Source organism: Adlercreutzia sp. DFI.6.23 (assembly GCF_024462535.1).
Lineage (GTDB): Bacteria > Actinomycetota > Coriobacteriia > Coriobacteriales > Eggerthellaceae > Adlercreutzia > Adlercreutzia rubneri.
In genome coordinates this window covers 1-57,671 of the sequence record NZ_JANGBP010000003.1, presented here as the reverse complement: position 1 = coordinate 57,671, position 57,671 = coordinate 1, and the positions used below count along the sequence as shown (strand labels likewise).

Genomic DNA, 57,671 nt, shown 5'->3' with positions numbered 1-57,671 from the left:
CGGCGGTCGGGCGAGGGCGGCCAGCAGGTCGGGCAGGCCTTCCACGCCGGTGGCGCAGGGGAAGGCGCCGGCGTCCAGCGCGTCGCGCATGACCTGTTGCTGGGGCAGAATGATGCGACCCTTGGGCGCGGCAGAATCCAGCGGGATGACGAGCACCACCACGTCACCGGGCGTAAGCAGGTCGCCCACGAGCCGCCGCTCCTCCACTGCACCAGTGGCCAGGGTGGCAAGCGCGCGCTTCAGGTCGCTCAGCCCCTCCCCCGTCAGCGCCGACACGCGCACGCGGGCGGCCCGTGCGGAAGCGCCATCGTTTTCGGCGGAGGCCGTGGCGTTGTGGTCAGCGCCTTCCGAGAGGGGCTCGCTATCCGAAGCGTCCGTCCCCGGGCGCGGCGAAGGCAGCGACGACTCCGCAGCGCCGGCTCGCCCGCTTTCCGCAAGCAAATCGGCCTTATTCTCCGCAATCACATAGGGAATGCGGCGCGTTTGGAAGGCGGCGAGGAGTTTCTCGTCGAAAGGGGTGAGGCTGCGTGTGGCATCCACCACGAGCACAGCCACGTCGGCTTCGTTCAGCGCGGCCTCGGCCCGCTGGACGCGCAGGTCGCCTACGTCGCCGGCGTCGTCGATACCTGGAGCGTCAACAATGAGCACGGGACCGGCCGGCGCCAGTTCCATGGCTTTGCGCACCGGGTCGGTGGTGGTGCCGGCCACATCGGACACTACGGAGACGGTCTGGTTCGTCAGCGCGTTCACCAGGCTGGACTTGCCGGCGTTGCGCACGCCGAAAAAGACGATGTGGGCGCGCTCGCCGGAAGGGGTATCGTTCAGAGACATGCGAACTCCTCCTAGAACCGGAAGTCGCGCTCGCTGGTGCGGACGCGGGCGAGGTAGTCGGCGGCCAGGGTGCGGCGGCGGTCGTCGGGAACGCGGGCGAGCTCGGTGTCGATCATCTTCCACCCCTTCTCCGCCACGGCGGGGCTGGCGTAGTCGCACAGGTACTCCCCCAGCGTGAGCAGGGCGTTCGGCTGGCAGAAGTCCTGGATCTGGCCGCTCTTGCAGAACTCCATAAAGCGGTCGCCGGTGCGGCCGGCGCGGTAGCAGGCGGTGCAGAAGCTGGGGAGGTGGCCCTCGTCCATGAGCCAGCCGATGACCTCGTCCAAGGTGCGCGTATCGGACACATCGAACTGCTCGGTGTCGTGGGGGCGCGTCTCTTCCCCGTAGCCGCCCACGCTCGTGCGGCTGCCGCCGGAGATCTGCGAGACGCCCAGCTGAAGCGCCGCCGCGCGCACCGCCTGCGACTCGCGGGTGGAGATGATCATACCCGTATAGGGCACGGCGATGCGGATGAGTGCGATGATCTTCTCGAACATCTCGTCGGGAATGCCGTTGTCGAAAGCGTCGGGGTCGATGTCGCTCGCCGGCTTCACCCGCGGCACCGAGATGGTGTGCGGGCCCACGCCGAACACCGCTTCCAAATGCTCCGCGTGCATGAGCAGGCCGGCGAACTCGTAGGCGTAGCCCTCCAAGCCGAACAGCACGCCGAGCCCCACGTCGTCGATGCCGGCGGCCATGGCGCGGTCGTGGGCCTCGGTGTGCCAGGCGTAGTCGGCCTTGGGGCCCGAGGGGTGCAGCTCCTCGTAGCGGGCGCGGTGGTAGGTCTCCTGGAACAGGATGTAGGTGCCGATCTCCGCGGCCTTCAGCTGGCGGTAGGCGTCCTCGGTCGTGGCGGCGATGTTCACATTCACGCGGCGGATGGCGCCGTTTTTGTGCTTGGTGCCGTAGATGGTCTCAAGGCTCTCCAGAATGTAGCTCAAGGGGTTATGGATCGGATCTTCCCCCGCCTCGATGGCCAGGCGCTTGTGGCCCATGTCCTGCAGGGCGACGACCTCGGCGCGGATCTCCTCCTGCGTGAGCTTGCGACGCGGGATGTCGCGGTTCTTCGCGTGGTAGGGGCAGTACAGGCACCCGTTCACGCAGTAGTTAGAAAGGTACAGCGGAGCAAACAGCACGATACGGTTGCCGTAGTAGGCCTGCTTGATGTCGCGGGCCAGCTGGCGGATCTCGGCGTTCACCTCCGGATCCTCGCAGGCCAGAAGCACCGAGGCCTCGCGATGGGTGAGCGTCGTGCCGTGGTCGTGGGCCGGCGTCAGGTTCGCCCGGGCCTTCTCCAGAATGGAACGAGCCAGGGCCGCATCGTTCTTGTGCGCCTCGGCGTAAGCCAGGGTGTCGAAGATTTCCTCGTGGTTGATGAACTCGTCGGCCCGGGGCGAGCGCACGTTGTAGCTGCTCATGAGGGGTTCACTTTCGTTGAAGGGACAGGGGGGAAGGTCGAAGGAAAGGAAGCGGCGGAAGACGAACCAGGCGCGGTAGCGGCGGCGGCAGAAACCGGGCGCGACGCTGCTGCCAGTACCACAGCGCCCCGAGCGGGCGAGACAACCGATGCCGCAGCAGGACCTACAACCGAAGCCCAGGCTGCAGCGGGATCGCCGCGGTCTTCCACAAGGCGGCGCCCCAAGGGCTCAAGCCGCGCCGCCAGGTCGGCCCATTTGCGGGCCGCATCGGCCGACGAGCGGGGCTTGCCGTCGTAGAGCGCATAATCGCCCTGGCGCTCGGGCGGCGACAAGTTCGGCATCACGACGTTGGCGCCAGCGAGGATGCCCTTCTCGCGGCTGCGGGGATCCAGCGCTTCCAGGGCCGTGGTAGCCGGCAGCAGCACCGTCGGATGCGCCAGACGCACGAGGGACAGCAGGTAGCAGGTAAGCTCCACCGTGCCGGGTGCCTCGGCGGCAAAGGGGGTGTCGCGATGGGGCACAAACGGCCCGATGCCGCACATTTCGGGGCGAAACTCCTGGATGAACGCGAGGTCGGCCGCCAGGTGCTCCGTCGTCTGGAAGGGGGAGCCCACCATGAAGCCGGCGCCCACGGCGAACCCGGCCTCTCGCAAGTCGGACAGGCACGCCATGCGGCGCTGAAGCGTCATGGCCGCCGGGTGCAGCTGCCGGTAATGGGCGGCCGTGGCCGTCTCATGGCGCAGCAGGTAGCGGTCGGCCCCGGCGGCGCGCAGGTGCCGGTAGCTTTCCCGCGAGCGCTCCCCCACCGACAGCGTGACGGCGCAGCCCGGATAGGCCGCCTTCAGGTCCGCCACCACGCCGGCCAGCCATTCGTCGGTGGCCGCCGGATCTTCCCCGCCCTGCAGCACGAAGGTGCGGAAGCCTGCCTGCCAGCCCGCATCGGCACAGGCCAGAATTTGCTCGGGAGCCAGGCGGTAGCGCTCGCAGGCGCGGTTGCTGCGCCGGATGCCGCAGTAGTAGCAGTCGTTCTTGCAGACGTTCGTGAACTCGATGAGCCCGCGCGCGAACACCGCGTCTCCGTAAGCGGCCTCGCACGTCTCCCGAGCACGACCAGCCAGCTCATCAGCCAGCGCCGAGGTCCGGGCATCGATAAGCGCCGCGTACTCGTCCAGGGAAAGAGTATGCTCGCTCACAAGCTTCGCGACCAATGTTGCTATCAAATCTGCCAGCTCTCCTGGTCGGTGTGCAGCCACTCGTGGGCCGTATGCGACAGCGGCTCGCCGATCCAATCGGCGTACAGCTTCGCGATGTCGGGGTTCTCGTGGGAGTAGCGCAGCTTGTCCGCGGCGTCGAGCCGGTTCAGCACGCCGGCCCGCGCCTGGGCCAGTTCGCTGTTGAACTGGATGGGCTGGCCGCCACCACCCACGCATCCGCCCGGGCATGCCATGATTTCTACGAAGTCGAAGGCGGCCTCCCCGGATTCCAACGCGTCCAGCAGCTTCGACGTATTCTCCAGGCCGCTGGCCACAGCGATGCGCACCGTGGCGTCGCCAATGGCAAGCTCGCGGGACATCCAAGGCGTCTCCGGCGTGGCGGCCGTGGTATCGCAGGCGCTGAAATCGGGGTTCTCGCCGGTGATGAGGAAGGCTGCCGAGCGTAGGGCCGCCTCCATGACGCCGCCGGTGCGTCCGAAAATGGTGGCCGCGCCGGTGGAAAGCCCCAGCGGGTTGTCGAAGGGCGCCTCGGAAAGCGCTGTGCAGTCGACGCCCACCAGGCGCAGCAGGCGGCCGAATTCGCGCACCGTGAGCACGGCGTCCACGTCGGGCGCGGCCTCGGCCGCCAGCTCGGGCGCGACCGGCGCGTCGGGCACCAGGCCCGCGTCACTCGCGCCAGCCCCCCGGGTCGCGCCGACCACCGTGGAAAGCTCCGGCACGTCGCACTCGTACTTCTTCGCCACGCAGGGCATAACGGACACGACAAACAGCCGCTTGCCAGCCTCGTCGGCCTCGGCGGCGAGCGTGTTCTTAACCACGGCACCCATCATCTGGTGCGGCGACTTGGCGCTGGAAAGCTGGGCCGTGAACTGCGGGTAGTGCTGCTTCACGAAGCGCACCCAGCCGGGACAGCAGCTCGTGAACATGGGGCGCGGCGCGTCGGAGCCGAGGAATTCCACGAACTCGCTGCCCTCTTCCATAATGGTGAGGTCGGCGGCGAAGTCGGTGTCGAAGACGCGATCGAAGCCCACGGCGTGCAGGGCCGCGGCCAAGCGTCCCGGCGTCGCCTCCTCGCGGGAAAGCCCCAGGCCCTCGCCCCAGGCCGTGCGCACGGCCGGCGCCACCTGCACGACGGTTTCCACCGCCGGATCCAGGATGGCCTCCATGATGAGGCTCACGTCGTCGCGAGCCACAAGCGCCCCGGTGGGGCAATGGGTGATGCACTGGCCGCACAGGGCGCACCCGGCCTCGGCGATGGGCAGGTTGTCGCGTACGATGATCTTCGTGGACGGCCCCACCCCCGTGAAGTCCCACACCGCGCAGTGCTGCACCTTCTCGCAGATGGCCACGCAGCGCATGCACTTGATGCACTTGCTGCTGTCGCGCTGCAGCGGGAAATCGGCGTCCCAAGGCGCCGGCTCGGGCAGCGGGCCCGGGGCGTCTGCCAGGTTGAAGGTGCTCGCAAGGTCGCGCAGGGCGCAGGTGTCCTGGCGCACGCAGGTGGCGCAGAGCGCGCGGTGATCATCCATGATGGCCTGCAGATTCGCCCGTCGGGCCACTGCTACCTGCGGCGTGTCGGTGCGCACCACCATGCCCTCGCGCACGGCGGTGTTGCAGGAGGCCGCAAGCCCCTCGCCTTCCACGTCCACCAAACACACGCGGCACGAGCCGATGCAGTTCAAGTCCTTCAGGTAGCACAGCGTGGGGATTTGCACGCCGGCCGCCGTGGCCGCTTCCAGCACCGTGGTGCCCTCGGGGGCTTCCACGGCGCGACCGTTCAGCGTAATGGCTACCATGCTTCCAGCCCCCTTCCGGTCAGCGCGCCTATGCCGTACACGTCGCAGCGCAGGCACCGGCCGCACTCCTGAGCGGCCTCCTCGGCGCTCACCGGTTCTTCCACGTACTTGAAATCGCACTTGCGCTCCCGTGCCGGGCGCTCGGCCACCTGCACGCGCCCGTAGGCGGTGCGGTCGTTGGGGTGCGCCGACGGCACGGTGGCGCCGCAATCCAGCTGATGGCGGAAGCCCAGCATCTCGTCGATGTTGGCCGCCGCCGTCTTGCCTGCGGCGATAGCCATGATGACGGTCTTGGGACCCCACTGGCAGTCGCCGCCCACGAAGACGGCGTCGAAGCCGGGCGCTTGCAGGCACGCGTCGGCGCACAGGTAGGTGCGGTCATGCTGCATGCCGAACTCCTCGAAGGGGGCACATTCGATAGCCTGGCCCACGGCGATGATGACGAGGTCGGCGGCCAGACGCACCTCAGGCTTGTCGGCCGGCACTGGGGCCGGGCGGCCGCCGCGCACCGCGCCGATGCGCTGGGGCTGGCAGATGAGCGCCGTCGCGTTCCCCTCTGCGTTCGCCTCGATGCGGGCCGGCGCCTGCAGGCAGCGCATTTCCACGCCCTCCATCATGGCCGCCTCCACCTCGGAGGGCAGCGCGGTCATGTCCTCCAGGCGGCGTCGATAGGCCACGGTGACCGAGGCGGCACCGGCGCGCACGGCGGTGCGAGCGCAGTCCATGGCCACATTGCCGCCGCCAATGACCACCACATTCTTGCCCGTGAAGTCGGGATACTGCTCGTCGCCGATGGCCTCCAGCACGTCCACGGCGCTCATAACGCCGGCCGCATCGGCCCCTTCAATGGAAAGGGTCTTGCCGCCCTGGGCGCCCACGGCCACGTACACGGCGTCGAACTCGTCCACCAGCGTGCGCATCTCGTCCGTCTGAACGTCGCAGCCCGTACGCACCTCGATGTCGCCGGCACCCAGCACGGCGCGGATATCCTCGTCGAGCCGCTCGCGGGGCAGCCGATAAGCGGGAATGCCGTAGCGCATCATGCCGCCCAGGCGACTGCGACGTTCGAATACCGTCACCGAATGACCCATGAGCCCCAGGAAGTAGGCGCAGGTGAGCCCCGAGGGGCCGGCACCCACCACCGCGACGCGTTTGCCCGTGGCGGGCAGCGGCGCGGGGGTTTCCACGGTATCGGCGGCCACCGTGTCCACAATGTACTTCTTTATGCCGCGGATATTCACCGGCGCGTCCACCATCGTGCGGCGACAACGCTCCTCGCAGGGGTGCTCGCACACAAGCGCGCAGGCCGTAGGGAAGGGATTGTCCTTGCGGATCATCTTCACCGCCTCGGCAAGGCGGCCTTCCTCGGCCAGCGCGATGTAGGCCGGCACGTTCACATGGGCCGGACACCGCGTGACGCAGGGCACCGTCTGGCGCGTGCCGGGAGCGCAGGCGCCCGCCTCCACATGGCTGGCGAACTCGTCGGCAAAGGCGTCAAGTCCCGCCAACACCATCGCCCCCGCCTGCCAGCCCACGGCGCAATCGGCGGTGTCGCGCAGCAGCGTGGCCGCATCTCGGATCTCATCCACCGTCGCCGCCGTGGCGCGGAAGGCGGCCACATCGCCCAGCAGCGCCGCAAGTTTCGGCATGCCCTGGGCGCACGGCGTGCACTTGCCGCAGGTCTGCGCGGCGCTCGCTTGCAACTGTCCCAGCATGAGCCCCACCGGACACTGGCCCGGCGGCATGGCTTCCACGCGTCGGGCGAAGGCCTCGACGAACTCCCCCGTCCGTGCATCGGCCCGCGCCGCCACCTCAACGGTCAAACGCCCCATAGCTCTCTCTTTCCTGTATTGACGCTAACCGATACACCATAACGCGTCTAGTATTTCCGATTGGTAACAAGCCCATGGGAAAAAGCACTACGGCGCAGAATTAACTCTAAACCACCTGAGAATACCTTCTAGAGCTCTGCCACGGTGCCGAGTCCGCGCCTCGCGGCAGCGTCCAGGGCGATCTTGGCACAGGCAATGTCAAGCAGCGCGGTGCCCGCCGAGTCGAAGACCGTGACGTCCTCGGCGCTCGTGCGGCCCGGCACCTTCCCCACCAGCACGTCTCCCAGCTCGCCGAGCACATGATCCAGGCCGAAGGCGCCCTCAGCCAGTCCGCGCTCGATCTCGCCGTTGCTCGCTCAGTTGGCCGTATCGTCGGAGTAGCCGTAGCCCACGCGAAAGCTCTTCGGCTCCTCGAAGCAGTCGCCCGGCGTGACGAAGGCACCGTTGAACTTCACCATATCGGTGCAGAAATCGTAGGAGGGGATGTCGTAGTCGTAGTAGACGAGCGCCGTCGTGCCGGCCTCGGGCGGAACGACGGACAGGTGCGGCTCCGATTCCACCCATTCCAAAAGCGTAACCAAATTCTCGCGCACGATACGGCGGCTGCGGTCGAGGATGGCGTCGGCATGGGCCAGCGCGTAGGCGCCCACGGCCTCGTCGAACAAGCCGCAGGAGATGAGGTTGTAGTCGCGATGGGACAGAAGGTCTCGGCGCAGCTGTTCGTCCTTGGTGACGCACCAGCCCAGACGGATGCCCGCCAGCGACCACACCTTGCTCATGGAGCTGGTGGTGACGCCCTTGTCGTAAAGGTCGACGACCGACTCGGCGTACTCGTCGGTCTGGTTCAAGTGGCGGTACACCTCGTCGCAGTGCAGCCACGCGTCGTTCTTGCGCGCCACCTCCACGATGGCCCGCAGCGTCTCGCCGTCGAGCAGGGCGCCCGTGGGATTGTCGGGATTGTTGATGCAGATGACCTTCGTCTCCGGCGTGCACAGGGCGTCCAGGGCCTCCACGTCCACGTGGTAGCCGTTCTCCTTCTCCAGATGCAGCACGTCCACCGCAGCGCCGCACATCTCGGGGATGGAGTAGAGCTGCTGGTAGGTGGGCATGACCGATACTACGTGATCGCCCGGGTTCACCAGCGTCGAGAGCACGAGTGCGTTGGCGCCGGCGGCCCCGTGGGTGGGGATGATGTGCTCGGGCGCCACGGTGCGGTAGAGCTTGGCGATGCCGGAAAGCAGGTCGGGGCGACCCTCGATGTCGCCGTAGGTGAGGCGGCGCGCCGCGAAGGCGTCCAGAAACGCCTGCTTGTCGCCGCCGGTCAGCTCGAAGAGCTGGTCGAGGGACAGCGAGTACACGCACGTCTCGGCGACGTTGTAGGTGCACTTCGTCTCCCAGAGGTTCATCCACTGCTCGACTTCGAAATCCTTGATCTCCATGGGGGTTCTCCTTCTCGCTGATCCACGGTCTCCGCTAGGAACGTGAGTCCAGCATAAAAGGCGAACCCGAAGCAGGATGTGGAGGCGGCCACAGGCTCTGGAGCGGCCCGTTGTGGGCGCCCACAACGGGGCTTGCGGCCGCCCACGGCGCAAACGAGCCGCGCCCTGTCGCACGCAGCGCTCTGCGAAAGCGAGGTGCCTAGAGGAAGATCATCGACAGGTAGGCGAACAGCTGCTTGTCCGTGGCGTCTTCCATCGCCAGCACCGCGCGAGCACGGTTGACGCGGTTGCGCACCGAATTGGGGTGCTGGCAGAGGCGCTCAGCCGCCGCGTTCGCGTCACCGCCGCAAGCCACGTAGACCCGCAGGCTCTCGACGAGATTGGAGCCTGCTTCAGCATCGGAGGCAGCGAGTCGATCAAGGCTCGCTGCGCAGGCGCGCTCGAGCAGCCAGCCGTTTTGTCGGGCAACACGGAAGGCATCTGGGCCCAGCATGTCCCACGAAACAGCAGAGTGGCCCATCCTTTTTGCCGCCTCGCCGCATCCGAGAGCCTCGACGATGGCCCCATCGGCCCAATCGGTGCCGAACACCTCGGAGAGCCCAGCCGCGCAATGCCCTCCAAAGCCGGCGATAAGCACCTCGATATCGCCTGCTTCCAGAGACTCGAAATCATCGGCGACAAGAAGGGCCAAAAGACGCTGCGCCGACGGCTCGCAGCAACGACGCGCTCTGACCGCCAGCTGAGAAATCCGAGACTCTTTCGGAGCCCCAACAGGGCGGAGAAAGGCTTTTGGACAACCTTCTCGCTACGGGGCCAGGCAGGTTATCGGGACGACGTAGACGCCGTCCGGTCGGCAATAGGCCGCTTGCTGGCCCGTGAGCACCATAAGGAACGAGGGAGCTCCCTCTTTGGAATCGTCAACACGCGAGGCGAGCTTCAACAAGTGGGCCGCGCCCTCTTCAACCTGCTTCTCGCCGAGCTTCACCTCGACGGCCCCCCAGCGACCATCGTCCAAGACGACGACGGCGTCGGCCTCGAGACCCGTCTTATCGCGATAGTGGTAGACGGTTCCCCGCAGCTTGGCCGCATACACGCGCAGATCACGCACGCACAGCGATTCGAAAAACAGCCCGAAGGTACTAAAGTCCAGCAAGAGCTTCCGCGGAGACGCGCCCAACAGGGCCGCCCCGATGCTCGGATCGCAGAAGTGCCGCGTCGGGCTGGTGCGCACGGCGGTCTTGGAGCGCAACGCCGGATTCCACGCCGGCAAGTCCTCGGTAACGTAGGTGCGCCGGAGCGCGTCGAGGTAATCGGCGACCGTGTTCTCCGAAGGTGGCTCTCCTCCCATATCCGCTGCGATGGTCGCCTGGCTCGCCTCGGTGGATATGTTGCGCGCATAGGAGCGCAGAATGGCCCGCAGCCACGTCGAGTTGCGCTTCTTGTCGTCCATCTCGTCGATGTCCGAGTCGAGCAGCTCGGCAACGTAATCCTTAGCCTGGTCGAGGGCGATCTCCGGATCGCTTTCCAGCACGGCCTCCGGCCAACCGCCACGGCAGAGCGCAAAGGCGATGTCCTCGATGGAGCGATCAGATATGGCGCCCACCTCGGCGGCACCATCGAAGAGCCCCGCTAGTGAGACCGCGCCCGTAGACTCGCGGGATTCGAAGAGCGACATGGGGCGCATATGCATACGGGATATCCGTCCCACGCCGGAATGCTTCGGTCTCTTCTTGGGCGTAGCCGAACCGGTGAGGATGAACCGGCCCTTGCCCTTCCCCTGGTCGACCGCGAAACGGACGGCATCCCACAGCTGCGGCGCCATCTGCCATTCGTCGATGAGGTGCGGCTCGGCGCCTTCCAAGAGCACCGACGGGCGCACTTCGGCCAAAGCGACCAGAGAGGGACCCTCGTCGGGATCTTGGAGGTACACAGCACTTTGCGCCTGCTGCTTGGCCGTCTCGGTCTTGCCGCACCATTTCGCGCCGACGATCTGAACGGCGCCGGAAGCCCGAAGCGCCCGCTGAAGCACAGCGTCGGCCACGCGCGGCCAATAGCCCTCCTGTCGCTCTTCGTCCTTCTCCACCATGGCGCGCCCCTTCCATCAATGATCGATCGGTGCGCCTACTATACCACGTCAGCGAGGTGATTGCGGAAGTTGGATCGTTTTCATTGAGGAAGTTGGATCATTTTTGTTGAGGAAGTTGGACTTTTGGGAGACATTTGGCGCACCGAGGACGTAACCCTTCTCCAGGTGGTAATTACCCACGTCGAGGATCTTGCCGAGCGCCTTGTGCCGTGCGAGGGAACAACAACGTCAACTCTGGCCGCAACGCCGCCAACGCTGCTGCGGTTTACCTAGCCGCATAGCGCGAGAACAAGGATAGTCGCCAAAACCGCCGGCTACTCTCGTCTAGTCGCTCTTCCCCATACAGGCCGCCACGTATCTCCCTCCCCTGCGTGGCAGCCTGAGCGTTGTCATTGTCCTGCGATCTCCTTGTGGAAATAGGCACCGAACGCGTACAGTGGCACGTTCTTAATCACTCCATCACGTGAGAAAGGGGCCAACGAAGTGCGCAAGGCCAGTACTGGGAGATGCTTTTTGACGAAAGCGGCAAGGCTTTTCGCCCTCAGATTGGTTCCAGCCTTCACCTCAATGGGCACGGGCTGCGGCACTCGCTCGTTTCCATCTACGATGAAATCGATTTCGGTGCGCGTCGACTGGTTCATGAAATAGTGCAGCTTGTTGCCCGTATCCACTTTGTTGCCCGCCTGGCCGCTCGCAAGCAGTTCTTGGGCAACGAGCTGCTCTGCAAGCGCCCCCTTGAATGAACTGAACAACGCCTCGCTATCGAGAATAGTTCGGGCACTCAAGTTGCACATTGCGCCAAGTAGACCCACATCGAGCACATAGACCTTGAACACTCCCTCGTCTTCATGAGACGCAAGGGGCGACTCGGGCACGCTCACACAACTCGAGGGACACACAAGCGAGGTGTCGGTCAGCCATTGCAGAGCATCTTCGTACTCCCGGGCTCTCGCCGACTCCCGTATCTTGGAAAACATAAACTTACGGTTTTCTTTGGCCAAGTTTGTCGGCACCGCCCGCCAGACACGACGAATCCGTTCTGCTAGCGCATCGTCGGCATACTTTGAGAAATCGGCGTTGTAGGAGCGCAAGAGCTCGCTGTGCACACGGCGCGCCTCCGCTGGATCCGACGTTTCTGCGAAGGAAAGCACCGCCTCCGGCATTCCCCCTACGAATAGATATTGTTTCAGCAGCTCGATCAACCGGTCGTGGAACGGGGCCATGGCATCCCAGTCAAGAGCAGACACCAATTCAGCCAACAATTCCTCACCAACACCGTCTAAAAACTCCCGGAAACTGAGAGGGTAGAGATCGAGAAAGCTCACTTTCCCCACAGGGAATGAAGCCCGCGCCTGCGGCTTATTTTCCGTTCGCTTCCCCCGCCGCAACGCAAGTCCGAGCGCCGATCCGCCCGCAACAACGGGAATATGGGGAGTTTGCTCGTTGAAGTACTTGAGCGATTGAATGGCGCGAGGGGATTCTTGTATCTCATCAAGAATGAGCAGAGTATGCTTGTCGATGCGGACGCCTGCTTCAGCTTGGAGTATGGGAAGGAGCCTGTTCGGCGACAACGATCCTTCGAAAGCGGCGATGAGCTGGGGATTGTCATCGAAGGTGATGTACGCCGTTTCCCTGAAGTACGCTCGCCCAAACTCCTTCATAAGCCACGTTTTCCCCACCTGCCGGGCTCCGCTCACGATGAGCGGCTTTCGTCGAGGAGATTCTTTCCAGCGCTTCATATCTTCGATGGCCTGGCGCTTCATGGCATCCTTTCAGGGTGATTCACGTTTTTGCATAGGTTATTTTTGCAAATCACCACGTTTTTGCATAGGAGAATTTTGGGATTCACCACGTTTTTATATAGGTAACGGTATCCCGACAGCAGAAAAGTCAACCTCATTCCGAATCGAGAAACTTAGTGAAACTTAGAACTCCTTAGAAGAACTTAGTTAAACTTAGTGAAACTTAGAACTCCTTAGTTAAACTTAGTGAAACTTAGAACTCCTTAGTAAAACTTAGAAGGAGGCATTGTGGGCATCGAGGAGAATCCTTTCACCCCCAAGGAGTCGGCGTGCTCTTCACCGTCGACGAAGTCGATCCGACGCTCGACGAAATGGTTCAGCTTGCCGCCTTCTACCAGCACTTTGTTCGGGAGGGGCGCAAGGTAGCGCTCCTCATGGCGGGACTGCCGCACAACATCTCATCTTTGCTCAACAACAAGACCGTGTCGTTTCTCCGGCGCTCGAACCGCAGGGCGCTTGACCGCATTCCCGACGGCGAGGTTTCCGCAGCGCTCGTGCGCACGGCCCAAGCAGGCAACCGCAACGTTGACGCAGCGGCGCTGACTGCAGCGACGGAGTCCATCGGCGGCTTTCCTTTCATGCTCCAGCTTGTCGGGTACTACGCCTGGGACGAAAATCCCCGGGCTAGCACACTCGATTCGGCCGACTTCGCGCGCGGTATCGCCATCGCACAGCAGGAAATGACCTACCGTATTTTGGACGCCACCTTCGCCGAGCTCTCCCCCGGCGACCTTCGTTTCGCCGCAGCTATGCTGGAAGATGAAGGGGACAGCCGCATCGCCGATCTCGTCGAGCGGCTGGGGCGTTCCTCTTCCGTCGTGGCGCAGTACCGCAAGCGGCTTATCGACGCCGGCATCATTGGCAAACGCGCACGCGGCCTCGTGGGGTTCGACCTCCCTTACTTCCGCGACTACTTGCAGGAGAAGCTCGACAACGGAGAACTGCTGCTCGAGAATTAGGCTTCCGAACCCCGCCCCCTACAGCGCCAGCTTGTAGATGGCCTCGGCGTCTTCCAGGGTCAGCTTCTTGAAGGTGCCGAAGGGGATGCCCTTGTTCTGGGCCAGCGTCGGCAGCATCTTCGGGATGTCGGTCTCTTCCACGTCCAGCTCGGCAAGAGTGGTGGGCATCCCCAGGCTCGCGAAGAAGGAGCGCGTCTCGTCGATGGCCGAAAGCGCGTCGGCTTCCACGTCGCCGGTGGGCGTGAGGCCGAACACCGCCTGGCCGTAGAAGGCGAAGCGCGCCGGGTTCTCGGTGTGCACGTACTCCATCCAGGCAGGGAACATGACGGCGAGACCGGCGCCATGGGTGATGGCCGGATTCAGCGCCGACAGCTCGTGCTCCAAACCGTGGGTGGCCCAGTCCTCGTGGCGGCCCACTCCGGCGAGCCCCTGATGGCAGAGCATGCCGGCCCACATGATGTTGGCGCGGGCATCGTAGTTGTCGGGGTCGGCCAGCACGCGCGGCGCCTCGGCGCGGATGGTGTTCATGAGCGACAGGTTCAGATTGTCGGTCACAGGCACCGCGCCCAGGTCGTCGAAGAAGCGCTCCAGCAGGTGGCAGAACATGTCGGTAAGGCCAGCGGCTGTCTGGAAGGGCGGCAGGGTGAAAGTGAGCTCGGGGTTCATGAAGGCGAACTTCGGACGCTGGGCGTTGTTGGCGTACCCGGTCTTGCGGCCCAGCTCGTCGTTGGAGATGACCGTGTTCTTCGAGGCCTCGCTGCCGGCGGCGGGGATGGTGAGCACCACGGCGATGGGCAGCACGTCGTGGTCGGTAGCCTTGGTTTCGAAGAGTTCCCACACGTCGCCTTCCACGCAGGCGCCGTTGGCGATGGCCTTCGCTGAGTCGATGACCGAGCCGCCACCCACGGCGAGAACCCAATCGACGTTAGCCTCCTTGCAGAGGCGCACGCCCTCGCGCACCAGGGTGATCTCGGGGTTCGGGCGCACGCCGCCCAGCTCCAAATGCTCGATGCCCGCGGCGTCCAGCGAGGCACCCACGCGGTCGATGAGCCCGGAGGCCACGGCGCTCCCGCCGCCGAAGTGCACGAGCACCCGCTTGGCCCCGGCCGCCGCCAGCTTCTCGCCCACCTGCTCTTCAGCTCCGCGTCCGAAGACGAAATGCGTGGGGGAAACGAATTCGAAGTTTTCCATGGGAGTCCTTTCTGCTTTTCGACCGGGCGACACCTTATCGCCATCGCCGCACCATCGCCGTTGGGCGCGTTCTCTAATCATGCTCTGTGTCGATGCTAGGGCATCGCTGACAAACAGGCAACTGTCAGACCACGGAAAATGTCTCGCAATCTTCGCAAACAGGGCAGCTTGTCACAGGATCGCACCCGGGCCATCGCATTGGTCAGGGAGGCTAATCCCCGTGGGCGCGGGTTATGAGGTCGGCCATTTCCGTGGCGGTTTTGGTGGCTATGTTGGCCTGGGCAGCCAGGCGCTTGTCATGGGTCACCAGATAGTTTGCCTTGCTCAGCTCGCAGCAAGCAAGCACCGAGGCGTCTTCGTAATCCGAGGTGATATCGCGATAGTGGCGAGCTAGCCACGCCGTACGATCGTCCATGGGAACCGATATCGCAAGATCGGTCATGTGGTCGACGCACCCCCACGCGAAGTTGTTTATAGCACGGGCCGTGCACTCGTCGACAGTGCCACCGTTCTCACATACTTGCTGCTTCAAAAACTTCCCAATGGTGTAAAAAACTTCATTGACAGCATCCGCTGGTGTTCCCAAATTGGCGTTGTGTTTCTCCGCAACGCGAATAAAGCGAGCAGCTTCTTCATGAAGGGGCCGCTCGTGAAGATAGAAATCGAGCCAAATGTTTTTGTCTACAACAATAGCATTCTCCGCAACCGTCACCAGAGCCCCCTTTCAGCCAGTCTTTCGGTCTTCGCCTCGTAGAAAAGATTGTCCCAATATTCATCCGAGAACTCCTGAGGCGAGGCAGCTGGTGGAATACCTAGGGCCTCGCGTTGCGCCTGAAGCGATGCCAGGAAATCATCGATCGCTCGGGCGCGTTTCTCGCCCTCGCTCATGGCGTCGGCTTCCTCCGTCTCGGGGCCGATGACCGCCTGCAAGGCCGCTTCGGACTCGTCGTCATAGCGCGCCGCCACCTCGTAAAGCCGCCGCATGGCCTCCGACGGCGTGCACCCGAACCGGGCAAAGCGCTCGTCCCCGCGCCGCTTCAATTCGGCATCGATACGGAAGTTCATCTGCATGTTCGGCATAGCAACCCCTTTCAGAATTGCTAGCAGTATATCATAACTCATGACCTTCTATCCATAGTAGGTCGAGAGTCCCCGACAAACCTTCCCTCCGCAGCTCCCGGTTTTTATTTGCTTCGCTGGACCTGAGACGTGAAAACATGGGGCTCGGCGAGGCTGTGCTAACATGGAAGAAGCTGAGGTACTGTGCGCTTTCACCATCGAGAACCGCCGCGTTGAGGTGGGCGACCCTGTAGAGGTCCTTCCCCGCGTGCGCATCGCCGGCGAATACACCCAGGAAGGCTTCGAATACCTCGTAGAACCCAACGGCGGCGAGCAGTAAAGGCGAGACTAGCGAAGAGGCTTCTGGGCGACGCCCGCCGTTTCCACAAGCGCTCTGCCAAGATCGCCAGTTTGGTATCCTCCGACGCTGCTTGCTGTCGCTTAATCCCGCTCGCCGGGCTGGCGAACGCGAATTTCCTGCTCCTTCACGGAGACGCGGGAATGGGGCGGCACCGAGAAGGTCACGAACGTGGAGCCCGCGATAACCGAGCCCTCGCCGATGACCGTCTCGCCGCCCAGCACACTGGCGTTGGAGTAGATGGTGACGTTGTCCTCGATGGTGGGGTGGCGCTTCACGCCGGCCAGGCGCTGGCCGCCGCGGGTGGAAAGAGCGCCCAGCGTAACGCCCTGGTACAGCTTCACGTGGTCACCGATAGTGGTAGTCTCACCGATGACAACGCCAGTACCGTGGTCGATGAAGAAGTACTCGCCGATATGAGCGCCAGCACCGATATCGATACCCGTGGAAGAGTGGGCGATTTCGGTCATCACGCGCGGGATGATGGGCACGCCCAAGTCGTAGAGCACGTGCGCAATGCGATACACGTAGATGGCGTACAGACCCGGGTAGGTGAAGATGACCTCCTCCTTCGAGCCGGCCGCCGGGTCGCCGTCATAGAGCGCCTGCACATCGGTGAGCAACGTGCGCTGAATTTCGGGCAGGGCGTCGAAGAACTTCGTGCAGATATCAGCCGTCTGCTCGCAAATGGAGTCACTCGTGCAACCGCCGCACAAGTGATTGCCGCTACCGACGAGGTCGTCACGATCATCGGAGGTGTAGGTGAGCGCCAAAATGAGCTGCTGGCGCAGCACCGATTCAATGTCGATAAGCGTCTGACCGATGAAGTAGCTGGGGCTCGTGGAAGGCGACAGCATCTCCGGCCCGAAATAGCCGGGGAACAGCACGCGGCGCAACTCGGTGATGAGTCCCTTGATAGCCGTGCGGCTGGGGAAGCGGCGGCCGGGCTTGGTGAAGAAGATCTCGTCCGCCTCGTAGTTCTTCTCGATGGCCGCGACGATGCGCTCTAGGTTGTCTCCGAACATGGGGCCTCCTCGAAATCGATTCTGTGCTCTACACAGTGTAATGAATAATTGAAGGCCTGAGTCAACAAATTGTAAGCAAAACGCCCTGCGGAGGAAGCCGCAGGGCGCCAAAGGGAGGGGACTATTGATGGTGCAAGGCTATGCTTGTGCGTATGCTGCGGCATTGCGACCCACAATAGCAGAAAACGCGTAGCAGGCACCCGCGCCGCCACCAGAAGCAATATAGCTCGGTCCAGCCCAGTTCATGTAAAACATGTCGTTACCACCGCCGTAAACTCCCTTGAGAGGATTTCCCATTCCGTCAAGCACTCGCCCTTGCTCGTCCACTTTCACGCAATTACAGTCGGTGCCAGACATCCCGTTAATACCCGTGGCCATATAGAACGGAGGCTTTAGCTCGCGCATACTGTCAACAGGCCTGCCAAATTTATCTTTACCAGCCGCCACTCCTGCGTTATAGTCAGCCACCTCACCAGCTACGGTGTCTGGGTCCAGGTATAGAGCCTCAGCAAGCTCCTCCACTGTGTCGGCCTTCAGTATCCAACCGTCTTCAATGGCTTTTGCGAGAGACTCCTTCGTTCCCGTTTTCATGAGAGTGAAATTAGGATCATCCACTTCCGCCTGATCGAAGAGCTGATAATTCGGAGATGTCAGTAAATCTCCCCCTATCTGCGTATAGGGCATCGTCTCCGGCCGATTCCTCCTCCCCTGGTCATCGAGCATGATCAGGGAATGAGCCTGGTTTTTCCAGAAAGTCTGGTAGTCATTGCTCTGGAACGTGTCGCCCGAGTTCGGTTCCATCGTCACCGACGGCACAATTTTCTTGAAAGGGCAGAATGCCGCTCCTTGATCGAGAAGCATACGGTATCCATCGCCTGTAGCCGTTTCATGCCCAATAACACCCCAGCCTACAGTCTCGGGGTTATACATCGCACGCATATGTTGACTAGCAGTGTAGCCTCCCGTAGCTACTACAACGGCTTTAGCGCCAATTCTTTTGCGGCCCTCGGCAGTCTTCACTTCCACGCCACAAACACTGTAGTTGTCATCGAAAATCAGGGCCGTCGCTTCCGTGTCTGTCATGATTTTTGCATCCGTTTGGTCAATGCGCTTCGTAACCTCATTTACAAAGGCTCCGCCCGAACAGCGATTTCCGTCAGCGTCCAGAATGTAGTGTCCACGAGCGATAGGGGCATCGGCCATACCGCACAGCTCTGTGCGCACATCAACGCCGGCGGCCACGAGACTGTTTATGAAGGCTTGCTCCTCTTTCAAAATGGCCTCTACCAGAACCGGATCTCCATTTCCCCTGGAGCAGCGGATCCAATCGGCTACCGCCGACTCTATAGTGTCCTCCTGCCCTGTACGCTCGTCCTTGTCCCCCGCAGCCTTCATCGCGTCAGTAGCAGGTGCGAACACGATGCCCGAATTAATGGCCCAGTTGCCGCCAAGCATCGAAAGCTTTTCGATGCCAATAACTGTCACTCCGGCCTCAGCAGCCGATAAAACAGCGCCCAGGCCGCCGCCGAGTCCGACGACTACCACATCGGCAGAATCATCCCAGCCCGTCTCGGACAAGGGATCGCGACCGACTCCGGACTCGTCTTTCGCCGTAGGAGAGCAGGCCGCCAATGTGCCCAGTCCCATAATGGCTGCCGCGGCCATACTTCCTTTGACAAACCCTCGCCGATCGAATGTGCCTTCTTTGTTCAATGTGCTCATGATCCTTTCCCTCCTATGACCTCTCGTGCGGAATTGCCCGAGATAGCCGTATTATCGATTCTCTTTGGCTTATTTTCAGTGTATTGCTTTCACCCCTTCTTGAAACACCTTCACGTGCTGTTCCGTTTTCTGCACCAAGTGATGCGCAGACAACATCGAACATTGCGAAGCTCCTCTACGTAACTTGATATACTTTGGGGGAACGGCGGGAGGGATGCCTATGGACATTCAGCTTATGCGCGAATTCATTGCGCTTGTGAACCTGAAGAGCTATCGAAAGGTGGCGCAGCAGTTCCATATCGCGCCATCAACGCTCAGTCGCCACATTAAAGCCATAGGGAAGGAGCTTGGGCACCCCCTCTTTGAAAACTTGCGTGCCTATCAATTGACCGATGAGGGACAGGTTGTTTTTGAGCGATTCGGAATACTTGTCGGCGAATATGACGGCTTGCTCCAAGCGCTTGCTGCACAAGGGCCCCACTATGTTCGTATCGCCTATTGCTTCGAAGACCGTGCCATATCCCATTACGTGCGGGCGGCAAAAGAAAAGTTCGAGAGAGCCCATCGCCGTACTCGCGTCAAAATAATCTCTCCGCAAGACAAAACTATTTCTGCATGCTTGGAAAGCGGAGAGGCGGACCTCTCTGTTATGTATGCCCCACCCGCTGCTAACGCTCGCCGTTTCAAGACCCAGCTTCTTATTCCAGAGCCCCTTTTAGCTGCCGTGCCCAAGGGCACACTCGAGCATAGAGAAGGACCCCTTCCTCTCGAGGCTCTGGAGGGGCGGACGTTCTACTACTCAGCGCACCCAGGGTACTTGGATTATAGCCACCATATCCTGGATTGCATCGAAAGCAGCGATGTCAGCATGTCCTTTCGAGCCGTGGCGTCGGACAACATCGACGAAATGTATTCTTGCGACGGGCCCGATCGCGTTTGGTTTTTCACGCAATCAAGCTTTTCGCCCCGAAATCGCCCTTTGTTCGAGCGTGCTTACGAAACAAGCGATCTGTTTGAAGTGGATCCTAAAGATCTCAATGGCAATCGGTATATCGTTTCTCTTTCCGACAGAACCAACGAAGTCGCCCTTCGCTTTGCAGCCGATCTCCTTGAAATATCGACAAGGCATCCTGATGAAGATGCCGGCTGATCGACACTTCCTCGTTGCCATCGAGCAGCTACTTGAAAACAGCTACTATCGAAATCGAAGATACTAGATGCCCGAACGACGCCGAACCGCACCTCTGAGCACCTGGGTCTTTCACCCATGGAAGCTGGCCTCGTGGCTTCCCGAACGCAAGCAGCCCCGTTGCCCTCGCTCGCCGGGGCTGCTTGAATTTAACACTCCTCGCAGGCCTCTTCCACGCACTCGTGCTGGCCGGAGGGGCCCTCACCGCAGTAGACGGCGCGCTCCGGATGGTCGGCCAAATAGGCGGCCATGGAGTACTGGGTGATGTCGCTGCGGTTGATGATGCCCACGATGTGGCCCGCTTCCAGCACCGGCACCTTCTTCAGGTGGTTCTCGGACAGAACACGGCACACATCGGTCAGGTTCGCGTGCACGCTCACGCAGATGGGGCTGGCAGCGCCAATTTCGCTGGCGCGCATCTGCATGACCTTCGCCAGCTTCTCGTCGTAGCCCTCGTCGTCGTTCACGGTGCTGTTGATCAGCACGATGGGATCGGTGAACGAGTTGCTGCGCGGGCTCAGCCGCTTCAGGATGTCGCCATCGGAAATGAAGCCCACCGGCTCGCCCGACTCGTCCACGATGGGCGCCGCCGAGATGTTCTTCTCCACGAACAGGCGCATGGCCTCTTCCACCGTAGCCTCCCGGCTCAGCGAGTACACGTCGGTCTTCATGATGGACGTGAGCAGCGACTTGCGGGTGCCCTCCTCGTCCACCGCAGCCTCCTCGCCGGGCTTGTCCTTCACAAGGGCGATAGTCATGACCAGGCCGACGAGGCAGAGCACCGTGCACACGAGGAAGGCGGCGTTGATGCCCAGCATGGTGCCCTCGGTGGCGCCGAGGCCCGGCGAGGCGATGTTCTGCACCTGGGTGCTCACGGCGATGATGATGGCGGTGCCGAGCGAGCCTGCCACCTGGCGCAGCGTGTTGTTCACGGAGGTGCCGTGGTTCATGACCTTGTTGTCCAGGGCGTTCATGCCCCAGGTGGTGATGGGCATGTTCACCAGCGACATCGAGAACATGCGCACCGTGTACACGATGGTGATGTAAATGATGCTGGACGTGAGGTTCAGAATGGCGAAGGCGAAGGTGGTGAGCGTCAGCAAACTCATGCCCACGATGGCCATGCGGCGTGGGCCGTGGCGGTCGAACCACTTGCCGGCGAGCGGATTCATGATGCCCATAAGGATAGCGCCGGGCATGAGCACGAGGCCCGACACCGTGGCCGACAGCCCATGGAGCGACTGCACGTAAATGGGCATGAGGATGCCGGCGGCCAGAAGCGCACCCTGCACGAGCATGCCGATGATGGTGCCCACGAGGAAGCGGCGGTTCTTCAGCACGTCGACGCGCAGCATCGGGCGGGGCAGACGCGTCTGGCGGATGAAGAACCACACAACGCCGACGATGCCGAGCGCGGTGGTGAGCAGCGGCACCAGCGTGAACCCGGCCGAGCCCAGAGCGGAGAAGCCGTAGAGCATCAGCCCGAAGCCCAGGGTGGAAAGGGCCAGCGACAGCGGGTCGAGCACCGAGTCGCCCTTGTTCGCCGGCGCCTTGTTGTCCACCAGGAACAGCGACGGGACGATGATGACGATGGACAAGGCGAAGATGAGGTAGAACAGGATGTGCCAGTCGGCTTGGTCGATGACGAAGCCCGCCACCGTGGGGCCGATGGCCGGCGCAAAGGCGATAACCAAGCCGAAGATGCCCATGGCCGAGCCGCGGCGATCCACGGGAAACACCAGCATGAGCACGGTCATGGTCACCGGCATGAGGATGCCGGCGCCGGCGGCCTGCACGAGACGGCCTCCCAGAAGCACCGGGAAGTTGAGGCCCACGGCCGCCAACAGCGTGCCCACGGCAAACAAGCTCATCGAGAACACGAACAGCTTCCGCGTGGAGAACCGATCCTGCAGAAACGCCGTGATGGGGATCATGATGGCGTTCACCAGCGTGAACCCGGTGGTCAGCCATTGGGCCGTGGACTGATCGACATTCATCTCGGTCATGATGGACGGCAGTGCCGGCGTCACCAGCGTCTGGTTCAGCACCGTCACAAAGGCGCCCAGCACGAGCACTACCAGCATCATCCATTGTTTGCGCGTTAGCTTCATACACAACACCTCACTCGCTTCTCGCCCCGCTCTCGCTTGTTTTTCCTAGTATGAGCGTCGCCGGCATCTTCTGCGGTATCAGTTCGGCAACTGTTTGGGAAAATCATCTATGGATTCGCTCATGTTATCTCCCGCACCTCTATAATGCGGAACAGAGTTTTTGCCCTGAAAGGATGATTGATCGGTATGCAAACCGCTATATGCCTGTTGCTCGTGGTGTTCTTCTTGCTGATGAACGCGTTCTTCGTCATCGCGGAATTCGCGCTGGTGCGCGTGCGCAAGAGCCAGATTGACATGGCCGTCGCCGAGAAGCGCCGCGGCGCCGAGGCCGCCCGCGACGTAACCACGCACATCAACGCCTACCTGTCGGCCTGCCAGCTCGGCATCACGCTGGCATCGCTGGCCATCGGCTGGTTGGGCGAGCCGGCCGTCTCCGCCGTTCTGGAAGCACCGCTTCTGGCCTGGGGCTTCCCCGAGGCGACGGTGTACCCCATCTGCGTGGCCGTGGGCTTTTTCATCGTGACCACCCTGCACGTAGTGGTCGGCGAGCTCATCCCGAAATCCTTCGCCATCTTCGCCACCGAGAAGTACGCCCTGCACACCGCCGGTCCCTTGCGCGTGTTCTACCGCGTCACCTACCCAATCATGGTCATCTTCAACGGCATTACCAACGGCGTCATGCGGCTGTTCGGGCATGACCCGGCCGACGAGCACGAGGTGTACACCGGCGAGGAGATCAAGCTGCTCATTGACGAGTCCACGGAAAGCGGCCTCATCGATCCGGAGCAGAACGAGTTCGTCGACAACATCTTCGATTTGGGCGACAAGGACGCCGAGGGCATCATGACCCCGCGCACCGACGTCATCTGTCTGGATTTGGAAGACACGCTGGAAGAGAACTGGGACATCGTGCGCCAGTATAAGTACACGCGCTACCCGGTGTGCGACGGCTCGAAGGACCGCATCGTCGGCTTCGTGCACACCAAGGACCTCGTGGACGTGCCCAAGGACGCGCCCATGAGCGATTGGAAGATTCGCGAGCTGCCGCCCGTGCCCGAGGGCGCGCCCATCGCGAAGCTGCTGCAGGCCATGCAGGAGGGTCGCACCGAGATGTGCGTTGTGGTGGATGAGCACGGCGGCACAGCGGGCATCGTCACCATGAGCGACATCATGGAGCAGATCGTCGGCCGCATCGACGACGAGTACGTGCATGACACCGACGATGACATTGAGGAACTGCCCGACGGTACTTACCAGATCAATGGCACACTGGCCATCGACGATTTGGTGGAGCTGCTCGGCTTCGAACCAGAAGAGGCCAACGACGTGGAAACCGCCGGCGGCCTGTTGTTGTCGCTGTTCGACCGCATTCCCAAGGAGGGCGACGTGGCGGTGCTGGAAGATCGCGGCACGAAGGTGACGTTCACCGTGCTCGCCATGGACCGCCTCCGCATCGACCGCATCTGCATGGCCATCGACCGTCCCGACGAGGAATAACGGGCGGCCCCGAGAGCTTCGTATCCGGGCGGTCTTCGGGCCGCCCTTCGACCGAGCGACGGCCTCATGTATAATGTCCCCATATGATCGAGGGCCACAACAAGAAGGGACATACCGTTGCAGCGCAATCATGGGCGGTGGCTCGGCAGAAATCTCCTGATAGCTGTGGCGGGTATCTCCGCCCTTCTGGCGGCCCAGTCATTTGAGGCGCCCTGCGAGATTTCCTGGCATCTTCCCCTGGGACAAGGCAGCGTGCCGGCGACCATTGTAGACGTAGCCGTCGCCTCCCTCGTTTCTTGCGCTTTGATCATCGCGGGCAACCGAGGGAGACGCGCGCTTGCGAGTGTTCCCCTCGCCATAGCAAGCGCCTCGTGCTGCCTAATGGGCCTGGCCGTGCAAGGCACGGGAGAGCCCCTCTCCATTTTTGGACTCATCCTCATGTCTGCCGGGGGAACCGTTCTTCTCTTCTGCTGGCTGGCGGCAGTCTGCGCCCAGCGCGATATCGGCATTGTCGAGCTGATGATAGAGATCGAGGTGCTCGCATCGGCGGCGGCGATTCTCCCCTCGCTTCTGTCTGCGTCATGGTGCCAAGCCCTCGCCGGCATGAGCGTGGCAGCCTCTGCGGTGGCACTTTGCCTCATCCAGCGCCCCGCGCCTTCCGCATCGGAGACCGAGCGGTCTTTTACCCTCGAGCCGTCTTCGCTGGCTAAAATCCTCTGCAGCTTCTTTGTTATCGGACTGGTGGTGGGATCCTTACAGTACTCGGTCTTCCTGCAGCAGGCAGAAGGCGAGATGTTCCCCGTCATCATTACCGCCATATCGCTCGCACTCGTGCTCTGGCTCTTTAACCGCGGCCGGGACTTCAACCTGTCGGTGTGGACGAAAGTGGTTGCAACCCTTTCGCTGGTCGCTCTTATCTTAGTGCTGTTCTCATCGACTCTCACCTACCTTGCCTACGTGTTGGCCGGCATCGCATACTCTCTTTTGGAATGCGGCGCCCTCTACATGGGATTACTCCTGGGGAGGCTGTATCCTGGTACTCGTGTGAGAATCTTAGCCACTGCCTGGTGTGTGGGGACTTTAGGATCCCTCCCCCTGCTAGCTTCCGTTTTTTTCGGACTCCACATCGCAAGCAGGGTCGCCATGCTCTTCATGGCCCTTCTGCTCGTCGTGGCATCCATTTGGATTCTGGAGGATCGAGCCGTGTCGCTGCTGTTGTCCGCAAGCGGCGGCGCGAAGCTCACCTCGCTCTCGGGTCGTCCCCTTGAATCATTCGGCGACAGCATGGGCCTGACTGCTCGCGAACGCGATGTGTTCAATCTCTATATCGTCGGACGAAGCGCCCCCTACATTGCAGAGAAGCTCGTAATCAGCGAGAGCACGGTGAAATCTCACCTGCAGCACATCTACACCAAATGCGACGTCCATTCGCGCCAGGAGCTTATCTCTCTCGTTGAAGCTGTTCGAGAAAATTAGAGTTCTCCCTGTTCAAAAGGTATTCATACGTTTCGTAGGAGAAGAGTTTTCCCTTATTTCATACGTTTCTCCTGTTTCGCCGCCTCCGAAAATGCGGTGATATGGGCACTATCTTGCCGTACAACGGAAGAGGAGGAAATTATGGCAATGGAGGAAAAGAGCGCGGGGGCAATGACCCGGCGCGGGTTTCTAACGGCCCTGGGCCTGGCGGGCGCTTCAGCGGCCGGCGCGGGCCTTGTTGGCTGCGCGCCAAAACAGCCAACCGAGGCAGCTGGCGACGACCAGACCGCCCTCGCTGACACTGGCACCCTGGTGGAAACCGACATCCCCGAGGAAAAAATCCTCGAGACCGTCGATTGCGACGTGTGCGTGGTCGGCCTGGGCGTGGCGGGTGTGGGAGCCCTGCGTTCTGCTGCTGAAGGAGGACTCAAGGTAGTCGGCGTCGAGAAGGGCAGCAAGCCCAGTGCTCGCTCGAACATGTTCGCCGCCTTCGGCACCGAGAAGACGCGCTCCATCGGAATCGAGGACATCAGCCCCACCGAGGTGGCCAACGAGCTCATGACGCAAATGTCGCATCGCGCAGACTATCGCATAACCACGAAGTGGCTGAAGAACTGCGGAGAGGCTTTCGAGTGGTACACCTCCGCATACGACGGACTCCTGTGGCTCGGCATGGAAGACGAGCTTCCCGAAGATCCTAGTCAGTTGTTCGTCTGCGCCGATACGCTCACGAGCGGCATCTATCGCTTCGGCATCGACCACGAGCGCCTCTTTGCCGGATGCTGCTGCATCAGCGGAGGAGACGAGACCCATACGCCCATTCTGCAGGCCAATGTCGATACAGCCGTGGCCACCGGCAACGCGCAGGTACAATTCTATTCGCCAGCCGTGAAGCTCGAGGCTGCTGACGGCCAGATAACCGCCGTGATCTGCCGCAATGATGAGGGCGAGGGCTACACGCGCTATCGTGTCTCCAAGGGCGTGGTGCTCGCCACGGGCGGCTATTCCCACAACGAGAAAATGCTGGGGCAGTATGCTCCGTGGATTCTGAAGAACCAGGACAAATTCCTGTTCTCATACGAGGTGACGGATCACGACGGCAACCCCGCCGATACCGGCGACGGCCAGCAGATGGGCATGAACGTCGGCGGCCACCTGGACGTGGGACCCCATGCGGTAATGGCTCATATTCTCCAGTTCGGCCAGGAGTTCTTCCTGCAGGTCAACGAGCACGGCGAGCGCTTCACCAACGAAGACCTCAGCATGACCAATATCGCTAAGGTCATGCAGAACCAACCAGGCAGCAAGGTTTTCCAAATCATAGACAGCCACTGGCCCGAGCAGTACCCGATGCTCGAGATGGTCATGGAAAATATCCGCAGCTATGGCGACGGCGAGGGTTTTTCTGCCCAAGCCGACACGCTTGAAGAGCTCGCCTCCCAGCTGGAGCTCAGCGCGGATGCCACCCAGAACCTGTCCGCCGCGGTCGCTCGCTACAATGAGCTGTGCGAGAAGGGCGTCGACGAGGACTTCGGCAAAGCTGCGGAGAAGATGTTCCCTGTGGTGGACCCGCCGTTCTATGCAATCACCTACGATATGCTCAAGCACACTTCAGTGGAAGACGTAAGCTGCATGCGCCTGCTCGTAACCATGGGCGGCCTTGTGACCGACGACAACGCGCGCGTGCTGGACGATGACTCGAACCCCATCCCCGGTCTGTTTGCCGTCGGCAACGTGCAAGGCGGCCGTTTTGTGGAAGACTACCCCTTCACCTTGTCTGGGGCCAGCCACGCCGCCGCTCTCACCTATGGGTACCTGACAGGCAAGTATCTCGCTGAACAGGCGTAAGTTCCGCACATCCGAATCTGGCGCACCTGCCTCCCTCCCCGATGCGCCGAATGGGGGCACTCCTGCCCCATAAGACGGAGAACCCTACAGCCCCAAGGGCAAAGGGTTCTCCGTCTGTCGTTCAGCGAGATATACGAGAGGTCCAAGACGACCCCTTGCGGTACCTGGGAGCCTTCTAGATTTCCTGGCCGATAAAGCGCTCGGCGTTGTGCCAGGTGATGGCTTCGAACTCTTCCTGGGTGAAAGGCATGGCGGCCAGCATGTTGTACTCGGTCACGGGGCTCCACATGGGGAAGTCGCTGCCGAACATCACGCGCTCGACGCCGTAGGCGCGCACCAGCTCCACGGTGCGGCGCGGGCCCAGAAACTCTAGGGCGCTGGACGTGTCCACGTAGCAGTTCTCGTCTTCCAAATACTCGAGGGCGTAATCGAACACCGACCAGCCGCCGAAGTGGGCCGCGTCCACCACCAGGTTCGGGAACGTGTGCAGGATGCGCTTCAGACGGCGCGGATGCGAGAAGTCGTAACGATAGTCGCCGGTGTGGATGACGATGGGCAGCCGGCCCTCGATGACCTCGTACAGGTGCATGAGCCGAGGGTCGTCCATGTTCACCTTCTGGGTGTCGGGATGGATCTTCACGCCCTTCAGTCCCAGATCAATGGCGCGGTTGATCTCACCTTCCACGTCTTCGAAATCTTGGTGCATAGTAGCGAAGCCAACGAAGTTGTCGTGGGCGCGGCACTGCTCGGCGATGAAGTCGTTGATGATCGGCACCTGCCCGGGCGTCGTGGCCACGGAATGCACCAGGTGATGGGTGATGGGCGAGCCTTCGCACGCCGCGAGCATCGAGGACGCCGAAGCATTCTTTGCGTTCATGTCGACGCCGTAGAAATCGCCCACGGCCGAGGAAGCCTTGCAGGCGATCTTGTCGGGATAAATGTGGGAATGGGCATCAATGACGGGCATAGCGGTTCCTTTTGACAAGCACGCTTTTTGCCTATTGTACGCAGTTCCTCCGTGAGATAAACGGACAATGGAGGCTCACTGGGGAATCCGAAGGTTTAACGGTTAGCCATCCTCGACGATGAGGTGCGTCTTGGATCATCCCTCGCAAGATCCGCCGAACCGTTGCGGCGAAAGCCTCCACACGAAAAAACCTCTTGAGACCGCAGCGCAGCTGCGCTATACTTCTAAGACGCTTCACGTTCGTGAGGCAGACGCTATGCGGAGAGATGTCCGAGCTGGCCGAAGGAGCACGATTGGAAATCGTGTATGCCCCAAAAGGGTATCTGGGGTTCGAATCCCCATCTCTCCGCCAGACTTATCCCGCGAGCCTCTTCCAGGCTCGCTTTGATATGGCGCCCCTTTAGGCGGCGCATCGCCCCTGCGGAGGGGTGGCAGAGTGGTTGAATGCGGCGGTCTCGAAAACCGTTTCACCGGTGCTCCCGGTGACGAGGGTTCGAATCCCTCCTCCTCCGCCATTTTCGGTTCCGATATACTCCCGTATCCAGGCCCCTTTCTCTCTGTTTACGCTGGCGCTGGTGTCGTCGCTAACGCAATCCGTAGCACGGAGCCCCTTTTTGCCGCAGCGCTGCCGCCAATACGACATTATTCCGCCTTGTGCTACGGAGTTTGCTTCTGCTAACTTTGACAACTTTCGAGTTTCCCCAGTTCAGCTGTTTGTGACTATTTGTTAACTCTAGATTACACCGTAGCACGACCGCCCTTTCTGTCGCTCACGTTGAATCCAGCTGCCAAAATGGCGCCCCGTGCTACAGGGGGGCCGAACCCAGCTGCCAAAATGGCGCCCCGTGCTACGGTTTGGAGGAAAACGCAAGGGGGAACCTCAACCATAGGATGCGCCGTACACAATTCATTGAAGCTCTTCGAAGGAAAATGCGGCGCAGCGCTAGCAGTCCACGACCTAGCAGTCCACGAGGCTGTAACGATCGCGAGTGCGCACCACTTCCAAGGGGACGCCGAACAGGCCGCTCATGGTCTCACTGGTGAGCAGCGCCTCCTTAGGGCCGTCAGCCACGATACGACCGTCGCGCACGAGCAGCAGCCGCTGAATTTCCGGGGCAATGTCCTCGGGATAATGGGTAACCAGCAGCACCGGGCGGCCGGCGCGGGCGAGAGCGCTCATCGTTTGCCGAACATAGTACATTCCTTCGGGGTCGAGTCCCGTGCAGGGTTCGTCGAAGATGAGGACGTCCGGGTCGTGCACGAGCGCCCGGGCGATGAGCACGCGCCGCGCCTGGCCCGTGGATAGCGTGAGAATATCCCGCTCGGCCAAGTCGCCGATGCCCAGCTCGCTCATGATTGCCCGGGCGCGAGCGCGCTGGCCGTCGGTTACCGTGCAGCGCTGGGGTATCCCCAGCGAGCCGAACAAGCCGCCGGCCACGATATCCTGGGCCGGCACATGCACGCGAATCTGATCCTGCATCGTGGACGACACCACGCCCAGCGCTCGCTTGATGTCGGCCAAGGTGACGCGCGCATCGCCCCGAAAAAGCACGGGCGCCTCATCGCGGTGCAGCGGGTGTATCTCGCGGGTAATGAGGCCGATGAAGGTCGACTTCCCCGAGCCGTTGGGTCCCAGCAGTGCCGCCGATTCTCCCTCGGCAAGGGAGAACTCATCCACCGCGAGAATCTCGCGGCCCGCGCGGCGCACATGGGCGTCGCGGATACGCAGCAGCGGCGACAGGTCCGTCATGGCTTTCTCCTCCAACAAGAAAGCGCCCGCACGGATGCGCGGGCGCTTCGTTCTTCTCTCATTCGCAAGGACGTCCTCGCAGCGGCGGGAGCGTCGCCTTACTCGGCAGCTCCCTCAGCCGGCTGGGCACCATCGGCGGCACCCTCGGTCGGCTGCTCGGCGGCGGCGTCATCGCCAGCAGGTGCGGCGCCCTCAGCATCGGCAGCAGCCTCATCGGCAGCGGCCGCGGCGGCATCTTCGGCACCTTCAGCGCCCTCGTCGACGCCCTCGGCTACGGGAGCCTCAGCGCCCTCGCCTTCGCCCTCGGCGGTTTCCTCATCCAGCACGATGGGGTTGCCATCGGCATCGACGGCCGTCACACCCGTGCCATCCGTGGAGGTCTCCGTCTTGGAGTAGTTCGCCATATCGACGTAGTAGGGCAGCCCCTCGGGCATGTCGTTGATCTGAATGTCAGCAGCGTTGCGCTGCTCCTCGAGCCACGTGTAATAAGCATTGGACTGGTTGGAAGACTGCAGCATGGTACGGATAGAGTCCTGGAACTCCGTCGGCAGCTGATCGAGGCTCGTCAGCTCTTCCGGCGCTTCGAACACATCGGTGCACTGGATGATGTGAATGCCGTACGTGCTGGTCACGAGCCCGCTCACATCGCCCTTGTTCAAGTCGGCCAGGGCCGTGGTGTACTCGGTCACGAGGTTGGACAGGCGGTCCCAACCCACGTTGCCGCCCTCGGCGGCGGAAGCGGTGTCCTTGGAATAGGACTCGGCGGCCGTGGCGAAGTCGAGCTCGCCGGCGTTGATCTTGTCGAGCACTTCCTGGGCCTGAGCCTCGTCGGAGGCCTCGAACAGGATGTGCGAGGACTTCTTCGCGCCGTCGTAGGAGCTCACGTAGGTTTTCGCGCTCTCGAGCACTTCCTCGTCCGTGGGCTCGGCAGCGCCTTCGCCCACCTTCTCCTGCAGCTGCTGGGACACCAGAGACAGCGCGATGTTGTCGCGATACTCGTCCTCGGTCATGCCCACGGCCTCGAGGGCCTCGGCCCAGGCACTATCAGAATCATAGTGGCCACGCATGGTTTCCACGTACTGATCGATCTCGGTGGGATCGGCGGTAATGCCCTCGGCCTCGCCGCCCTGCTTCACCAGCTCTTGGTCGACGAAGGAGTTGACGATCTCCTCGCGCACCGACTCAGGCGTGTAATCGTTGTCGGCGAGCCACTGGCCCCAGGCGTCCTCCTCGGTGAGGCTCATCTGGGCGCGGATGTCCTGGATGGCCTGCGTGACCTTGTCTTCGGGAATCTCCACCCCGTTGACCGTGGCCGCGACACCGCCCGTATAGGTGGGCGTATCGCTGGTCTGCTCGGAGCACGCGACGATACCCAGGGCGCACACAGCCGCCAAACCAACGGAAGCAAGCGATTTCGCAAAAGACAGCTTCTTCATAAGCACCTTCCTCATAGGCAACGGGGACGGCCGAGGTTCAATTCACGATGGCGTTTTGAGACAGTCCCCGATAAGTTCAAAAGGCATTTTCCCACGCATGACGGCACGGTAACAACCGCCGCACAATTTGCCCACTTTTGATTCACGGTACGTCAATGAGAACGAGGAAGAAATCCCACTTCAAAGCTTATGAATTGGGTCATATTCGGATATTTTGATTCACGCAATTTCCCATACAGAAAGGGGGCGACCAAGGTCGCCCCCTACGGGTAGGTATGTGGCTCGGCCATAAGGTACGGGTTAGTTCTTCTTCGCCTTCTTGCGGTCGGTGGCGGAGAGCAGGCGCTTGCGCAGGCGGACGGACTGCGGGGTGACCTCCACCAGCTCGTCGTCCTCGATGTATTCCAGGGCCTCTTCCAAGGTGAAGGTGATGGGCGGCGTCAGCTGGATGGCCTTGTCGGCCGAGCTGGAACGCTGGTTGCCCAGGTTCTTCGTCTTCTCGACGTTCACCACCATGTCGCCTTCCTTGGCGGACTCGCCGACGATCATGCCCTCGTAGCAATCGTCGCCCGGCGCCACGAACAGACGCCCGCGCTCCTGCAGCGTGTCCAGCGCGTAGGCGACGGCCTTGCCCGTGGACATGGCGATCATGCCGCCGTTCTTGCGGCCGGCCATTTCGCCGGTGTAGGGGCCGTACTCCTTGAAGTGGTGGAACAGCATGGCCTCGCCGTGGGTGGCGTTCAGGATGCGTGTCTTCAGGCCCATGGTGCCGCGCGAGGGGATGGAGAACGAGAGGTGCGTCATAGTTTCATCGGAGGCCATGTGCTCCATGATGCCGCCGGCGGTGCCCATGACCTCGATGGCCTTGCCCGCGTACTCGTTGGGCACGTCCACCGTGGCTTCCTCGATGGGCTCGAGCTTCGTGCCGTCCTCAGCGGTCTTGTACACCACGCGGGGGCGGCCCACCTGGAACTCGAAGCCCTCGCGGCGCATGGTCTCCATGAGCACGGACAGGTGCAGCACGCCGCGGCCGGCCACCTCGATGCCGGATTTGTCCTCCAGCTCGTTGATGCGCATGGAGATGTTGCTCTCCTTCTCGCGCATCAGGCGCTCCTTCAGCTGGCGGCCGCCGACGATCTCGCCCTCGCGACCCACCAAGGGACTCGTGGACGCCTCGAAGACGACGGCCATGGTGGGCTCTTCCACGGCAATGGGGGCCATCTCGGTGACGGGGCTTTCCGGATCGGTGATGATGTCGCCGATGTCGGCGTCCTCGATGCCGATGACGGCCACGATATCGCCGGCATCAGCGGCCGTGACCTCGGCCTTGCCAAGGTTTTCGAAGGTGTACACCTTGCGAATCTGCGCGCGGCGCTCGGCCCCGTCGGGCTTCACAACGAGCACCTGCTCCTTCTCGTGCAGCGTGCCAGAGGACAAGCGGCCCACGCCGATGCGGCCCTCGTAGCTGGAGTGGTCCACCGTGCAAATTTGCAGGGCCACCGGGCCGTCGATATCCACGTCGGGGGCGGGAATCTCATCCAGAATGGTGTCGAGCAGCGGCACCATGTCCATATTGCCGTCGTCGGGCTCGCGGCGGGCGTAGCCGTTCACGGCCGAGGCGTACACCACGGGGAAGTCGAGCTGCTCGTCGCTGGCGCCCAGTTCCACCATGAGGTCGAAGACCTTGTCCACGGCGCCCTCGGGGTCGGCGTTGGGACGGTCGATCTTGTTCACGACCACCACAATGCGCAGGCCGCGCTCGAGCGCATGGGAAAGCACGAAGCGGGTCTGGGGCTTGGGGCCCTCGTAGGCATCGACGATGAGCAGGGCGCCGTCGGCCATGTTGAGCACGCGTTCCACCTCGCCACCGAAGTCGGCATGGCCCGGCGTGTCGATGACGTTGATCTTCACGCCCTTGTAGGTGATGGAGATGTTCTTGGAAAGGATGGTGATGCCGCGCTCGCGCTCCTGATCGTTGGAATCGAGGACGCGTTCTTCCACCTGCTGGTTCTCGCGGAAGACGTGGGAAGCCCACAGAAGACGGTCTACGAGAGTGGTCTTGCCGTGGTCGACGTGGGCGATGATAGCGACGTTGCGGATGTTCTCTTGCTTCATGAATCTTCTTTCGGTTCGTTTTTGGGCGCAGAAATTATAGCGCTTTGCGGGGGCAATAGCGGGAAATGGCCGCAGACGGCACCGGGACGACAAACGGGCGCGGCAGAAGGGGTACGATGCGCACGGCCGGACGAGACGGCGGGAGCAACTACTCCTCGAGGAGAGCCTCGTACTCCTTGCGTTCCTCGGTGAGCTTCGCCAGATGCTCGTTCAGCGTGTTGAGGTTGCGCTGGGCGCCGAGAAACTGAATGATGCCCCACCCCGTGGCGGTGCCGGCGACGGCGGCGATCATGCCGAGGATGCCGAAAGGCCGCCGGATGGTGAGCAGCGTGGCCACCGCGCCAATGGCCGCCATGGCCAGGCCGTTGCGGCGCTCGTCGGAGACGGTGTCGCGCTGGGCCACCAGCTGGGCGCGGGCGGCGGCGATGCCAGCAAGGCGCGCCTTAATCTCGGCCTCGGTGAGGTATTCCACTTCCACACCGTCTTCGACTTCGGTCCAGGCACGCGCGGCGCCGGATGAGGAGGATGCGCCGGACGAGCTGCCGGAGCGCGCACCGCGGCCGCCACGGCCGCCGCCTGCGCCCGAAGACAGCAGGTCGTAAGCCTCTTGCAGGCGCTTGAACTGCTCCGTGGCGCGGTTCTGCAGCTTCTCATTGCCCGCGAACTTGTCCGGGTGCAGAATCTGCACCGTCTCGCGATAGGCGATTTTGATGTCGTCGGCCGTGGCGTCGTCTTCCAGGCCGAGTATATGCAGGGCTTCAGTTCTGTTCATGGGCAAAGCCTAACATGATTTTACGGCCCATGCCAGCAGAACCGTTGTGATCACCAAAGGTACGAGATCGGCCGGATTGCCCGTGAGGTAGGTAGAGGGCAGCACGCCGCCTGTCAGCAAAAGGGGGCCCCAGAACAGCAGATCGAAAAGGCCGTGAACGATTACGGGGGCCATCAGGGAAAGCGCCCGCTGCGGGAAAGGACGCGAGCCGTAGGGACTACGAACGACGAGCAGCGCCATGACAGCCCCGAACAACGTCGACTGCGTCACCTTGAGAACGCCCTGGATCGCAGCAACACCAATGTCGGCTCCTGGCGCCATCAGCGATCCTTCAGGGAACAGGTGGGCCAATCCGAATATGAGGGAACTCGCCATTACCGCGAAACCGACGGGATCAACGACCGCGCGTAAGCCGGCGAACCGATGACGATGAGCGCGCGGCGCTCTTCTTGGGTATGCTTCATTCCGGCGACGCGCCCAAGACAGGCATGCCCACAACAACACGCCGCGGAAAAGCACCTCTTCCACCACCGCCGCCTCCCAAGCCTCGGCAAGCAATGCGCCACAGCGCGCCAGCTGCACTGCTTGCGAACCCCCGTCGGCCCACCACTGACCGAGGCCGCCCACGACGCCGGCGAGCAGCACCAAGACGAGCACAGGCCCAAAGCCACACGGTATGATTTTGGTATTTCCCATGGCGCATCATTATAATAGGTGCGCCTCTTTGACTGCGCCGGCACCTTTCAGCCGGCCTCGCGAAAGGATCCCCATGAAGCCTATGCCCCCCGTTACCGCCTTTGTGTTGAAGGTGGCAGCTATCGTGGGCATGACGTGCAACCATGTTGCCAACGTGTTCGGCAGCGAGCTGCCAGGGGGCGCCATGGTCGCTTTGTATTCTTTGGGCGGCCTCACCTTCCCCATTATGGCGTATCTGCTGTGCGAGGGGTATCGACACACCTCCAGCGTGCGACGCTATGCAGAGCGACTCGCCGTGTTCGCGGTTGTCTCGCAAATTCCCTATTCGCTGCTGTTCGGAGCGACGGGTAACGTGCTCATCACCCTGCTTATCGGGCTCGGGATGCTGTGGCTTGTCGACCACCAGCGGCAGAACCTTGTCCTATGCGCGCTGGGCCTCCTTGGAGAGCTGGCCGTCAGTTCCTTTTGCGACTGGGGCATTATCGGCCCGCTTATGATTCTGCTTTTCTGGCATTTTCACGATCGGCCGCGCGGGGTAGCGCTCGCGATGCTCGTACCTTTTTTGAGCCTAGGGCTGCCGGCTCTTTCATGGGCAGTCAGCGATCCTGCGCTGCTAAGCCTAGGCGTACTCGGCTATTACACCGTTGGGTTCGGGTTGGCAACAGCGCTCATGCTGAACTACAACGGCCAGCGAGGCCGACCGTTGAAATGGTTCTTCTATGGGTACTACCCTGGGCATCTTCTAGCACTGTGGGCGCTGGCGCAAGCGCTTGCTCTCTAGCTGAAACGCCAAACCCTGAGGGCGCGGCGGTCCTTTAGAAGCGCTCCCTTTAAAGCAAGGCTAAAGCGCTTGATGCCCGGCATTCGGAACGGCGACGGCATCAGCCTCGACAGCACTATTGCCCAGCACCTGGCCCTCGAAAGACGCCAGCCGCTGCGCCATCACGAGACGTCGGCGCACGGCGATAACGCCCCACAGCGCCGTTCCAATAGCCCCCAGACCCGCGACCCAAGGAGCCGGATCAACCGGAGCGTCGAAGGCCCCCATGGGAACCTCCTCTTCGGCAATGGCTTCGGCGCCGCCGACTCGAGCAACCATCGGTGTTGCATCATCGTCGATGGAAACCGTCTCGGCTGCAGGCTGCTCGGCAGAAGTCGTTTCGGCAAGCTCGACCTTCGCGGGAGCGGCCTGGGGCGCGGGCTCGGACACAGCCGTGCGCTCGCCCGCATTGAACCCACCGCCGTTGGCACCGGTGGCGGTGTCGTTATTCTGGGCATTGCTCTGCGACTGCTGAGGTGTGGGCGGCGCGGGAACCTTGATGCTTGGCACCTTCGGGGTTTCGTTGTCGGAAGGCGCCGGCGGCTTCACGCCACCGTTGTTGTCGACTGACCCGTTACCATTATCGTCGGGGACGACGGGCTTGCCGGCAGGATCGTTATCGCCAGGGTTTTCGGGCTTGACCGGCTCTTCGGCTGTCTTTTTGTAGACCAAGGTCATGCCGGAAACGGAGGATCGCGCGAGAGATTCAGCTGCTACCGTAACGGACTCGCCGCCATTCTTCTCTGTAGTTAGCTCTTTCGAATATTCGTAGCCTTCGATGTCGATGATTTGGTCGTCCGCAGCTATCTCCGACCCAACGGCAGCCAAAATGGTGCGCGTGTCGGTCTTGTTGCCCTGATCATCTACGTCGCCCACAGCAAGTGCGTTGCCCTCGGCGTCAATGTAGCGGACATCGAAATTCACCAGCTGATCGCACAGTTCTCCGTCGAGGTGCCACGTATGCCCTGCCACCGCATAATCAGTCGCTCCGGAGCACACCTTAAGGGCGGTCCACTTCGCAGCACTCAGGCTCAGTGCTTGGGCACCAGGGTAATAGTTGATCGACCGCAAAGCCGTGCCTATCTGATTTTGCATAGCTTTAAGCTCAGTTTGGTCAACCTCGTAATTCAAGGGCTTTTCACTCGGTTTTGCAATGCCTTTCAATGCAATGACGCCTACCGTGAACCAGCCCTCCCGGTTGACCTCCAACCCGGCCGCCTTCGCCGTATCCAGAGCCCGCCCACTTAAATGCAGGTACACGAAGACGTTCGATCCCGCCTCGGGCTCCTCGGGTGCAGGCAAAACAAGGTGCTCGGTAGCCGCATCGACGCCGTCGGCCTCTTCTGCCAGGGCGGTGCCGGGAAGCACCGTCAGATTCAAAAATGTCAGAGCGAGCAATGCGGCCAAGCCGGCAGCCAAAACCCGCATCGCCAAACCCATTCCTTTATTGGTAAACCGCGTGATGTCTCCCACGATCATCACCCGCTTCCTTCCCATTTCAGCATCTCGTTAAAGATGATCCAAGTTTACCAAATATTGACAGAATTATCAGCTCATCAACCGCATTATTCGGCCTGGGAGATGCCAAACTCACGCATCAGCTCATCCCGGTAGCTCTCTTCCACAGCTGCCCGTCGAGCGTCGTCGAGCCGTTCGGCGCCCAAAAGCAACGCCATCAGCGAAGCAACCTCGCTAGCCGCTTCCGCGCGGCCCTCGGCCAGGCCTTGCTCTCGGCCCTCGGCCAGGCCCTGTTCAAGGCCCTCGGCCAGGCCTTGCTCCCGACCCTCGGCCAGGCCCTGTTCAAGCCCCATCTGGAGGCCGATTATTTGACCGCGCTCTTGTCCCTTTTTCTCAGCAATGCGCCTTTGAATTTCCATGTCTTCCTCAAACGTCAGCAACGCCATCTTCTCCTTCCGCCAATTCTCGTTTTTGTTGGCCTTTTTCACCGCAACGGCAAGCTGGCCCATAAGCGGATCTTCCCCGGCTTCCCCCGTCCAAACATAGTGTAGCAGGTTCCGCAAGCGCCCCTCGGGGAGCTTGCCCCAAGCAGGGGCGGATAGGGCTTTCCAAAGAAAGCCATGACCGATGCGCGCACTGGGTTTCTCCAAGCAGTTCACATCGAGCGTATACACAGGAAGTCCTTCATCGAACGGATCGTGCATGCAGATGAAAATAATGATACAAGGAGGTAGCTCTTCGTAACCTTCTCCCTTCCGCAGAGTCAGCGTATCCAACGCTCCCTGGTAGTACCGCATTCTCCGTCCGAGGTCTTCTCGCTTGGTTGTCTGCATCTCGATATCGTAGATCTCGTTTTTCGTCTTCACGAAGGCATCGAGGCGCACGCCGTGATTGGTGAGTGTTGGGCGAACGTCGTCTTCGGTGACGATATACTCGATATCTGCTATTGGCTCGAGGAGGTTCCCATGGACACTGCAGCCGACATCGTCGCGCAGCTCGCTACGCGCCAACCGCGATGGCACCCTCGGCGCGGCCTTCCTCTAGCCCGCCGGCAGCGAGGCGACACGGGCGAGCAGCCCCGCCACCGTCTCCGGATCTTCGATTCTGCTTACCGCAAAGGCGCGCTTTCCCGCATCCTTGATAGAGGCGCCGACGTGGTAGGCCTCGGTGCCGCCGAGAGCCTCCAAGTCGACATACACGTCGACAAGCAGAATCCTTTCCCGCGCGCGGAGGTCGTTAGCTATGTCTCAGTCGAAGGCCCCTAGCACGAATCGCACTATGCGAGCTTGCGTCTCACCTGCTTAAGAAAGTTCTGCCTGAAGTTTCTACGCGTTCCGAAGAAGCGCCGGTAGGAGGCGCTCACGTCTCCGCGCTCGTAGCGTCTCTCGGCGAGGCCGACCGTGCACAGGTAGTCCGCCGCCTGGGCCAGCCTCTTTTCCTGGTGGGAAAGCGGTTTGTAGACCGCGGCACTGCGCGCAAGGGCGTAATCGAACGCCCCGTGCAGAGACACTGTCACCGCCTCCTGGCCTCCATCGTAGTATATCGCCACCCGATCGTATAGCTGAAAGTCGTCGAGACGGTCGAACACGAAGTCGATTATATCCTTGCGCAAGCGCGCCTCAAGCCGATCGCGATCTTCCGTGTACGCCCTCTCGTAGGAAAAGACCCTGTAAGTAATGGGCAACGTGCGGACGAACATGGAAAACGCGATCAAATGGCGCTTTCTCTTCTCAGGAGAGATTCCCTCGTAGTCTCCATGGCCGTGAATGAGATCGACGCCATGGAACGGAATATCGGCCAACCCCTCCAGACTCAAGCGATCCAGATAAGGCCCGATATACTGCGCAAGCTCTTTGCTCTGGTCGTGAAACACCAACGCCGTCAAATAGTAGCCGGCGGCCATGTCTTGCGCCCCCGCCTCATCGGTGAAGCAGCTTAGTAGTCGCAAAACAGCACGCCCCCTTAAATGCAAACGGCGAGGGAGCACCCTCGCCAGTCTGGAGCCATCGGGCCTTCCGACCCTCCGGCAGAATCTTTTATACCACAAACAGGCGGCCCTGGAAACGCATCTTTCTCATTTGTTTCCCTTGCGACCGCCGCTAGCTTCGGCTTCGGACTGAAAACTATCCTACTCGATCGCGACCGCGGAAATGACGCGGGAGTGTCCCGATCCGTTCCCCGCGCCGACCGCACCCGCGTCGCAAACCACCAGGAAGATGCCCCCAAAACCGCAGCGACACAGAAGGAGGACATATCAGCGCTGCCCCCTCTGGTCATCGGCTGCTCCTCGGATCCGCAGGCCCTCGCGGACCCGAGGGCCGCCCCTACGCCGCCAGGAACGCGGCCAGCAGTCCATCGTCCCGAGCGACTTCGCGCTCATCCCGAAAGTTCTCAACGAGTTCGACGCATGCGAGCACACGGGTACGGACAAGCTGGGCAACAAGAAATCCCTCGTCGACATCGTCACGCAGCTCGCTGCGCGCCCACACGAAGAAGAATGGTTCGAGTTCAAGACGAATTGGTGCGAGCCCCGGATTTTGGGGGAGTATGTATCCGCCCTCTCCAACGCCGTTCTCTCTCGCCCAAACCCACACAGAAGCTAGAAGGCTCAGCGGCGGAACTCCTTCAGATAGGTCTTCTTGAAACTTCCGGCGCCTCCGAAGAACGCAGCCTCGGACTTCGTGAGCCCGCGCTCGGTGCGCCGTCTCTCAACTAGCTCGATCGTACAACAAAGATCCGCGACCTGGAACAGGACGTAATCGGCCGGTGCGACAACCCTGTGCTCGACGTGGCTGAGCGAGGCCGCGAAGGCGACCCTGAGCGTGCGACTTATCTCCTTTTGCCCCCTATCGTAGTACACGATGACCCTGTCATAGGACTGAAAGAAAGAAATATTCTCTCTTAAAAACTCACCCAGCTCGCGAGCGATGCGCTCCTCCAGGGCATCGCCGTCCCCGAACCAGCGCTTATCGACGAGAATAACTTTGTGCCTCATGGAACAGCGGCGGCTGAACGCGAAGAGCGCATCGAACATGCGGCGCCTCTGCCTACCATCGAGCTCGGAATACGGCGCCTCCCGGCGAATCAGCGGCGCGGTGTGAACCGGCCCATACCTGTCGAACCCCGACTCGCGCATCACCTTTTCCAGCCTCCCCAGCTGGGCGTCGATGGGCTCGTCTTGGTCGTGAACGACAAGGCTCACAATATAGAAGGGGCAGTGAGCGGCGAGCGCCCCGAAATCTCCGGACTCGTCGACGAAAACGCTCAACTCGCTCATTTTACCCCCTCCCCTCAGCATGGCACCGAGAAATAAAAAGGCGGGGACTGTTCCCCGCCGATGGGTGGACCCGCTCTCGCGCGCCCCGCGCTAATCTTATATCACGGCCTGCAACCTCGCGTCAAGCCACGAGGAGCTGGCGCGCCGCGATCGACTGGGCTCGGCCGTCAGGACCGGTCTCGACTTCGAACCAAGGCCATCCTACTTGATCCCGACCGCGGAAACGACGCGGGAATGTCCCGATCCGTTCCCCGCGCCGACCGCGACGGAGTCGCAGGGGCGCCCCCATTGCGCTGCGGAGGCATGCGCCCCGCCGCTGGCGGGGATACGGAAGGTGCGGAAAGCAGGGCCGCGCTGATGGGAGCGCAGCAGTCGCGTGCAGCGCGCCCGCAACCAATCGCCCTGCATCGTCCTCGACTCGAGGCGCATGAGAAAAGTCCCGGACGCCGCAATCGAAAGGGAGCTGAGAAGGTGCGCGAAGACCATCAAGGGGATAAGGCGCCTCCTGTTCGTCGGCCGACACGGAAGCGTCACAACCATTCTCTGAATCTGTGGTATGATTGCGCCAGCAAACGCCCGAACGGTACGCAGTTTACCTTCCTCGGGCGTTTTTGCTGCTTCCCCTGGTTTAGTTTTTCATCCCAGCATCTTTCCGCTGAAATTACCTCCTATTTCATAGAAAAGGAGGTCGGCGCTCGCCAGAGCGCCGGCCCCCTCTCGGTTGGCTATGTCGCGGCCCCTAAGGGCCAGCGGGCCTCCCCTACGCCGCCAGCAGGGCGGCCAGGTCCTCGCGGGACGAGAACGCACGCGGCTCGGCCTCGGGGTCGTGGGCGGGGACGACCTCGCCCTCCCAGACCTCGCCGTTGCGGTCGAACTTGCGGCTCCGCACCACCCAGCGGAACGCGGGGCGCACGCGCTCGTCCAGCGCAGCCACCTCGTCGGGGAAGGCCATGCCGGCGAGCGTGCGCTCAAGCGCCGCCAGCTCGCTCTCGCCGGCGTCGGGCATCACGAGCCCGGCCTCCGGGTTGTACACGATGCCCTCGCCGATAAAGGCCAGGCGCATCTTCTCGCGCCTCTTGCCCTCGGCCCACACGATGCCGCCCACGACGGCGGCCACGGCGAGCCACCACACCACGGCGACCACCAGGTCCAGCGGGTCGTCCACGTGGTTGAAGCCCAGCGCGAACCAGGCCCACAGCAGAACTCCGCAGGCGACGGCCGCGATCGCTGCGACGATCCAGTTGTTCTTTCTCATCTCAGTCTCTCCTTTCCTTCACGGAGGGGGGCGGCGGGGCCGCCCCCTCGCGGCTGTCTCTTACAGGGCCTGGCGACCGTCGGCGGGCACGGCCTCGGGGGCCTCGTCCTCGATGCCGAGCACCTGCTTCTCGTAGTCGTCCACGTCGTCGGCCAAATGCAGGCGGCGGCGGACGACGATGGCGCCGTAGGCGGCGGTGATGAGGATGCCGAGCAGCATCACCCAGTGAACCCAGCAGTGCGGCTCGTCGAAGGCGCCCATGGGGGTCGCCTCGTCCTCGATCTCCTCGGTTTCGGCCAGCGGCGTGCCCTCAGCGGGCGCGGCGGCCTGCGGCGTGGCATCGTCCTCGATGGGCTCGGCGGCCGGAGCCGGCGTCGCAGCCGCAGGAGTGGCGGCCGGAGCCGGAGCGGCGGGAGCGGGAGCCGCCGGGGCAGCAGGCGCAGCCGGGGCCGGCGTCGCGGGCGTCACAGCAGCCGGGATCACCGGAGCCGTAGCGGCCAGGACGGTGAAGTTGCCGGGAACCACCGTCACCGAGTAGTTCGGGTTGGCCAGGTAGGTGGCACCGATCACGCCCGGGTAGAAGCCGACGCCCTCGGCCGCGTTGCTCCGGCCGAACGAGACGGCACCGAGATCTCCGGCGCGAACCAGGCCGGTCACCGTACCCGTGAAGATCGGGTCGGCGGCACCCGCAGTCTTGGTCGCGCTGTTCGCGACGATGACGGCAGGCCGCGGGTTGATGGTCACCGTCGCGCGGACGGCGCGGGTGGTCTCGTAGTTGGCGGCGTTCGCGCGCACCCACACCGAGTAAGTGCCCGCGTTGGTGAAGCTCGGGTTGGCGGCAGTCCAGTTAACGCCGTCGAGCGAGTACTCGAAGGTGGAGCCGGCCACCGCGGCGGTCGGGGAGACCGAGGTGGCCGCGCCGTCGTAGGTCTTGGTCAGGCCCGTGGCGTCCGACAGGTTGGAGACGGTAACCACGTTGGCCCCGGAGGCGACAATCTCGAAGATGTCGGTCACGTAGCTCACGCGGTAGTTACCCTGGATCTCGTCACCAGAAGGCGTGATCACATAGTCATCGACGTCCTCGCCAGGAGCGCGGGTGACATTGTAGGCAATGTCAAAGCCGTCGCTGGGCTTCTGGCTGACCGTGGCCGTGAGGGCCGGATCTGCCGTGCCGTAGGTCTTACCGGCGCCGTTGGCCGTCACGGTGACGGGGAAGTGCATGATCTGGTACTCCGCCCAGTCCTCGCCATCGTAGTTGCCCTTGCCGACGACCGTCACGCGGACGGTGCCGACGTTGGTCGTGTCGGAGGACCAGCGTAATTCGTAATCCTTGCCTTCGACGAGCTTCTTATCGCCGTCCTTCACGACGATCTTCTCGTGCTGCGGCTGCGAAGAGCCGTTGTATGTAACATTCTCGAGGCCTTGGAGGGTCAGCTTGTGTTCAACTGCGTCCGGATCCTCCGGGGTCGGAGTCGGCGTCGGGTCGATCTTCTTTGCGGTCACGGTCAGCACCCCGATGCCGTCAAGCGAGGTATCGTGGATGTAATTGCGCTCATCGGTGCCGCTAGCCCAATTGACATCGCCAGCCGAGTTCGGCACTTCGCCCTTGTCGGTGATCTCTCCAGTTCCCTCGACGTACGCCGTGTCCTTAGCAACCAGGCCTGCAACCTCAGCATTTTTGTTTGTCAGAGGAGTGCCGTCGTATTCCTTGCTGTCGGAGGCTGTATTAATACCGTACGCCTTAGCAGTGATGGTCAGCTTCTGGGTGCCGGTGACGTAGCCCTCGTAGGAGGACTCGACGGAGGCGCGCACGTTGACGGTCACGGAGTCGGCCACGGCGGTCGCGGTGATCGAGGCCGGGTCGGTGGTCCAGTCGGTCCCGTTGACGCTGTACTCGACCTTCACGGCCTTGCCGTTGGCGTCGGCGGCGGTGGCCACGCCGGCGGCGTGGGCGGCGCCGTCGTAGGTCTCAACGACGTCGACGGGGGTGAGGGTGACGTACTGGGCGATCTCGGACTTGGTGATGTCCAGGGAGCCCGGGGTCTTGGTCTTCAGCGTGTAGTTGGCGGTCACGTCGTCGGCGCCGGCCATGACCTTGAAGTCGTCGCCGAACGCGCCGTCGTAGTGGCCCACCTCGGTGCCCGAGAGCTCGTAGCCGATGGTGGCCGTCTGGCCGGCGACCACGTTGTCGAAGGCGTACTCGCCGTCCTTGGTGTAGGGCTTGCCGGTGTAGGGCTGCTCGGAGGGCCAGCCCTCGCCCGTGACGGTCACCTCGCGCTGGCCGATTTTAGCAAGACCGTTCTTAATCTCAGTGATGTTGTACAGACGTGTTACATCTACACCAGACCAATAAATCTTCACATCGGATTTATCAAGCGTGGTCAGTTTTTCACCAGCATTGATCATCTCACTGGAGCCATCAGACAGCTTGATTGCATCAGAGCTTATGACCACCTTATGACCTGGTAGCAAATTCGTAGCGGTCGCATCAGTCCACCCGCCAGCAACCATAATATTGGTGCCATCATAGGTCATAGTCTTTGAGGGTGCCGTTACAACGACATCAATCTGCCACAACGCCTCTATCGTCAGATCGCCAATGGTTCCCTTGGCAAGTGTGATGGTCTGCCCCAGCGACTCCGGAGGCAAAAGATCAGTCGATGGATCTTTGCTAATTATCTGCTCAACCTTGGTATCAACTCCGTCGACCTTCCAGCCAACAAATCTGTGACCTTCCCACGTAGGCTGCTTGCTGATACTGATCTCTAGATCGTTCTTTGTATAGAAGTCGTTTTCCCAAGTTTCGCCATTGCCCAGCACATAAGTAATAGTGTAGGGCTGGTAGTCGAGATCGAAAGTTACCACTTTGCCGAGGCCCATGTCGGAGACGACCTGGGTGGTGCCGTTCTTGAACATGTAGCCGTTGTCGGAGGCCCAAGTGGCGGCCTCCTGGGAGATGCCAACAACCTGCATCCGAGCTGCCGCGGGAACGTCCTTCTGGGTGAGTTCGTTAACGATGGAGCCATCGGGGAGCTTGTACTCGACCGTGTACTTGATGTCGTCGAGCTTCGCGTACTCGAAGACCATCGTGTTCTCGCCGCGGACGAGCGTCGTAGTTTGGGTAGCCGGAGTCGGCAGGTAGTCCTTGTATTCACCGAGCGCATCCTCGGAAAGAGCGCTTGCCGTAACCGTGGATCCAACCATACCGGTGTGCTTCTCAGTAGCGATAACCTCGCCGCCGACCTTATGGATCACGGTGTACTCAACTGTGGAGCTCGCCATCCAGGAGGCATAGAGCGTGGTGTCCTCGGTGATGGGCTTGCGAGGATCGAACGGCGCTTCGGTGATGGGGCTGGTGACCCAGCCGGTGAAGATATAGCCGGGTTTCTCGGGAGTGGGAAGCTGAGAGCCGATAATCTCGCCGTACTCCACGTCCTCGGGCATCTGCGCATCGTCAGTGAAGGTACCGCCCTGACCGTCGAGCGTGATCTTATACGTCGGCATGTTCCAGTCCGCGTACAGCGCCAGACCCATGGGCATCGCAGTGCCAGTGAATGGCGTCGTGTGCTCGGGATCGATGAACCAGCCGGCGAACGTCGCGCCGTCGACCGGGGCCTCCGGCTCAGTGAGATACGAAGTGATGTCAGCACCTAGTTTCACGGAGTTGGTGGAGAGTTTCACGCCCTCGTAGCCGTATAGATCGAGGCTATAGCTCGCGGCGTTATAGTAGAAATCGCCAGTTGTGCCATTGCTGGTAGTGTATTCGCCGAAATTAACGCCCCGTGACCTACCATCGATATAGGCGTCGTGTCTCATATATCCAGTATGATCCGGGAAATCGGCGCTATTCAGGTAATTGAATTTCACATTAATAGTTTTGTACAGACCATAAGTACGACCGTCGTACATGGTAGTGGTATCCGAAGCATAATTCTCGAGCCAATAGCTAAGCGTCTGACTTTTTTTCGAGCTGTACTCAAACTCGTAGACTGTAGCATTCCTACCGGGCATGACATCGATTGCGGCGACTTTCGTGCTCTGATCGTTTTCAAGAGACCACGCGATGTCGTTTCCAGTTGGCTCGTTGAAAGCTTTGTTGAAGGCATCAGTAATGTGAGCCCCATATTTAGCTGTCAAGGTCAGCTTTTTCCCACCGTGTTTTTCTTCGGACGTAAGAGTATAAGTGTTGCGCTTGTACTTGACCGTGACGACGGTGGAGCCGTCGGCCTTGACGGTCGCGGAGGTCGATTCGGCGAAGGTGAAGTGCGCGGTATCGAGACCGGAGGGCTTGGCGGAGTTCGCGTTCGCGGTCACAGTAGTACCGACCTCGGCGAGCTGATTGCCAATGCTGCCGAAGTATGAGCAGTTGCCGTCGTCAGCATTCTCGGTCAGGTAGACAATGGTGTAGAGCGCCTGACCGGCCGTCCACTTCGCGTAGAGGGTGCGGTCGCCGGTGAGCACGTAGGTGTTCTGCGCCGGGGTGGTCAGGGCCTCGTCCTCGTACCAGCCCTCGAACGTGTAGCCCTGCTTCTGCGGGGTCGGCGTCCAAGACTCGAGGGTCACCTCGTAGCACTCGCCGTCGGTGTGCTGGTGCGCCTCGAGTCCGCAGGTGTAGCCGTAGCAGCTGTCGCCATGGGTGTGGGCAGTTTTCCCACAGCTCGGATTCCGGCTCCAGCTGCTTCCGTAACAGCCGCCCTTGTACTCCATATGACCACCCAAGAGCGGAATACCTTTCCATTGCGACTCCGTATAGCTATGGGTATGCTCCTCAATCTTGCACGTCAGCCCCCAGCAGTCGCCGTCGTGTGAATGGACGGTCTTGCCGCAGGTGAGAACCTTGCTGTAGGGGATATAGGTGATGGCGTCAACCGTCTGCCCGTGGACTCCAAGCACCGGAGGGACGTAGGAGCCGCCGTTGGACTCGTAGCTCAGCTTGTAGCTGTTGGGCGCGTAGTAGATGTTCACCACGGCGTCGTTCTCGGCCGTCACGATCGTCTGCGCGACGCCCTCGCACGTGTAGCCCTCATAGGTATTGGCCACGGCCTCCGTCGAAGTGCCGACGATGCCCTCCCGCTGCACGGATTCCGCAAGCGTCTCCTCGCCCTCGTTGGCGCCTCGCTTGTAGTGGTTGACCGTGTAGGTCGCCTTCTCGCCCCGCAGGGTCACCACGATGGTCACCGGCTCGTCGTCTTGGAAGCTGAAGGAGACAAGCCCCGTTTCGTCGATGGTGGCCATCTCTGCGTCGCAGCTTGCGGTGAAACCGTTCAGATCGAGCTTGTAGGTGCCGGCGTAAGCACCGTCCTTCTTCTCGACCGCTATCGGAATGACGTCGCGCACCGCGCCCGTCTCGTATACGACGCGGAGGGTGACGGTCTTCTGCTCGACCGTGGGAGCCTTGATCTCGGCCTTCTTGCCAACCAGAACGTAGACGTTGCCAGACTCGGTCGGAGCAGCATCGGAGAAAGCAGCTGTGCCGTTATCCCGAATCTCGGCAACCTCGACAGCACGGGCTCCATTCGCGACCTTCATGACGGTAATCTCATCGCCGTCGACTCCGGCGTTGCGGAACGACACCTTCACCTTCTTGGCGGGAGACACCTCGTCACCCGCAGCGTTGAAGAGAGTGATGCTGTAGGCAGATTGCTCCTCGACCTTCTTGCCCTCATCAGCCACGACCTCCTCGACTGTCTTCTCGACAGCGCGCGATGACACCGTCTCCACCTTCATGGAGCTGTTGGCCGGGAGCGCTCCCTCGGGAGCCTCCATGACGACAGTCACTCCATCGCCCGCCTCGGCGGTCAGGCGCTGGGCCGGATAGCTCTCCTCGGGCTCCTCCGCCACGGCAGGGGCCTCGGGCTCGGCGGCGGGCTCGGCCTCGTTCACCTCCTCCGCGGGCTCCTCAGATTCCGGGCCGTTGGCCTCGTCCTCGGGCTGCGCCTGGGCCTCGGGCTCTCCGACAGGCTCGGCGAACTCGGTCGCCTCCCCGTTGTCACCCTCGGCGTTGGCGTAGTCCGTGAACATGGTCACGTTCAGGAACGAGAACACCAGCAGCACCGACAGCAAGATTCAAAGCTCTGACCAGGGGTTTCTCGGAACTTTCTTACGAAGTGTCCAAAACAAGTTGGTAGGCAAATGACAGGGTAAAGAACGACGAAAATGCTTTCTAAACGCTCTAAACCCTATTCGAGCGGTACATTTTCAGGGGTGAGCGGCGAAAGAGAAAAGCCTCACACTACTCCGCTGGAGTTCTCTCTTGTGGGCGCGGATAGGGACGGAAGCGTTATGCTGAACGAGTCCTCCTCATCGGAGCGCTTTCTCAGGCCGAGAGCCTCGGGCAGGCACGCCGTCACGTACCAGGGGAGGTAGACAACACGATCGCGCTGCTCCACATTGAGGCGCGAAAGCACGTAGCCCTTTTCAATCCCGTATTCCGGAGTGGCGAGCAGCTTGTTCAAAGCTTCATGGGCGCGGGGCGTGCGGCCCGACTTGATCTCAAGTGGAACTACGTCTCCCCGGGCATTTTCAACCAGGAAATCAACCTCTCCCCTCTTGCGGTTCATGTAGTAGAACAGATCACACCCGCAAGCAGTAAGCGCCTGGGCGAACACGTTCTCGAACATGAATCCGAGATTGAGCGTGCGATCATCGCTGTACAAACCGCGCGCCACCGAAATGTCGTAGCGACTCGCCAGCATCCCCGTGTCCGACTCATACAGCTTGAAGTTCCCCGCGTCTTCCGTGGCCTTGAGAGGCCTCTTCGGATCGCGCACCACGTTGCATTTCAGGCCGACATGGGCCGAAACTAGCCAGTTGAAATCGAAGCTGAACTTGCTGTAGCGCGCATCCCTTCCTAGGGAGTTCAGTTGGAACCGCTGCGAGCGCGCGTCCAGCTGAAGAGGAAGCTGTTCGAAGATCGCCCTCACGGTTGGAGCCGCAGTGCCGGCGTATTTCGTGATGTCGTGAACATACGAAACCACCAGCTCAGCCTGAACCTCTCGCACCGGTCCCATATTGCCGGCGTTGTCGAGAAAGGCTTGCACTGCTGCAGGCATTCCCCCTACTACCATGTAGCTGCGGAAGTAGCCGAGTAGGGCTTCGTGCAGGTAGCCAGGCACCGCCTGAAGGGACGTGCAGCAGTCCCGGACGACGGAAAGAGCCTCGTTCTGGACACCCGTCGCCCAGCAGAACTCTTCGAAGTCCATAGGGAACATGGTGACCTCGGTCACAAAGCCCACAGGATAGGAGCGCACGTGCTTCAGCTCGGTTCCCAGCATCGAACCCGAGAACGCATAAGAGAATCGGCCGTCCTGAACAAGACCCTTCACCATGGTCATGAGGTCGGGAAGCTCCTGGATCTCGTCGATGAAGATCAGCGTCTCGCCAGGAACGAGGGGCTGGTCAGCCATGAGAGAGAGGCGTGTTATGAGATCCGCTACATTGGAGGCCTCAGCCAGCGAGCGCTTCGCCGCCTTATCGAGGTAGAGATTGACTGTCAGAAGGCGCTGATACTTCTCGCGACCCAAGCGCTCTACCAGATAGCTTTTACCGATCTGGCGCGCACCTGTCACGAGAAGTGCTGTCTGACCACGTCGGGTCGCCCAACGCTGTAGAGACTCGTAGACCTTCCTGCGAAACAAGGAGGACTCCTTTCGCTGCTATCGTTTTGTCTATTCTAGCTGGGCTTTTTCAATAATGCAATTCTTTATTTGGTCGATTTCTACGATAATGTAACTCTTCATTTTGCAGAAATTGACGATTTTGCCGCTTTTCATGGCTTCGGGCTTACCAGTTCTTTGTACTAGTCAAGCTTCGTAGACACTTTTTCCATCTTCCCCGTGGCAATGGTGGACACCAGAGCTGGAATCCGCATCGCGTTCGTAGACACTGGAGCTGTTTTTCTTTAGAGGGACGTAGACACCGGCATCGAAGCAGAGGAGCTCGCTTGTGCCGATCGCGTTGCTTTCGGCATCGGCCTCGGCCCTTGCGAGCTTCTCGCGCACGAACTTCGGCGTCGGGTCGATCACGCGACCCGCGAACGTGTCGCGCCTCTCCACCTCCCCCGCCATGAAGGCGTCGTAGAAGTCGTTCGGCGTCATGTACCCGAGAGACCAGCAAGGTCGCTTCGCGTTGTACCACTCGATGTAGTCGTCGACCACCTGCTCCACCTCCCAATCCCGCTTGTCGTAGAGCCCGAAGTCCGTGAAGAGCTCCTCCTTGATCCAGCCGTTCAAAGACTCGTTCACGGGGTTGTCCGTGGGCTTGCCCGCGCGCGAGCACGAGCGGACGATGCTGCTCTCGCGGATGATCTCGTTGTAGGCCTTGGATGTGTAGACGCTCCCCTGGTCGGTGTGCAGCACGCAGATGTCGCCCGATCCCGCCTCCAGCCTCCCCACGGCCTCCGCCCTGGATCTCTCGATCTCCTCCCTCGCCTGCTCGAGGCCGTCGTGGTAGATGCCCGGCCAGCCGCGTCTTTTCGTGAGGCCGCGCCCTATGATCTGCTTCGTGAACACGTCGAAGTAAAGAGCGAGCTCCCAGTACCTGCTCCGCGTCCAGAACGCCGTCATGTCGGAGACTATCACCTGGCGCGGGCGATCGACCGTCTCCCACGTGGAGAAGATGAGGTTGGGGTAAGGATCGCGCGCCTTGCGCTCGCGATCCTTCTTCTGATGCTTGGTCTCGGCGCGTATGCCCAGGTAGAGAAAGCATCTCCTGACGTATTCCGCGGACACCGTTATGCCATCGCTCCTCTTGAGGTAGGCGTGCACCCACCGGTACCCGTGCGAGGGGTGGGCGTCGTGGCAGCCTTGCACCAGCCGCAGCACCTTCGCGCGGTCTTTCGGCGGATCCCCGCCCCTCTTCCTCCACTTGTAGAAGCCGGAGCGGCTCACGCCGCACAGGCTGCAGAGCCCGGTTACAGGGAACTCCTTCGAGAGCGCCTCGATGATCGCGCACTCTTCTCGGATACAGGCACGAACTCTCCCGGCGTCCCATCTTCTCTCGGGATCCGGATGTAGCCTTTTTTTAGTCGCTCCAGCTCGATTCTGGTCTTGATGAGCTCGCGGCGCAGGGTCTCCTCCGTCTCGTCCACGCCCTCGGGAAGCAGGCTCGGCGTCTTCTTCGAGCGATACAGCCCGGAGAGCCCCTCGGCGCCGTACTTCTTGAGCCAGGTCTTGAACGCCGCCTCGCTCACGTTGTTGGCGCGGCAGAAGTCGGAGAGCTTGATGTCGGGATTGCTCCTGTAGAGCCTTATCAGGAGCTCCTTCTCCAGAGGGTTGAGTATATTGTTGGACATGGCAGGCTCCCATCGTTCGGAAAGAGGCGATGGCGACTCCATTATCGCCATCGCCGACAGACTTTTGAAGATGGAATTCCGGAATTCACTGTCTACTTAGACATTAGCAGCACTCAGGCGCCGAGGGCGCGCAGGGGAATGACGTAGATACCCTCTTCGGCTTGGTAGGCATACTCGCCCGTGCCCGTCAGAACCGCCACGAATTCGGGCGGCCGGGTGCGCGCATGGGGGTTGCGCGTCACCTTCTCACGCACGCGCTTCAGAGTCGCCACGCCCGCATCGGCCTTCGCGATGCCCAGCTTGAACTCGAAGGCTGCCCACCGCCCGTCGGGCAGCTCGACTATGGCGTCCGCCTCAAGGCCGGCGTCGTCGCGGTAATACCTCACCGGCACGGCCGGAGCATCGGGCAGCGCCTGCGCGTACACCATGAGGTCGCGCACGCACATGTTCTCGAACACCAGCCCGAACGTCTGCCAATCGGCGAGAAGCGCCTCCTCGTTCATGCCGAGGAGCGCCACGGCCAGGGAGGGGTCGGCGAGGTAGCGCTTCGGCTTCACCGAGAGCCGTTTAGGGGATCGCCTCGCCGGCACCCAGCCCGGCACCTCTTCGATTACATACATATTCTTCAGCAGCTCGAGGTACGAGGCCACCGTAGCTGTCGTCGTCAAGGGCTCATCGCCGCCCGATACGTCCGCGAGAAGCGTCTTGTAAGTTGCTGCCTGCCCCAGGTTTCGCGCGAGGGAAAGCGCGATGCGCCGTGCCAAACCTCCGTCTCGGCCGTGGCGCGGGACGCTTTCCGAGAACAATAGGTTCAGGTACTCCCTTGCGGTGAGAAGAGATTGGCTCGGGGAAAGATCCAACGTCTCGGGCCAACCACCGCGGCACGCCGCAGCGGCAAGGGAGGCCGCGTCCCCCGGCACCGTGGCCCGCGCAAATTCTCCGCGGAAAAGCGCGGCCAGGGAAACCTGACCTGTCGAGTCGCCCGATTCGGCAAGGCTCATCGGGTGCATGCGAATGCGGCCTATGCGGCCGGCGCCGCTGTGCATCGCTCTCGCCTGATCCTCGTCTTTCGCGAGAGGGGTGGAAGAGCCCGTTAAAAGCCACGCGCCGCGCAGCCCCCGCTTGCGATCCACGGCATGGCGAACGGTGTTCCAGATGGCCGGTGCAAGTTGCCACTCATCAATGACGTGGGGCTGCTCGCCCGCAAGCATCGCCTGAGGGTCGGATTGGGCTAGGGCCAGGGCGTCGTCGACGTAGCTGACGCTTTCGCCGTGGCGACAGGCCGTCCAGGTTTTCCCGCACCATTTCGTTCCGGCCACTTCCACCGCCCCGAAAATCTCAAGGTAGCGGCGCACTTGGTCGTCGACAATGCGAGGCAGGTATTCGTCTCGCGGAGGCAGTTCGTTGGGCATAGCGCGCTCCTGTTCGCGTTTCGCTTCTTAGCGCATTGTAGCCTTTACCGGGTGTTTCCGATAGTCACTTTGCAAAATCCTAAAATTTCACTTTGTATTTTCCGACATTCTCACTTTGCAAAATCCGAAGATTCCACTTTGTATTTTCCGGATTTTGCTTCGAGCTTCGAGCAGGCGGATGTCAAACCCCCCAATCTTGGCGTGGCGGGCACCAGATCCCGGCTCCTGAAGAGGGACGATTGATTGTCATATTCAAAATAACGAGATTTTACAAGAAAAACGAGACTTTCAGGTACAAAATAACGAAGATTGGAAGGGGCGAGCTGTAGCGCTGTTAGATTTTCGGCAGCGAGATCTTCGGCAATCCTGCTTCGGGAAGGAGAACCTCACCGCACTTGCGGCTCGTGCCGAAATCCAGTGTCACTCGCTATGAAATCAGCGCAGCTGGAAACGGGAATAATCAGTAGGGCGTTTTGCGCTATAGGGAGTACTCTTTCAGGAGGCGCTCTAGGGCTTCCTGATCACCAAGAAGCAAAATGTCTTGCTCTCTCCCGTCTGCGAGAAGGCGGTTGATTAACGCTGAGATGCGAGCGGCCTCTTCCTTCTTTCCTTGCTCGAGGCCTTGCTCGAGGCCTTGCTCGAGGCCCTGCTCGAGGCCCTGCTCTTCTCCGGCCTCATAGCCCTGCTTGAACCCCACTTCGCTATAGAACTTCTTAGCTTGGCGAACACGACGCTCGGCGTTGGCCTCCACAGTACTGACGGATATCATCTCGCTCATCACCTTATCATCGTCGTTGGCCGCTACAACCAGACGGTCAATTTGGGCCACAAGATCATCGCCCTCCGTAACGGTACCGTCCTCGATGTATTGTAGCAAGGATCGCAGCTTCTCGTCGTCCTCTTTTACCCACGCGCTTCCGTTAAGGACGATCCACGTGCAGCGCGTATCCAGCTGACAGTCATTATTCTCCAAGCACCTCGGTTCAATGGTATACACGGGGAGACCGCAGCCGAACGAATCGTGAACGCAGAGAAAGATAATATAGCTGCGAGGTAAGTCCTCGTAGTCATCTCCTTTGTGGAGCAGATCGCTATCGATCACCGATTGGTAATAGCGGAGTCTGCATCCAAGGTAGTATTCAGCCTGCGCTTGCATTTCGATGTTGAAGGCTTTTCCCTCCCCTTTTACATAAGCGTCGAGCCTCACGCCGCGACCCTCAATGCTGGGATCAATTGACAAAGGCCTCAGCCAACTTGGGAGATGGGAACCAAACCGCTAATCTTGGCATGGCGGGCACCAGGTCCCGGATCCTGAGGAGGGACGGTTGATTGTCATATTCAAAATAACGAGGTTTTACAAGCAAAAAAACGAGAACTTCAGGTACAAAATAACGAAGATTTGTTGGCGGAGGCGCTGCATTATTGCCTCGCGAGGGAGGCTATGGCGGTGCCGATTATGGAGAAGGCGGCGCCCATGAGGACGACCCAACCCAAGACGAGCTTTCCCGGCAGCGACGCCAGCGCCATGACGAAATACCCGATGCCCGGTATCTGGTTCACGGCGCGGCCGACCACGTTGTCGTACAGCGCCGGATGCGCGTCGATGCCTTCGTTGGCGTCGCCGCGGGTGATCAGTTCGCAGTCTTCGTAAAGGTTTTCCTCCACGCGGTGAATGACGACTTCGTCATTGCGCCAGAAGACCGCCACGTCACCCACGGCTAACGCCTCGGGCTCGATGGGTTCGGCGTACACGAGGCTGCCCACGGGAAATGACGGCTCCATGGATCCCGATACGATGGTATAGGATTGCAATCCCATGAAGCGCGGCGCCACTGTTGCGCTGATAGCCAGCAGGGCAACCGCCGCCAGGAGCACGGCACCGACGATCGAGCAGAGCCGCGACACAATGCGCAACCGCGCGAGGCGCTTCTTAACGTCGCGCGCAAATGCATCCGACGTCTCCGCCGGCCCTGAAACGCCGAGCGAACCTGCCGGTATGTTAGCTACTGCATCAGTCATGGAAATCATGGGGTCGATGGATTGTTTGCTCTGTCTTTTCCTTAGTCAATAGCTCATCTTTTACTATCAAGCACAGATACGCGCGAAGCCCCGAAGAGCCTCGCGCGTATCCCTCATGGTATCTCAATCAGGCGGTTGCCTGCGACTCCCGACACATCCTAGTTCTCGTCATCCTTTCCTGCACGACGCCGGCGGCCGGCCACGATAAGGGCGATCAGACTCGCCAGCACGATGAGGCCGATGCCCAGGATCGGCAGCATGTCGCCAGTCTGGGCCAGAATCGTGCCCAGCGGCACCTCGCGGGTGGTTTCGTGCTCGCGCTGCTCGACCTCTTCAGCGTCCATCATAGTGTCGTAGAGGGTGATGGTGTTGTCGGACAGCTCGGCGTTGCCGTTTTCCGTGCCCTTGGTGATGGTCACGTTGCCGTAGTTGTCGATGACGAACTCAACGTCGTTGGCCAGGCGGTACTCACCGGGAGCCTCCACCTCGCGCAGGAGGTAAGTGGTGCCGACGTTCAGTGTCTTCGCCAGCTTCTGGGGAGCCTTGCCCGAAGTCCAGCTGGCCACTTCCTTTCCCGATTCTTTATCGAGGATGACCAGCTTGGCGCCTTCCACCCATTCGTGGGTGCGCGTGTCCAGCTTGTTCACCTCGATTTGGGTGGTTTCGTCGTAGACGCCGCCGTCCTTGTCGTAGGTCAGCAGGATGTTGCCGTCGGCGCTGTGGCCGGGCTTGGTCTGGTCATCGGCCGCGGTCGCCTCGGCTTGGGCGGCGATGGCAGCCTGCAGAGCCTGAGCCTCAGCAGCGGCCAACGGAGCGGCAGCGGCTTCCGTTTCGGCGGCGTCGAAGTACTTGGTGTCAGTGTACTTCAGGGCATAGCCGTTGGCGGACGTCGCATCTTCCACGAGGTAGAAGTAGGGGCTGCGGAACTCGCTCACGGTATGGCCCGCGGGCGCAGCCGTTTCCTTGAAGTAGTACAGGTTGTTGGTGGCAAGGCTCACGTTCTTGTAGGTGATCCAGCCGCCCTCCTCGGAGGTCGCCTCAGCGAGCCAAATGTCGCCCTGCGGGTTCTCGTTCACCATGTACAGCGCGTAAGTGGCGCCCACCAGGCCCTCATCGCGATCGGATACGCTGGTCTTGCGCACCTGCAGATCCATCGGACGCGCCTTGTTGTTGATGGTCGGGTGCCAATCGGGATTCAGCTTCGACATATCGCCGATGTTGCCCGGCTGGGTCTCATAGTCGGCGTACTGCTCGTCGAAGCGGACGTTCTGGTTGGCCGCGGCGTCCCACCAGCCGTAGTACATGTCGGTGCACACCAGCTGACCGGTCGCCTCATCTTGCTCGATGACCGTGGTGAAGGTGATCACCTGATCGCTGTACAGCACGGATTGGTCGTTCATGCCGCCCTTGCTGGTGTCCTCGATGACGCGGTAGTAATAGGTGCCGGGCTTGGTGTAAGCCAGGCAGCTGGGGTTCTCGAGGTCGCCGGAAACGTTGTTCGCCTTGTCGAAGTCGACCATGCCGAACTCGTCGTTAGTAGTGGCGGAGATGAGCTCGCCCTCGGTGTCGTTGTAGTTCGCCACCTGAATGAGCTTGAAGGCGAACTCGCCAGACTTGATGGCGCGGCCCTCGAGGTTCTTGACGATCTTCGGATCGACGTAGCACACCTGATCGACCGGCTCGCCGCTAGCAGCGTACACGCTATAGCTGGCAGCGCTGATCAGATCGTAGGTGTCGGTATTGTAGAACGCTGGGAGCTCGCCTTCGGGAAGGGTCAGCGGGTTCAGCGGGGAGTTGATGTCGTCAGCGTAACCGAGCACCGTTCCAGTGGCGGTGAGGTTGCGCGTATTGGCAGCGTCTTCCGCGACAGTCACCTTCACGACATAGGCCGTGGTGTCCTTGACGGCCTCATCGCCGTCCTCGGTGATGAGGTAGTAGTGGTCGCCCACATCGTTCTGGAAGCCCTCGCCTTCGCCTTGCTGCTCATAGTTGATTGCGGGGAAGGAGATGAAGGCGTGGCCGTCGGTGAGGTCGGCGGCGGCAATGCTGGCCGTCCACTGCTGGAGGTTGTCGTTCGACACGAGCACGTTCGCCAACGGCTCACCGGCTTCGGGGGCGCGCTCGATCTCCTGCAGAGTAAAGCTGCAGTCATGCGGAGCGCCCAAGCCATAGAAGAACTTGTCGGCCTTGAACTGCCAGGTACCCTTGGGCGTGGCCACATTGGTGAAGGTGACGCCGATATCACCGGCTACTTCCTGCAGCTCACTCGAATCGGAAACCGTCTTGTAAACCTTCTTGGCCGTGCTCAAGCTACGGCCGTCTTCAGACAGCGTCGTGGTGATCTTCACAAGATAGGCCGTGGTGTCGTACACGACGCCCGCCGTTGCGCCTGGCTGCTCGGCAATGACGTACCAGTGGGTTTCTTCGGCAGTTGTGGGTGCATAGTTGAATTTGAAGGTCTTGGCGTCTGTTCCTGAAACTACCTCGGAGGTAGAGTCGGCTACCGCGATGGTGGCTGTCTCGTCCGAAGCCGTCAGCGCCTGCTCGGCCAGATTGACGGAATTCTTCAGCGTAATCTTGTTACCAGCCTGATCCACCAGGGAGTCGATATTCGCCGTAACATCCTTAAGCCCGAATGTGAATGTGTTAGCCGCGATGCCATCAGCGATCTTCGTCACCGGAATGTTCACAGACGTCTTCAAATCCAGCGTGTTCGTAACTGTTGCAGCATCGTCGCCCGATTGATTGCCAATCTGCACCGAGTTGACCGTGGTGGTGTAGGTCGTGGAAGTCAGGAGAACGTTGTTGTCCTTTTCTTTGTAGCTAGCCACCTCTTTTTTGACATTCAGACTGACATGAACATCGATACCGTCGGGAATAGAAGACACAAAACCCGCGTCTTTCTGTTCATTAGTTAATATCTCCTTCAAAGAGAAGGTTTTTTCTTTCGGGCCTTCGGTACTGAAACCAGGCAATATAAATTTCAGATCACCGTTCTCGGTGTATCCTTCGTATGTCTCATTCGTTTCTTTGTCAGTTAACTCGAAGCGGAAAACGTCATCGGAGCCAATGTCTAGAAGATCACCCAAGCTGTTAACAATTTTCTTCGTCAGTGAAACCGTGTAAGGGTTCACCGTGGTTTTTTCTTCCGTGTCGAACTTTCCGAACTTGATCGCGCCGTTGCAGGCAATACCACCGCCGTGAGTTCCACTTTTGTTTCCTGTTATGATGACACTTCGAGCTATGTTCACATTATCGGCAGTAGCCGTGTTAGTAAGACAAAGGGTGGCATCATGGGATTCATAGCTCTGGCCCACAGGAATACCGATTTCCCTTGACCACAATCCAGTATCGCTCACCGAACAACCGTTCACGGGAGGCATGGTAACGTACAATCTCTTGCGCACTTTCACAGCAGCATAGCCTAGATACCAAAAGACACGGCTCCGGCCTTCGGTATGATTCGAGTTGTCTAGATTCGATCATATTAGGAGGCAGAGCCATGTCCGA

43 protein-coding genes and 2 tRNA genes (1 of these 45 running past the window's edge) are annotated in these 57,671 nt (G+C 61.2%); 9 read left to right on the top strand and 36 right to left on the bottom strand.

The genetic code is table 11. The annotated features are described in order from the left end of the window. From hydF to NE591_RS03385, 10 genes are all read right to left on the bottom strand, one after another. Positions 1 to 831, bottom strand: partial view of a [FeFe] hydrogenase H-cluster maturation GTPase HydF gene (gene hydF / locus NE591_RS03430; protein WP_173111129.1) — the 5' portion only. The gene continues 474 nt to the left of window position 1, outside the view; only the first 831 of its 1,305 coding nucleotides appear in the window; it begins with the start codon at positions 829 to 831; the stop codon falls past the left edge of the window. Positions 832 to 842: 11 nt separating this feature from the next. After that, positions 843 to 2,288, bottom strand: a complete 1,446-nt coding sequence (hydG, locus tag NE591_RS03425) for a [FeFe] hydrogenase H-cluster radical SAM maturase HydG (RefSeq protein WP_256156327.1) — start codon at positions 2,286 to 2,288, stop codon at positions 843 to 845. Next, on the bottom strand, positions 2,285 to 3,508 hold the full coding sequence (hydE, locus tag NE591_RS03420) for a [FeFe] hydrogenase H-cluster radical SAM maturase HydE (protein ID WP_227069384.1): 1,224 nt from the start codon (positions 3,506 to 3,508) through the stop codon (positions 2,285 to 2,287). Before hydE ends, hydG begins: the two co-directional genes overlap by 4 nt. Then, a complete protein-coding gene (locus NE591_RS03415; protein WP_157011841.1) occupies positions 3,505 to 5,298 on the bottom strand; it encodes a [FeFe] hydrogenase, group A in 1,794 nt (597 codons plus the stop codon). Before NE591_RS03415 ends, hydE begins: the two co-directional genes overlap by 4 nt. After that, entirely contained in the window at positions 5,292 to 7,130 is a 1,839-nt protein-coding gene (locus NE591_RS03410) for an NAD(P)-binding protein (RefSeq protein WP_227069383.1), read from the bottom strand. The genes NE591_RS03415 and NE591_RS03410 overlap by 7 nt, the downstream gene beginning before the upstream one ends. A 128-nt stretch (positions 7,131 to 7,258) precedes the next feature. Then, the gene (locus NE591_RS03405; protein ID WP_114538893.1) at positions 7,259 to 7,471 is read right to left on the bottom strand and encodes a hypothetical protein; all 213 of its coding nucleotides are present in this window, start codon (positions 7,469 to 7,471) and stop codon (positions 7,259 to 7,261) included. 15 nt (positions 7,472 to 7,486) lie between these two features. After that, complete coding sequence (locus NE591_RS03400; RefSeq protein WP_256156326.1) at positions 7,487 to 8,569, bottom strand: aminotransferase class I/II-fold pyridoxal phosphate-dependent enzyme; 1,083 nt, start codon at positions 8,567 to 8,569, stop codon at positions 7,487 to 7,489. 199 nt (positions 8,570 to 8,768) lie between these two features. Then, entirely contained in the window at positions 8,769 to 9,260 is a 492-nt protein-coding gene (locus NE591_RS03395) for a helix-turn-helix domain-containing protein (protein ID WP_114538891.1), read from the bottom strand. A 114-nt stretch (positions 9,261 to 9,374) separates the two neighbouring features. Further along, positions 9,375 to 10,655: an ATP-binding protein gene (locus NE591_RS03390; protein ID WP_114538890.1), complete on the bottom strand. Its 1,281-nt coding sequence runs from the start codon at positions 10,653 to 10,655 to the stop codon at positions 9,375 to 9,377. 389 nt (positions 10,656 to 11,044) lie between these two features. After that, positions 11,045 to 12,418, bottom strand: coding sequence for an ATP-binding protein (locus NE591_RS03385; RefSeq protein ID WP_157011835.1), 1,374 nt, complete (start codon positions 12,416 to 12,418; stop codon positions 11,045 to 11,047). A 308-nt stretch (positions 12,419 to 12,726) separates the two neighbouring features. Here NE591_RS03385 and NE591_RS03380 point away from each other — a divergent pair, with 308 nt between their 5' ends. Then, on the top strand, positions 12,727 to 13,416 hold the full coding sequence (locus NE591_RS03380; protein ID WP_114538888.1) for a winged helix-turn-helix domain-containing protein: 690 nt from the start codon (positions 12,727 to 12,729) through the stop codon (positions 13,414 to 13,416). Positions 13,417 to 13,434: 18 nt separating this feature from the next. On the opposite strand, the gene NE591_RS03375 is transcribed toward NE591_RS03380, so the two are convergent. From NE591_RS03375 to NE591_RS03365, 3 genes are all read right to left on the bottom strand, one after another. Further along, positions 13,435 to 14,607, bottom strand: coding sequence for an iron-containing alcohol dehydrogenase (locus tag NE591_RS03375; protein WP_157011833.1), 1,173 nt, complete (start codon positions 14,605 to 14,607; stop codon positions 13,435 to 13,437). Between the two features lie 211 nt (positions 14,608 to 14,818). Beyond that, a complete protein-coding gene (locus NE591_RS03370) occupies positions 14,819 to 15,319 on the bottom strand; it encodes a PIN domain-containing protein (RefSeq protein WP_198160975.1) in 501 nt (166 codons plus the stop codon). Then, positions 15,316 to 15,687 carry a hypothetical protein gene (locus NE591_RS03365; RefSeq protein WP_157011829.1) on the bottom strand — a complete coding sequence of 124 codons (372 nt, stop codon included), beginning with the start codon at positions 15,685 to 15,687 and terminating at the stop codon, positions 15,316 to 15,318. Before NE591_RS03365 ends, NE591_RS03370 begins: the two co-directional genes overlap by 4 nt. 163 nt (positions 15,688 to 15,850) lie before the next feature. Here NE591_RS03365 and NE591_RS03360 point away from each other — a divergent pair, with 163 nt between their 5' ends. Beyond that, complete coding sequence (locus tag NE591_RS03360) at positions 15,851 to 16,006, top strand: hypothetical protein (RefSeq protein WP_157011827.1); 156 nt, start codon at positions 15,851 to 15,853, stop codon at positions 16,004 to 16,006. A gap of 101 nt (positions 16,007 to 16,107) precedes the next feature. On the opposite strand, the gene NE591_RS03355 is transcribed toward NE591_RS03360, so the two are convergent. Continuing rightward, entirely contained in the window at positions 16,108 to 17,049 is a 942-nt protein-coding gene (locus NE591_RS03355) for a serine O-acetyltransferase (RefSeq protein ID WP_114538884.1), read from the bottom strand. Between the two features lie 138 nt (positions 17,050 to 17,187). Beyond that, entirely contained in the window at positions 17,188 to 18,771 is a 1,584-nt protein-coding gene (locus tag NE591_RS03350) for an FAD-binding protein (protein ID WP_114538883.1), read from the bottom strand. A gap of 220 nt (positions 18,772 to 18,991) precedes the next feature. Here NE591_RS03350 and NE591_RS03345 point away from each other — a divergent pair, with 220 nt between their 5' ends. After that, positions 18,992 to 19,921, top strand: a complete 930-nt coding sequence (locus NE591_RS03345; RefSeq protein WP_181869639.1) for a LysR family transcriptional regulator — start codon at positions 18,992 to 18,994, stop codon at positions 19,919 to 19,921. A gap of 188 nt (positions 19,922 to 20,109) precedes the next feature. On the opposite strand, the gene NE591_RS03340 is transcribed toward NE591_RS03345, so the two are convergent. Beyond that, the gene (locus NE591_RS03340; RefSeq protein WP_114538881.1) at positions 20,110 to 22,071 is read right to left on the bottom strand and encodes an MDR family MFS transporter; all 1,962 of its coding nucleotides are present in this window, start codon (positions 22,069 to 22,071) and stop codon (positions 20,110 to 20,112) included. A 186-nt stretch (positions 22,072 to 22,257) separates the two neighbouring features. Between NE591_RS03340 and NE591_RS03335 the strand changes: the two genes are divergently transcribed. The 3 genes from NE591_RS03335 to NE591_RS03325 all read left to right on the top strand — a co-directional run bounded on the left by NE591_RS03335 (position 22,258) and on the right by NE591_RS03325 (position 26,892). Continuing rightward, positions 22,258 to 23,568 (top strand): hemolysin family protein, encoded by a 1,311-nt coding sequence (locus NE591_RS03335; protein ID WP_114538880.1) that lies wholly within the window; start codon positions 22,258 to 22,260, stop codon positions 23,566 to 23,568. Between the two features lie 381 nt (positions 23,569 to 23,949). Continuing rightward, a complete protein-coding gene (locus NE591_RS03330) occupies positions 23,950 to 25,044 on the top strand; it encodes a helix-turn-helix transcriptional regulator (RefSeq protein ID WP_147272671.1) in 1,095 nt (364 codons plus the stop codon). 141 nt (positions 25,045 to 25,185) lie between these two features. Then, positions 25,186 to 26,892, top strand: coding sequence for an FAD-dependent oxidoreductase (locus NE591_RS03325; protein WP_227069382.1), 1,707 nt, complete (start codon positions 25,186 to 25,188; stop codon positions 26,890 to 26,892). A 175-nt stretch (positions 26,893 to 27,067) separates the two neighbouring features. On the opposite strand, the gene NE591_RS03320 is transcribed toward NE591_RS03325, so the two are convergent. Further along, on the bottom strand, positions 27,068 to 27,859 hold the full coding sequence (locus tag NE591_RS03320) for an amidohydrolase family protein (protein ID WP_114538877.1): 792 nt from the start codon (positions 27,857 to 27,859) through the stop codon (positions 27,068 to 27,070). A 260-nt stretch (positions 27,860 to 28,119) separates the two neighbouring features. Between NE591_RS03320 and NE591_RS03315 the strand changes: the two genes are divergently transcribed. Both NE591_RS03315 and NE591_RS03310 read left to right on the top strand, forming a co-directional pair. Continuing rightward, a tRNA-Ser gene (locus tag NE591_RS03315) sits at positions 28,120 to 28,211 on the top strand. 70 nt (positions 28,212 to 28,281) lie between these two features. After that, positions 28,282 to 28,374: transfer RNA gene (locus tag NE591_RS03310), tRNA-Ser, on the top strand. A 443-nt stretch (positions 28,375 to 28,817) separates the two neighbouring features. On the opposite strand, the gene NE591_RS03305 is transcribed toward NE591_RS03310, so the two are convergent. From NE591_RS03305 to NE591_RS03285, 5 genes are all read right to left on the bottom strand, one after another. Beyond that, positions 28,818 to 29,609 carry an ABC transporter ATP-binding protein gene (locus NE591_RS03305; RefSeq protein WP_114538876.1) on the bottom strand — a complete coding sequence of 264 codons (792 nt, stop codon included), beginning with the start codon at positions 29,607 to 29,609 and terminating at the stop codon, positions 28,818 to 28,820. Positions 29,610 to 29,707: 98 nt separating this feature from the next. Next, positions 29,708 to 31,045 carry a peptidylprolyl isomerase gene (locus NE591_RS03300; protein WP_227069381.1) on the bottom strand — a complete coding sequence of 446 codons (1,338 nt, stop codon included), beginning with the start codon at positions 31,043 to 31,045 and terminating at the stop codon, positions 29,708 to 29,710. A 300-nt stretch (positions 31,046 to 31,345) separates the two neighbouring features. Next, positions 31,346 to 33,160 carry a translational GTPase TypA gene (gene typA / locus NE591_RS03295; RefSeq protein WP_114538874.1) on the bottom strand — a complete coding sequence of 605 codons (1,815 nt, stop codon included), beginning with the start codon at positions 33,158 to 33,160 and terminating at the stop codon, positions 31,346 to 31,348. 148 nt (positions 33,161 to 33,308) lie between these two features. Further along, positions 33,309 to 33,932 (bottom strand): J domain-containing protein, encoded by a 624-nt coding sequence (locus NE591_RS03290; RefSeq protein ID WP_256156325.1) that lies wholly within the window; start codon positions 33,930 to 33,932, stop codon positions 33,309 to 33,311. A 9-nt stretch (positions 33,933 to 33,941) separates the two neighbouring features. Then, a complete protein-coding gene (locus NE591_RS03285) occupies positions 33,942 to 34,628 on the bottom strand; it encodes a type II CAAX prenyl endopeptidase Rce1 family protein (RefSeq protein WP_114538872.1) in 687 nt (228 codons plus the stop codon). A 73-nt stretch (positions 34,629 to 34,701) separates the two neighbouring features. Between NE591_RS03285 and NE591_RS03280 the strand changes: the two genes are divergently transcribed. Further along, the gene (locus tag NE591_RS03280; protein WP_227069380.1) at positions 34,702 to 35,409 is read left to right on the top strand and encodes a TraX family protein; all 708 of its coding nucleotides are present in this window, start codon (positions 34,702 to 34,704) and stop codon (positions 35,407 to 35,409) included. 60 nt (positions 35,410 to 35,469) lie between these two features. Here NE591_RS03280 and NE591_RS03275 read toward each other — a convergent pair whose 3' ends face one another. The 14 genes from NE591_RS03275 to NE591_RS03210 form a co-directional block, all read right to left on the bottom strand. Next, on the bottom strand, positions 35,470 to 36,927 hold the full coding sequence (locus NE591_RS03275; RefSeq protein WP_256156324.1) for a hypothetical protein: 1,458 nt from the start codon (positions 36,925 to 36,927) through the stop codon (positions 35,470 to 35,472). Positions 36,928 to 37,013: 86 nt separating this feature from the next. Beyond that, entirely contained in the window at positions 37,014 to 37,916 is a 903-nt protein-coding gene (locus tag NE591_RS03270; protein WP_256156323.1) for an Rpn family recombination-promoting nuclease/putative transposase, read from the bottom strand. 30 nt (positions 37,917 to 37,946) lie between these two features. After that, positions 37,947 to 38,105: a hypothetical protein gene (locus NE591_RS03265; protein WP_157011821.1), complete on the bottom strand. Its 159-nt coding sequence runs from the start codon at positions 38,103 to 38,105 to the stop codon at positions 37,947 to 37,949. 77 nt (positions 38,106 to 38,182) lie between these two features. Then, positions 38,183 to 38,809 carry an ABC transporter gene (locus NE591_RS03260; RefSeq protein WP_256156322.1) on the bottom strand — a complete coding sequence of 209 codons (627 nt, stop codon included), beginning with the start codon at positions 38,807 to 38,809 and terminating at the stop codon, positions 38,183 to 38,185. A 705-nt stretch (positions 38,810 to 39,514) separates the two neighbouring features. After that, positions 39,515 to 40,183 (bottom strand): DUF3800 domain-containing protein, encoded by a 669-nt coding sequence (locus tag NE591_RS03255; RefSeq protein WP_114538868.1) that lies wholly within the window; start codon positions 40,181 to 40,183, stop codon positions 39,515 to 39,517. A 760-nt stretch (positions 40,184 to 40,943) separates the two neighbouring features. After that, entirely contained in the window at positions 40,944 to 41,438 is a 495-nt protein-coding gene (locus NE591_RS03250; RefSeq protein ID WP_114538866.1) for a hypothetical protein, read from the bottom strand. A gap of 60 nt (positions 41,439 to 41,498) precedes the next feature. Beyond that, positions 41,499 to 47,492, bottom strand: a complete 5,994-nt coding sequence (locus tag NE591_RS03245; RefSeq protein WP_256156366.1) for an InlB B-repeat-containing protein — start codon at positions 47,490 to 47,492, stop codon at positions 41,499 to 41,501. A gap of 173 nt (positions 47,493 to 47,665) precedes the next feature. Beyond that, the gene (locus tag NE591_RS03240) at positions 47,666 to 49,075 is read right to left on the bottom strand and encodes an ATP-binding protein (protein ID WP_114538864.1); all 1,410 of its coding nucleotides are present in this window, start codon (positions 49,073 to 49,075) and stop codon (positions 47,666 to 47,668) included. A 165-nt stretch (positions 49,076 to 49,240) separates the two neighbouring features. Further along, on the bottom strand, positions 49,241 to 50,380 hold the full coding sequence (locus NE591_RS03235; RefSeq protein ID WP_241520648.1) for an IS3 family transposase: 1,140 nt from the start codon (positions 50,378 to 50,380) through the stop codon (positions 49,241 to 49,243). After that, positions 50,350 to 50,730 (bottom strand): helix-turn-helix domain-containing protein, encoded by a 381-nt coding sequence (locus NE591_RS03230; protein WP_227069498.1) that lies wholly within the window; start codon positions 50,728 to 50,730, stop codon positions 50,350 to 50,352. The genes NE591_RS03235 and NE591_RS03230 overlap by 31 nt, the downstream gene beginning before the upstream one ends. 113 nt (positions 50,731 to 50,843) lie before the next feature. Beyond that, positions 50,844 to 52,142 carry an ATP-binding protein gene (locus NE591_RS03225; RefSeq protein ID WP_173111210.1) on the bottom strand — a complete coding sequence of 433 codons (1,299 nt, stop codon included), beginning with the start codon at positions 52,140 to 52,142 and terminating at the stop codon, positions 50,844 to 50,846. Between the two features lie 478 nt (positions 52,143 to 52,620). Further along, positions 52,621 to 53,382 (bottom strand): Rpn family recombination-promoting nuclease/putative transposase, encoded by a 762-nt coding sequence (locus NE591_RS03220; RefSeq protein WP_256156321.1) that lies wholly within the window; start codon positions 53,380 to 53,382, stop codon positions 52,621 to 52,623. A gap of 179 nt (positions 53,383 to 53,561) precedes the next feature. Continuing rightward, complete coding sequence (locus NE591_RS03215) at positions 53,562 to 54,170, bottom strand: signal peptidase I (RefSeq protein ID WP_157011813.1); 609 nt, start codon at positions 54,168 to 54,170, stop codon at positions 53,562 to 53,564. A gap of 149 nt (positions 54,171 to 54,319) precedes the next feature. Then, entirely contained in the window at positions 54,320 to 56,992 is a 2,673-nt protein-coding gene (locus NE591_RS03210; RefSeq protein ID WP_256156320.1) for a Spy0128 family protein, read from the bottom strand. Between the last annotated feature and the right edge of the window lie 679 nt (positions 56,993 to 57,671).

Coding starts and splice junctions, on each gene's coding strand:
- hydG (WP_256156327.1), bottom strand. CDS start 2,288: ATGAGCAGCTACAACGTGCGCTCGCCCCGGGCCGACGAGTTCATCAAC.
- NE591_RS03415 (WP_157011841.1), bottom strand. CDS start 5,298: ATGGTAGCCATTACGCTGAACGGTCGCGCCGTGGAAGCCCCCGAGGGC.
- NE591_RS03410 (WP_227069383.1), bottom strand. CDS start 7,130: ATGGGGCGTTTGACCGTTGAGGTGGCGGCGCGGGCCGATGCACGGACG.
- NE591_RS03400 (WP_256156326.1), bottom strand. CDS start 8,569: ATGGAGATCAAGGATTTCGAAGTCGAGCAGTGGATGAACCTCTGGGAG.
- NE591_RS03390 (WP_114538890.1), bottom strand. CDS start 10,655: ATGGTGGAGAAGGACGAAGAGCGACAGGAGGGCTATTGGCCGCGCGTG.
- NE591_RS03385 (WP_157011835.1), bottom strand. CDS start 12,418: ATGAAGCGCCAGGCCATCGAAGATATGAAGCGCTGGAAAGAATCTCCT.
- NE591_RS03375 (WP_157011833.1), bottom strand. CDS start 14,607: ATGGAAAACTTCGAATTCGTTTCCCCCACGCATTTCGTCTTCGGACGC.
- NE591_RS03365 (WP_157011829.1), bottom strand. CDS start 15,687: ATGCCGAACATGCAGATGAACTTCCGTATCGATGCCGAATTGAAGCGG.
- NE591_RS03360 (WP_157011827.1), top strand. CDS start 15,851: ATGGAAGAAGCTGAGGTACTGTGCGCTTTCACCATCGAGAACCGCCGC.
- NE591_RS03355 (WP_114538884.1), bottom strand. CDS start 17,049: ATGTTCGGAGACAACCTAGAGCGCATCGTCGCGGCCATCGAGAAGAAC.
- NE591_RS03350 (WP_114538883.1), bottom strand. CDS start 18,771: ATGAGCACATTGAACAAAGAAGGCACATTCGATCGGCGAGGGTTTGTC.
- NE591_RS03345 (WP_181869639.1), top strand. CDS start 18,992: ATGGACATTCAGCTTATGCGCGAATTCATTGCGCTTGTGAACCTGAAG.
- NE591_RS03340 (WP_114538881.1), bottom strand. CDS start 22,071: ATGAAGCTAACGCGCAAACAATGGATGATGCTGGTAGTGCTCGTGCTG.
- NE591_RS03335 (WP_114538880.1), top strand. CDS start 22,258: ATGCAAACCGCTATATGCCTGTTGCTCGTGGTGTTCTTCTTGCTGATG.
- NE591_RS03330 (WP_147272671.1), top strand. CDS start 23,950: ATGGGCCTGGCCGTGCAAGGCACGGGAGAGCCCCTCTCCATTTTTGGA.
- NE591_RS03325 (WP_227069382.1), top strand. CDS start 25,186: ATGGCAATGGAGGAAAAGAGCGCGGGGGCAATGACCCGGCGCGGGTTT.
- NE591_RS03320 (WP_114538877.1), bottom strand. CDS start 27,859: ATGCCCGTCATTGATGCCCATTCCCACATTTATCCCGACAAGATCGCC.
- NE591_RS03305 (WP_114538876.1), bottom strand. CDS start 29,609: ATGACGGACCTGTCGCCGCTGCTGCGTATCCGCGACGCCCATGTGCGC.
- NE591_RS03300 (WP_227069381.1), bottom strand. CDS start 31,045: ATGAAGAAGCTGTCTTTTGCGAAATCGCTTGCTTCCGTTGGTTTGGCG.
- typA (WP_114538874.1), bottom strand. CDS start 33,160: ATGAAGCAAGAGAACATCCGCAACGTCGCTATCATCGCCCACGTCGAC.
- NE591_RS03290 (WP_256156325.1), bottom strand. CDS start 33,932: ATGAACAGAACTGAAGCCCTGCATATACTCGGCCTGGAAGACGACGCC.
- NE591_RS03285 (WP_114538872.1), bottom strand. CDS start 34,628: ATGGGAAATACCAAAATCATACCGTGTGGCTTTGGGCCTGTGCTCGTC.
- NE591_RS03280 (WP_227069380.1), top strand. CDS start 34,702: ATGAAGCCTATGCCCCCCGTTACCGCCTTTGTGTTGAAGGTGGCAGCT.
- NE591_RS03275 (WP_256156324.1), bottom strand. CDS start 36,927: ATGATCGTGGGAGACATCACGCGGTTTACCAATAAAGGAATGGGTTTG.
- NE591_RS03260 (WP_256156322.1), bottom strand. CDS start 38,809: ATGGCCGCCGGCTACTATTTGACGGCGTTGGTGTTTCACGACCAGAGC.
- NE591_RS03255 (WP_114538868.1), bottom strand. CDS start 40,183: ATGAGCGAGTTGAGCGTTTTCGTCGACGAGTCCGGAGATTTCGGGGCG.
- NE591_RS03250 (WP_114538866.1), bottom strand. CDS start 41,438: ATGAGAAAGAACAACTGGATCGTCGCAGCGATCGCGGCCGTCGCCTGC.
- NE591_RS03230 (WP_227069498.1), bottom strand. CDS start 50,730: ATGTCCAACAATATACTCAACCCTCTGGAGAAGGAGCTCCTGATAAGG.
- NE591_RS03225 (WP_173111210.1), bottom strand. CDS start 52,142: ATGCCCAACGAACTGCCTCCGCGAGACGAATACCTGCCTCGCATTGTC.
- NE591_RS03215 (WP_157011813.1), bottom strand. CDS start 54,170: ATGATTTCCATGACTGATGCAGTAGCTAACATACCGGCAGGTTCGCTC.